We start from the raw sequence: 56,826 nt of genomic DNA, 5'->3' as shown, positions 1-56,826 counted from the left end.
CGCGAACGCGTTGTTGACCAGCGCGTCGACCCGGCCGAAGGTCTCCACCGTGCGCTCGACCAGATTCGCCACCGCGGCGTCGTCGGTGATGTCGGTCGGCACGATCAGGCTCGTCCCGCCGGCGGCGTCGATCTCGTCGGCCACCTCCCGCAGCCGCGATTCGGTGCGCGCGGCCAGCACCACCTTCGCGCCGGCCGCGGCCGCCTGCACGCACAGCGAGCGGCCCAGTCCGGGACCCACGCCGCTGATCACGACCACCTTGTCGGCCAGCAGGCCCGTTCCGGCGCTCATCCGAGCATCCGATCGGCGAAACCGCGCTGGCGGTCGGCGATGCGGGCGCGCCAGCCCTGCCCGTCGATCCGGTTGAGTTCGTAGTGCGGCAACTGCGCCGCCACTTCGTCGAAGGGCACCAGGGCGAATCGCGGCCCGTCCGCGGGGGTCATCTCCCGGGCGACGCGCTGCCATCGGAACTGCAGGATGCCGCGGCGGCGTCCGGTGGTCTCGATCCAATTGGTGATGCCCGGGTTGCGAGCCGAGACCACCATGCGGATCATCCCGTCCGGATCGACCTGGGCCTGAGCGCTGTTGAGGCTGGTCTGGTGGTTGACGTAGTCGAGGGAGATGTACCAGCGGCTACCCAGCTGGAATCCCTGATAGGGCGCATCGGATTTCGGCACCGTGATCACCAGCGCCTGGTCGTCGTCGAGATCGAAGTGGCCGACCGAGGAGTACTGGGTGCTGAGTCCGCCCGGGGTGAGCCGCGGTTCGGTGAGGGTGTTCACCGGCAGGTCGAGGTAGAACCACTTGGGGAAGTTGAACCAGGTGTGGATGCGCTGCACCAGCGCCCGCGCCGCGGCCCGATACCGCTTGCGCAGCTGGTCGACACCCGGCTCGGGGGCCGCGGTGCCGACGGTGTCGAGGCGCTCGATGCGGATGCTGCCCTTCGTCTCCGCGTTCCAGTCGCCGTAGACCTCGCGCACCGCGAGCATCGAGGCACCCTCGCCGAGGACGAAATAGTTCGGCCCGGCATCGGCTTTCGGCGGGCCGAAGCGGAGCTGGTAGCTGCCGTCGGCGGCGATCTGCAGGCGCCGGTCGTCGAAGGCGTCGTCGCCGTTGGGCACGTCGGTGGCGGTGTAGTCGCCGCGCAGCACCTGGAAGCTGAGGTCGACGGTACTGCCGCGGACACCGGTGAGCAGATATTCCGCACCCGGCTCGACATTGGCGTGGTAGTAGAGCGTATCCGGATTGTCCAGGCCCATTTTCGCGTGCGGGCCGGTGGAGCTCACGAAGTACGGGTGGCTGGTGCCGTGCGTGCCCGACAGCTGCAGGCACGCGGCGATACTGCCCGCGAGGTAGTCGTATCCCTCGGCGAGATCCTTCTCGTCGTTGATGAAATCCGCTGCCGCGATCAGCTTCTCGGCCTCGGCGATCGCCGCGGTGAACGGTTCGGTGAGCGACCCGCCGCCCGGAAGTCCGTTTCCGGCGGCGGTATTGGTTCCCGGTGACGATCCTGTCGATGTACTCATGTCGTCCTAGCGTGTTGTGCGGGCAGAACTGCGGTTCACAGTCTCAGTTCGCGGCGGATCAGCGCGGCGATTTCGGCGGGTGAGCCGTGATCGGGAGTGATCACGAGCTCGGCGTCTTCGGGACGTTCGTAGGGCGAGTCGATGCCGGTGAACTCCGGCAGCCGGCCCGCGCGGGCCTTGGCGTACAACCCCTTCGGATCCCGGCGCTCACACACCTCCAGCGGGGTGTCGACGAAGATCTCGTGGAAGTCCAGACCACTCGCGGCGTGCACCCCGCGCGCCTGCTCGCGCTGGTCGGCGAACGGGCTGATCACCGAGACGATGGCGATCAGACCGGCGTCGGCGAACAACGAGGCGACCTGAGCCACCCGGCGGATGTTCTCGCGCCGGTCCTCGTCGGTGAAACCGAGGTCGGCGTTGAGCCCGTGCCGCAGATTGTCGCCGTCGAGCCGATAGGCCGGGCGGCCGGCGGCCACCAGCTGGCGCTCCAATTCCACGGCGATCGTGGACTTTCCGGAGCCGGACAGACCGGTCAGCCACACCGTCGCCCCGGCGTGCGGGCGCTGGCCGCGCCCCACCGAGGAGCTGTGCCAGACCACGTCCTCGCGCACCACCTTCGGCGCCGCCGAGGCGTCCGGCGCCGACTCCGGCCCGGTGTCGCGGGCCAGGATCATCCCGGCGGCCACGGTCTGATCGGTGTCCTCGTCGATGAGGATGAAACTGCCGGTGCGGCGATTGTCGCGGTAGCTGTCGACCATCAGCGGACGCTGACCGCGCAGGGTGAGGCGGCCGATGTCGTTGAGCGCCAGGGCATTCGCGTCCGTGACACGGTGCAAGGTGTTGACGTCGAGCCGGTAGTCGAGGTCGTGGACCTGGACGCGGGTGGTCTGGGCGGCGGTGCGGATCGCGTAGCGCGCACCGGGCCGCAGTTCGGTGGTCTCGGAGAACCAGCACACCATGGCGTCGACCTCATCGGCGATGTGCGGCCGATTTCCCGGGCGGGCCAGCATATCCCCACGCCCGACATCGACTTCGTCGTCGAGTTCCACCGAGACCGCCATCCCGGTGAACCCCTCGTCGACCTTCACCCCGCCCGGTCCCCAGATCCGCGCGACCCGCGACGAACGCCCGGACGGCAGCACGACCACCTCGTCGCCGGGTTTGAAGATGCCGCCTGCGATGGTCCCGGCATAGGTGCGATGCCCGGCCCCGCTGGTGCCGGCATCGGCGTGCGGGCGGATCACGTACTGCACCGGCAGCCGCGCGTCGATCAGATTGCGGTCCGAGGCGATGTGCACCTGTTCGAGGTGGCTCAGCAGCGGCGGGCCCGCATACCACGGGGTGTGCGCGGAGTCGGTGACCACATTGTCGCCGTGCAGCGCCGACACCGGCACGAAACTCAGATCGCCGACGGTCAGTTTCGCCGCGAAATCGGCGAATTCCTCGCGGATCTCGTCGAATCGCGCGGCCGACCAGTCCACCAGATCCATCTTGTTCACGCACACCACCAGGTGCGGCACCCCGAGCAGCGAGGCCAGGAACGCGTGCCGGCGGGTCTGCTCGACCACGCCCTTGCGCGCGTCGACCAGGATCAGCGCCAGATCCGCCGTGGAGGCGCCGGTCACCATATTGCGCGTGTACTGCACGTGGCCCGGGGTGTCGGCGATGATGAACTTGCGGCGCGGCGTGGTGAAGTAGCGGTAGGCCACGTCGATGGTGATGCCCTGTTCCCGTTCGGCGCGCAGGCCGTCGGTCACCAGCGCCAGATCCGTTGCGGCGTCGCCGCGTTGGGCACTGGCCCGTTCGATGGCGGCCAGCTGATCGGAGAACAGGCTCTTGGAGTCGTAGAGCAGGCGGCCGATGAGGGTGGACTTGCCGTCGTCGACGCTGCCGGCTGTCGCGAGACGTAACAGATTGCGGCTCATCAGAAGTAGCCCTCCCGCTTTCGGTCTTCCATCCCGGATTCGGAGATGCGGTCGTCGGCGCGGGTGGCGCCGCGTTCGGTGAGCCGGGTGATCGCGGTTTCGGCGATCACGGCCGCCGGATTGTCGGCCTCGCTCTCGATACATCCGGTGCAGGTGGCGTCGCCGACGGTGCGGAACCGCACCGTCGTCTCGAACACCGGTTCGTCCGGGCCGGGTGTCAGGAAAGGATTGGCGGCCAGCAGCATTCCGTCGCGGCGGAAGACCGGGCGGCGGTGCGCGTAATACAGCGGCGGCAGTTCCACCGCTTCGCGGTCGATGTACTCCCAGATATCGAGTTCGGTCCAGTTCGACAGCGGGAACACCCGGATGTGCTGGCCCGCACGGTGTTTGCCGTTGTAGAGGTTCCATACCTCCGGGCGCTGCGCCCGCGGCTCCCAGGCACCGAATTCGTCGCGGAAACTGAACACCCGCTCCTTGGCGCGCGCCTTCTCCTCGTCGCGGCGCGCCCCGCCGAACACAGCGTCGAAGCGATGTTCGCCGATCGCGCGCAGCAATGTGGTGGTCTGCAACCGATTCCGGCTCTCCCCCGGGCGTTCGGTGACCCGCCCGGCGTCGATATCGTCCTGTACCCGCGCCACCAGCAGCCGCGCGCCGAGCCTGGCCGCCGTGCGATCGCGGAATTCGATCACCTCGTCGAAGTTGTGCCCGGTGTCGACGTGCAGCAGCGCGAACGGCAGCGCCGCCGGCCAGAACGCCTTGCGGGCCAGCTCCAGCATCACCGCCGAATCCTTACCGCCGGAGAACAGCAGCACCGGTCGTTCGAAGGTGGCCGCCACCTCCCGGAAGATGTGCACCGATTCGGCCTCGAGGGCCGACAGATGCGACAGCTCGTATCCCGTCCGCATCACATTCGCCTTGTCCGCATCGCTCGCATCGCTTCCCCGGATCCGAAATCTCGACCACTTCGGAGTTGCGTTGTCGAATATTCGACGCTATTGTTCGATATTGTGACACCGACGATAAGCGGACAGCTGCGCGTCGGTCAAGGGGCTGTGGACGACGGGGCGCGTTCGCAGCCGCCATACCGGGTGCGAAGTCGCTGCATCGTCCTGAGCCGCGACTCCGATTCGGCGCACGCAGATCCGACGGCTCGAGAGCCGACCAGCGCCTCGAAGTCCGGTCCTCCACCGCGCCGAAGCCGGGACTCGCCGACCATTCAGCGCTCGGGACCGGGAAGCCGGCCCGACTCGCACCGGTACGGTGAGCGGCGGCGCGGGACCGGTGTGACTCGTCACCGCTATCGACCAGAAAGGGCGCGATGTCCGAGAGCACCGAGGTCACTCCTACCGCCTCCGCGGGATCACCACCCACGCATCGCGTAGTGCGGGTAGTCGAACTGCTGTCGCGCCGGCCCGCCGAGCACTTGTCGCTGGCGCGGATCGTGCGCGAGACCGGACTGTCGAGGGCGACGGCACATGCGGTGCTGACCCAGCTCACTACCGACGGCTGGACGGTGCGCGATCTCGACGGCAACTACGGGCTCGGGATGGGGCTGCTCGCCGTCGCACGCCGCGCGGAGGCGGCCTTCCCGCTGCGCCGCCTGGCTGCCGACCTGCTGCGGGAATTCGTTGCCGAACAGGGCTTTCCGGTTTTCCTGGCCGAGCGCGACGACGGTTCGATCATCATCACCGAGGTCGCCGGCACCCCGTCGGTCCCGTGGATCCGGCAGGGCCGCCGCCTGCCCCTGGCACCGCCGGTGGCCCGTGAATTCATCGCCTGGGCACCGGCTTCCGAACGCACCGCCTGGATCGCCCACGCCGACCCCGCCCATCGCGAACGCCTGCTCGCGGTCCTCCACGCCGTGCGCGACCGCGGTTACTCCGTCGAGCGCCTCGCCGACGAATCCGCTCCGGTCCTCGAAGCCCTTGCCGCCCTGCGCAATTCCCCGGTCACCGATCCACTCCGCAACCGCCTGGGCAGCATGATCACGGACCTGATCACCATCGACTACCTCCCCGACGAACTCGGCGCCGAGAACGCCGTAGTCACCGTCGCCGCCCCCATCTTCGCCGGCGACCGCGTCATCGCCGCCGTAGTCGCCTGCCCCGACACCCGCCTCTCCGCCCAGCACCTCACCGCCCTCGGCGCAGCGATCACCGCCACCGCGGAAAAGATCACCCGAACCACCACCGGCACCTGACCGATCGGCATGCTCTGCCCGCACACAGATGCGCCCGCCAACCGAGCGAAGGCAACAGCAATCGTCTCCTCACCGAGGGTCCGCGCACATCGACGCGGAAGCAACTACGGTCGGGATGTGCCGACCACAACCTTCCTCCGCCGTTCCAACCACCACCGCCGTACCGTTCTGTCCCTGCGGATTTCGATCGCCGCACTCGCACTGACCGCGGCACTGTCCGGCTGCGATTCCGAAACTGCCACGCCCGCAACGTCTACCACCGGTGCGACCACGGCGACCGCCACCGCAGCCACGTCCGGCACACCGAATGCCGCCAACCCGGCACAGCCCACCGGCACGACCACATCCCCCGCGGCCGGCACGGTCAGCGTCCCGGATGTCCGCGGCGACCGCCCGGCCCTCGCCGACCAGCTCCTCACCGCCGCGGGCCTGCACGCACACATCACCGGCGGCACCAGCCGCGGCCCGGGCGGCGGCCAATGCGTGATCACCACTCAGAATCCCGACGCGGGCGTCTCGGTCCCCACCGGCGCCACCATCGAGCTCACCACCGGCGAGGTCGGCGGGCAGAGTCCCTGCTGAACCGCGGCCATCGAGATACGTTCGCGCCATGGAGTTTTCCGGAGGTTGGGACACCGTAGCGACCCTGGTGGACTATCCCTGGGTCGAGCGGCGGCCGCGCCGGCCGGGGGCGCAACTGCTGCGCGAAACGCGGCTGCTGCCGGGCGACCGGCGAGCTCCGCAGACGAGCGTCTTGTGGCATCGACTCTGGCCGTGGCATGAGGTGACTCACCGCCACGAAACGGACGCCCCCGCCCCTATCCACCGCGGACCGGCCGGGCTGCTCTCGCGCTTGTCGCCCACGGATCAACCACGCAGCCGGTAGCTGGGGCTCGGGTTCGCGGCCACATACTCCGCCCACGTGCGCGTGCCGTCGGCGTGGTCGGGGCAGGTGTTGTCACCGGCGCGGAAGGCGCGGGCGATCGTGCCGGGTAGCGGGAGCGGCACCGTGCGGTGCGGGCGGCCGTGGTGTTGCTGCCAGATCTTCGTTAGTTCCTTCAGGGTGAGCACCTGTGGGCCGCCGAAATCGTCCGCGCGGGTGCGTGGTTCGCCTTCTACCAAGTCGGTGAGGCGGGTGGCCACATCTTCGGTGGCGACCGGTTGAAAGCGGAAATCCAAGGGCAGCGGCGCGATCGGGAGCTTCTGCACCGCGGACAGGACCGCGGCGATGAGGTCGTGGAATTGGGTGGCGCGCTGAATCGTGTGCGGCACACCGCTGTCGGCGATCAGTTGTTCGCAGGCGAGTTTGTTGCGGTAGTAGCCGAAAGGGATGCGGTCGATGCCGACGATCGACACATAGAGCAGATGCCGCGCTTCCCCGGCGGCCGCGAGCAGGTTCCGCGTCTGCTCGATGTCGGGTTTACCGAACCGCCGGAAATCCGAAGCCGCGTGCACGATCGACTCCGCGCCCTCGGCAGCGTCGCGCACCCCGGCACCGGTCGTCAGATCCCCCACATGCGTCCCCGCACCCGGGCGCCGCGACAGCACCCGCACGTCGTGCCCGCGTTCCCGCAGCCGATCCACGACATGCCGCCCGAGCGCTCCCGTCCCACCGGTCACCAGCACTGTGCTCATGCCCCTACCCAACCCCGCACCCGGAGTCCGGGCAAGCACCCGATAGCCGATGTCACATCCGAATCACCACACCCGCCCGCCACCATCGGACCGCCGCCGCACGAGACGGTAAGTGTCTGCAGATCCGGTCATGGTGAATCAATCGTGCAAACCTCGCCGAATTCGGCGGTTTTCCGCATTTCCTGTGGCGGTTTGCACGAAAAGTTCAGGGTACGTCCGGCGCGCCCGCACATCGGCGGACACGCCGTCCGAACCACACTGCGCGGGAACCGATTCCACTTGCACCGCGTCGAAGTATCCGGGGGCGCCGAATGCCGAGACCGGTGGCGGCCGATCCCGATCGGCATCGGATTCAGTCGCAAGGACGGACATATGATTGCTCGGCGTTCGGATATCGCCACATACATCGTGGTGGCGTACGCACTCGCATGGGTGCTGGCGTCGATTCCCTGGATCGACGGGAAGGGGCTGGAATCGGTCCCGTGGCTGAACGATGGCGCGGCCCTCATGATGTTCGCCCCGACAGTGGCCGTTCTCGTCGCACGGTCGAGGATGCGGCAGCCTGTGCTCGCGCGCCCCGCCGCACCGGGCGTCCCGGCGGCCCCCGGCTTCGCCGCCGACGTCGGCCTCGGCCTCGGTCCGGCACCTGCCCGCACTGCTCGGTTGATCGTCGCCGCCTGGCTCGGCACGCAAATGGTCGCGTGGATCGCCTATGAGATCAGCGCGGCGCTCGGCTGGTTCCATTTCGATCTGGGTAAGTTCGACACCTCGACGGTGGTCGCAATACTGTTCGAGACACTGACGACGTCCGTCATCGCGACGCTGCCGAACGCGCTCGGCGAGGAGATCGGCTGGCGCGGTTGGCTGTTGCCACAATTGATCTCCCGCTACGGCACCCCGGTGGCGCTGGTCGCGACCGGGGTCGTCTGGGCCCTCTGGCACGCTCCGCTCACACTGCTCGGTTACGGCTTCACCGATATCGGCGCCTGGTCGGCATTGGCCTACATCCCGTTCGCCGTCTGCTTCGGCGCCGTCCTCGGCTGGCTGCGGCTGCGGTCGGCCAGCGTGTGGCCCGCCGCGGTCGCGCACGCGTCGTGGAACAGCGGAGTGTTGATCTTCGGCGCCCTGCGGTCGGCCGACTCGAGCGAGCACGCGCACACGCTACTGGGCGGTTCCGGGCTCCCCGGGTGGATTCTGTGGGCGGCCGTCGCGGCCGCATTGTTCGCCTTCGCGCCGGTAGCGAAAACCCCCGCACCTGCACTGCGAACTTCGGTGCAGACGTAGCGCCGCTACTGTGGTTAGCTTTGAGGCCATGAGTACCACGCTCGCTGCTCTGCCGGAGGAATATCTGCCCCGCGACACCGCGGATGTCGTTCGCACAGTGCGGGATTCACGACCGCAACCGCTGACCGTGCGCGGCGGCGACCACAGCAGCGAGCCGCTCGACGACGAACCGGCCCCGCCCGACCGTCGCATCGTGATGTCGCTGCGCCGGATGAACCGGGTGCAGGCGGTGGACGCCGATGCGCGGCTGGTGCGCGTGCAGGCCGGCGCACGGCTGTCCGATATCGATCGCACCCTGGCAGCACACGGCCTCGGCCTGCCGATCGTCGGCGACCACCGCGAGATCACGGCCGGCGGTTTCGCCGCCGTCGGCGGGCTCAGCGCGGCCTCGCACCGCTACGGCATGTTCAGCGACAACGTGGTCGCCCTCGAATACGTGGACCCCGAGGGCAGGTTCGGCACCTGCGGGCGCACCCATCATGCCGAGCGATTCCACCGCATCCTCGGCGGAGCCGGGCGCACCGGCATCATCACGGCGCTGACGCTGCAAGCCATCGAGGTCGACAAGGACCACACCTGGCTCACCTCCGATGCCCACCGCTTCCTCGACTTCGACACCTTCGTCGAACACTCGCACGCCGAGATCACCCGCCCCGGCGATGCCCTGCTGCAGGTCGGCCGCTGGGTCGACACCGCGCCGCTGCGCGTCTCGCGTCCGGTCGGCACCGGGAACATCCAGCTGGGCACGGTCCGCTTCGGCCAGTGGTCGAGTCTGCACCCCACCACCGCCACCCCCTCGCTGCGGGCCCGCCGCGAACTGGGTGCGCGGGCGCGAAAGTCGTTGGGCGCCATCGCCTCGGCCGCGGGTGGCCGCGCCGGTATGCCGGTGCGCAACGCCGCCGCCGGTGCGCTGATGTTCGCCCCCAAGGTACTCACGTTGCGCGACGCCGAATATCTCGCCGACACCGTGATCAGCTCCTCCGAGCGCGGCCCGGCCTACCGGGTGGCGGTCTTCGCGCCCCTGAGCAGCTACAGCACCGTCTTCCACCGCCTGCACGACCTGTTCGCCGAACATCGCGAGCGCAGCGGCGCCATCACGGTCATCTCCGCCATGACCTACGGCGTGCGGTCCCCGTATCTGCACGAGTCCGCCGGCGAGGACCACGGCTTCATCACCTTCACCTGCCGCCTGCGCCCCACCGGCACCTACTCCGGCCGCTCCGGCGCCCCGGAACTGTTGCGCGACATCACCTCCGGCATCGACGACATCTGCCGCTCCGAACGCGCCCGCCGCTACCACACCCCCGACTGACCCACTGCGAAGACCGAACGCCCCGGCAGACATGTCGGGGCGTTCGGCATTTCCGGCGATATTCCCTCTCGGCGATTTCTCGTAAAGCCCCCATCAACGACGAAGCGCCCCGGCCGAAGCCGGGGCGCTCGAGCGTCGGATGCTCAGTGCTTCTCGGGTCCCACGTGGTACTCGAACACCAGACCGGCGACCGAGGCCAGGATGCAGAGCACGCCCAGGCCGATCAGCCAGTACTGGAAGAACGCGAAGCCGAGCGCGGTAACCGAGGCGGAACCGGCCAGCAGGATGGGCCAGAAGCTGCCGGGCGAGAAGAAGCCCAGGTCGCCGGCACCGTCGACGATTTCGGCCTCTTCGTAGTCCTCCGGGCGCAGATCCAACCGGCGCGCCACGAAGCGGAAGTAGGTGCCGACGATCAGCGTCAGTCCGGCGGTCAGCACGATGGCGGTGGTACCCGCCCACTCGACGCCGGTGCGGGACTGGCCGGTGAAGAATCCGTAGACGACGGCCACGATGATGAAGAACACCGTGAGCAGCTCGAAGATGCGTGCTTCGACCTTCATGTCTGTTCAGTACCCTTCTTACTTGCTCTCGGCCTGGCTGGCTTCACGCGCGGTGCGACGGGTGTCGAACGGGTGCGTGGTGGTCGCGACCGGCGACTCGCCGATGCTCGACAGGGCCTCGGCATTGGTCTTACCCGCTTCGCGGGCGGCGATGTACTTGTCGAACTTGTCCGGCGTCACGGCACGCACTTCGAAGTTCATCATCGAGTGGAAAGTACCGCACATCTCCGCGCAGCGGCCGACGAAAGCACCCTCGTGCTCGATCTTGGTGATCTGGAAGGTGTTGTCGGAGTGGTTTTCCTTCGGGTTCGGCATCACGTCGCGCTTGAACAGGAACTCCGGCACCCAGAAGGAGTGGATGACGTCGGCGGAGGCCAGCTGGAATTCCACGACCTTGTTGGTCGGCAGCACCAGCACCGGGATCTCGTTGGACGAGCCGATGGTCTCGACCTTGTCGTAGTGCAGGTAGGAGATGTCGTTGGCGGGCAGGCCGTGCACCGGACCCGGCTGCGGGTGGCCGTCGGCGGTGCGCTCCTTGTACTCGGACTGGATCTGCTCGTTCAGCGCCTGACGGGTCTGGTCGACACCCTCGTAGACCTGGCCGTTCTGACCGACGACCTTCTGGTAACCGAACTTCCAGTTCCACTGGAACGCGGTCACGTCGACGACCACATCCGGGTTCGAGGTCTTCTCGTGCACGTAGTTCTGCACGACCACGGTGAAGTAGAACAGCACCGCGATGATCACGAACGGAATCGCCGTGTAGGTCAGCTCCAGCGGCACGTTGTACCCGGTCTGCCGCGGGAACTCCGGGGAGGTCTTCTTCTTGCGGTGGAAGGTCACGGTCCAGAAGGTCAGACCCCAGACCAGCACACCCATCGCCAGGGCGGCGACGACCGACCACGTCCACAGTTCCCGCATCCGGGTCGCCTGCGGGGTCACACCCGTGGGCCAGCCGAACCGAAGCACGGGATTGTCGATCGAGCAGCCCGAGACGAGCATCACGGTGATCCCCATGGACACCGCCAGCCCGGCCCGCCGAAGGATGCGGCCCCGCCGTACCCGGGCGGGTCGTGCCCCTATCGCTTCGCTCGCCTTGTGCGCCACGCTCAACGCCTTCCTGGTCGTCCATCCGACACGGCGCCACCCGGATGCCGGGCAGCGCGTTTTCAGCACGTTCGGGAGCCTTTCGCGAGCCGCGCCGAACGCACGGCCGACCACGAGAGTTCCCGAGTACTACGCAGCGTAGACCAAACCGCCTCCCGCGTTGTGCCCGGGTCGCTTTCGACACACCGGCCACCGGGTGCGATCCCGGCCGATCGGTTGCGCCGCCCGCGCGCGCGGGCGCGAAATCCCAGGCGAGGGCGACCGCCGCCCAGCGAGGCGACGAGCCGGGCCGCGGTGCGGCATACTCGGGGACTGGTTTCGAATGTTCTCCGCGTACCCGATCCGGAAACGAGGTTCTCGACGCAGTGTGTGGACTGCTGGGATTTCTGACCGCCGATGTGGCCACCGACTCCGTCGTACAGCAGGTGTACGACGCCTTGCAGTGCGGGCGCCATCGCGGCCCGGACGAGCGCGGCACCTGGCACGACGAACACATCATCCTGGGCTTCAACCGCCTCTCGATCATCGACATCGAGCATTCGCATCAGCCGCTGCGCTGGGGTCCGCCGGAGAATCCGCAGCGTTATGCGCTGGCGTTCAACGGTGAGATCTACAACTACCTGGAGTTGCGCGCGCAGCTGAGCGACGAATTCGGGGCGCGGTTCGCCACCGAGGGCGACGGTGAGGCGATCGTCGCGGCCTATCACCACTGGGGCACCGCGGCATTCTCCAAGCTGCGCGGCATGTTCGCCTTCGCCATCTGGGACACCGAAACCCAGGAGCTGGTGCTGGCCCGCGACCCGTTCGGCATCAAGCCGCTGTTCCTGGCCACCGGCCCGGGCGGCACCGCCTACGCCAGCGAGAAGAAGAGCCTGCTGGAACTGTTGCCCGCGCTGAATCTGTCGGATGCGCTGGATCCGCGCGCGCTCGAGCACTACACGGTGCTGCAGTACGTGCCGGAGCCGGAGTCGCTGCACGCGAACATCCGCCGGCTGGAATCGGGATGCTACGCCACGCTGCGTCCCGGGGCCGCGCCGGAAGTGACCCGCTACTTCGAGCCGAACTTCCGGGTGCGCCCGTTCGCGGCCGGCTCGGAGGAGGCACGCTACCGCGAGATCGCGGCGGTGCTCGAGGATTCGGTCGCCAAGCACATGCGCGCGGACGTCACCGTCGGCGCCTTCCTGTCCGGTGGCATCGACTCCACCGCGATCGCGGCGCTGGCGATCCGGCACAACCCGAATCTGCTCACCTTCACCTCGGCGTTCGAGCGGGAGGGGTATTCGGAGGCCGACGTGGCGGCCGAGACCGCGGAGGCGATCGGCGCGAAGCATTTCATCCGCACCGTGAGCCCCGAGGAGTTCGCCGGCGCGATCCCCGAGATCGTCTGGTACCTCGACGATCCGGTGGCCGATCCGGCACTGGTGCCGCTGTATTTCGTGGCGCAGGAGGCCCGCAAGCACGTCAAGGTGGTGCTCTCCGGTGAGGGTTCCGACGAGCTGTTCGGCGGCTACACGATCTATCGGGAACCGTTGTCGCTCAAGCCCTTCGAATACCTGCCGAAGGGTGTGCGGCGACTGGCCGGCAAGCTCTCGGACCGGATTCCGGACGGAACGCGCGGCAAGAGCCTGCTGCATCGCGGTTCGCTGCCGCTCGAGCAGCGCTATTACGGCAACGCCCGCAGCTTCAACGACGCCCAGTTGCGGGCGGTGCTGCGCGAATTCCGTCCGGAATGGACGCACCAGGATGTGACGGCCCCGATCTACGCGCGCTCACGCGGCTGGGATCCGGTGGCGCGCATGCAGCATCTGGACCTGTTCACCTGGTTGCGCGGCGACATCCTGGTCAAGGCCGACAAGATGACCATGGCCAACTCGCTGGAGCTGCGGGTGCCGTTCCTGGACCCCGAGGTGTTCGCGGTCGCCGAGCAGATCCCGTATCAGCAGAAGATCACCAAGGAGACCACCAAGTACGCGCTGCGTCGCGCACTCGAGACGATCGTCCCGCCGCATGTGCTGCACCGGCCGAAGCTGGGCTTCCCGGTGCCGCTGCGGCACTGGCTGCGCGGCCCGGAGCTCTACGACTGGGCCGCCACCCAGATCGCGGAATCGCAGACCGACCATCTGCTGGACAAGTCCGCGATCAAGGCGATGCTCGAGGCACACCGCGCCGGCAACGGCGACCACAGCCGTCGCCTGTGGACCCTGCTGGTGTTCATGATCTGGCACGGCATCTTCGTCGAGAACCGGATCAAGCCCGATATTCAGGAGCCCACCTACCCCGTGCGGCTCTAGCCGTTACCGCGAGGCGGCGTCGCACCGCGGCCGATCACGGCGCGGCGGTGCGGCGCTGGCCTCATCGATTTCCTTTCGTACGCGTGCATAGACGTCACGTCATCTTTTCGACGCTCTTGAACGTGCCGTTAAATAGCGGTACATTAAATGGCGTCAAGCAAGTTGAGCGGCTCGGCTCGAGCCGTGGACGGATATGACCGAGACACGTACATAAGGAATTCCGATGGTTCGAAACGAACTGCCCTCGAAGATCCGCACCCGCATGTCCCGCACGGTGATCGCGGTCGCCATCGCGGCGGCCCCGATCGTGGCGGCCGCCGGCCCCGCTCTCGCCGAACCGGCGGTGGCCCCGGCCCAGTCCCAGGAAGTCCAGACACCCGGAACCGATATCCAGTTCGTCCACGGCTGGGGGCATCACGGCTGGGGCCATCACGGCGGCTGGGGAATGCCCGGCTGGGGCGGCCCGCGCGGAGGTTACGGCGGCTATCCCGGGTGGTACAGCCCGTGGACCGGTGGTTACGGGTATGGCTACGGCTACGGCTATTCGCCGTTCTCGAGCGGCAGCGCCGCCTGAGCCGGTATCAGACGGCTCGATCGCAACCGGCACGCGGCCTACCCTCGTAAGCATGTGCCGAAACATCACCGCGCTGCGCGGCTTGGACCCCGCGGCGACACCTGAGGAAATCGACGCGGCCGCGCTGCAGTACGTCCGCAAGGTGGGTGGTCTGAGCAGCATCTCCGAGACCACCCGCCCCGCGGTCGAGGAGGCCGTCGCCGAGATCGCGGCGGCGACCACCCGGCTGCTGGCGGCGCTGCCAGAGCGCAAAGCCCCGCCGAAGTCGGTTCCTCCGCTGCGGCGCCCGGAAGTGCAAGCCCGCATCGCCGCTCGCGCCTGAGCAGGGCGGCGGACCGGTTCTCGATGGCGTTCGGCTCGTGATTCACCCGGCGTTCGCCGTGGCGTGGGGTTTTCTGAACCCGCGCACGGTTGGGTGGAGGGATGGACGAGCGGGATGCGTCGGAGCCGGTATCGGAGCAGGCGGGTAGCGCCGGGGCGGGGGCGGGTCCTGGTTCGACGCCGGGCGGCGGTACGCACGGAGATGACACCGCCGGGCCGGACGCCGCTGCTCGAGTAGGAGGGCCCGAGGATGGCGGCGCTCGCCCCGACCGATCGCGCGGGGTGAGCCGGCGGTGGCTGTTCGGCGCGTCGGGGGCGGCGGCGATCGCCGGGCTGGCCGTGGGCGCGGGGACGACGGCGGCATTGCACGGCGACGGATCGTCGACCGGCAGCGGCGGGCGATTCTGGCCGCTGTCGCCGGAATTGGCGATCGAGCCGGCCCGGGTGGCGGCACCACCGGTCACGGGGTTGCACCTGCAGTTCGGCGCCGACGCCGCGCGCGAGGCCGTGGTGAGCTGGCAGAGTCCGGGTTCGGTGCGCAATCCGGTGGTGCGATTCGGCACGGCGACAACGGGTTTCGGCGCGACCGCCCAGGCGCAGACCCGGGTCTACCGGGACGCCGCCTCGGGCACGGAGGTGTACGCCCATCACGCGGTGCTGAGCGGGCTCACGCCGGACACCGACTACATCTACGCGGCCGGACACGACGGCGCCACACCGGAATTGGGCACACACCGCACCGCGCCGGCGGGCCGGGCCGCGTTCCGCTTCACCAGTTTCGGCGATCAGGGCACCCCGACGCTCGGCAAACTGGACAACGGCCGCTACGTCAACGACAACCTCGGCTCCCCCGTCGCCGGAGATGTCACCGCGGGGATCGAACATCTCGCCCCGCTTTTCAATCTCGTCAACGGCGACCTGTGCTACGCCAATCTCGCCACCGACCGGATCCGCACCTGGAACGACTGGTGGGCCAACAATTCTCGCTCCGCTCGCCACCGACCGTGGATGCCGGCGCCCGGCAATCACGAGAACGAACGCGGCAACGGTCCGATCGGTTACGAGGCGTTCCAAACGTATTTCACCGTGCCCGACAGCGGGGCCGAGGATCTCGCGCGCGGGCTCTGGTACGCCTTCACGGTCGGCGCGGTCCGGGTGATCGCGGTGGCCAACGACGACATCTGCCTGCAGGACGGCGGCAACTCCTACGTGCACGGCTACTCGGGCGGCGCCCAGAAGCGCTGGCTCGACGAGGAACTGGCCGCCGCTCGAGCCGACCGCGCCATCGACTGGATCGTCGTGTTCATGCACCAGACCGCGATCTCCTCGGCCGATAAGGCCAACGGCGCCGATCTGGGGATCCGCCAGGAGTGGCTGCCGCTGTTCGACCGCTACCAGGTCGATCTGGTGCTGTGCGGACACGAACACCATTACGAGCGTTCACATCCCGTCCGCGGCGTCCTCGGCAGCGACACCCTCACCCCGAAACCGGTCCCGGAGGCGGTCACACCCGCCACCGCGACCGCACCCGAGATCATCGACACCTCCAAGGGCACAGTGCATCTCGTGATCGGTGGCGGCGGCACCTCCGCCCCCTCGAACGGGCTGTTCTTCCCCGGACAGCAGTGCCGGGTGATCACCGGTGTCGGCGCCGTCGACCCCGGCACGGGTAAGAAGGCGCCGATCTACGTGATGGAGCAAGCACCCTGGTCCGCCTTCAAAGACCCCGAACACCCATACGGTTTCTGCGCTTTCGACGTGAACCCCGGCTCCCCCGGCGGCCACACCACCATGACGGCCACCTACTACGCCGTCACCGACACGCTGAAACCGGTGGACTCCTTCATCCTCACCCGCCCCCGCTCCGACAGCTGACCCACAGCACGACGATCGCGCGGCGGTCGCGTCGCCCGCGGCCACGAGAGCCGCTCGCCACCGTGAATCGTCCGTGCACGCAACCTATCCGCCGGGTCACGACGGCGCATCGCTCACGATCTCCGGCAACCGGTCGGCACCCCAGCTGCGGTGGATGTAGCCGACGACCCGATCCAGCTCCGGACGCGCCACCGCGGCCGGTTCGCCGCGTTCGAGCGGGTCGAAGTGGAAGATGTAGAGCCGCGAGGCGAATTGCTCGAACGGCAGCGATCCCTCACCGAACCGTTCCCCGTGCCCGGCCGTGCCGACGACCACGCCGTCGCCCCAGTCCTGGCCACTGTCGTTGTTCGGATTGTAGAAATAGACCCGCATGGTGTCCTGCGGATCGAGGCTGACCCGCAGGATGGTGATCGCGTGCCAGCCGACGAACCGGGCGGCGCTGTCGGTCACCGCGATGCCGGCCGGCTGCGGGTGGATCAGCGGCTGATTGCCGTTGTAGAAGGGGTGGTAGCTGGCGTAGAAGTGCCGCAGGAATTCGTCGACGTCGATCAGCCGCCCGGTCTCGACGTCGACATTGATGCGGAATCCGCGGCCGGACCACCAGCCGTGGAATTCGGGGTTGATCCACCGATGCGGATCGCCCTCGCGCCCGGCGCAGCGCCGCCCCATTTCGGCGTAGATCCGATCGAGATGCGGGACGACCAGCAGCGATACCGGGTCAAGGTCCATCGGCAGCGAGGTCGCGACCCCGGCACCGGCCTCCTTCGAGGAGATCGGCTGTCCCTCGAAATGCATGACGATCTCGTCGTCGCGGGCCGCCCACGCCACGGTCTGCAACAGATAGTCGGGATCGTTGTAAGCCCACATCGACAGGGCGCGCGCCGACTGGCAGGTCGGGTTGTCGCCCTGTCCCACGCCGAGCGGCAGGCCCAGAATCGACAGCATCCCGGACAGCAACCGCGCCCGTGCGTCCGGCACCGGCCCGAACACCTCGTGCAGCCGCTCCCGCGAGCGCGGCGATACCTGCAGCGCGAGTTGCCGCCACAGCGCGGGCGCGACCGGCGGCTGATACAGAATCCCCCGCTCCAGCAGCAGCGCGAGCCCGTAGATGCCCTGCGCGGTCTCGACGTGCACGGCCTCCTCGATCAGGTTGCGCACGAGTTCGTGGTAGCACAGCAGGCTGTCGCGCCCGGTGCTGGACAAGCCCAGCGCCTCACCGAGCAGATATTCCCCCTTGGTCAGCAGGAACCGCAGCAGGACCGCGTGATACGGCGACACCAGCCCGGTGTCGTGCATCGAGCGCGCGAAACCCGTTGCCTCGTACTGCAATGCGCTGTCGTCCATACCGTCCAGGCGCGTGCGGTAGACCTCGACGCCCGGATCCTCCCGGCAGGCGTCGGTGGTGCCGTAGAGGCTGCTGATCAGCCGGTCCGCACCCAGCCCGGTGGCGCCGAGATCGATATCGGGATTGCTGCGGGCGACGGCGATCTGCGTGATCATCCGCTTCACCTGCTCGACCTGGATGGGTCGCTGGCGCAGAATCCGCCAGATCTCGTCGACGAGATGCTCGAGCACCTTCTCGTAGCCGATCTCCTCCACCAGGTGATGCAGCAGCTCCCGCGAGACCCGCGCCATCCGCCCCTGCTGTTCGCGTTCGGCCTCGCTGGGCGGGGTGAACAGCAGACTCAGGTTCACCGCCAGCACCTGCGACAGATGCCCCAGCGCCTGCTCCGCGCTCACCGACGGATGCGTGAACTCGCCCTTGGCCACCGCCAGCAGGCGCAGATCGCTCACCGTCTCCAGCACTACCGTGTCGGCGTTGGCGCTGCGCAACGAGCCCACACTCAGCGCCGGGATGAGGATCTCCGGTTTCGCCCAGTCGGTGCCCAGGAACAGCCCGGCCGCCTCGAGACCGCTCGCCCGCGCCCGCACCGCCGCGCAGCCGCCGGGCAGCAGCAGCACCCGCCGCAGCGCACCCAGCACCCTGGACAGCTTCACCTGCTTACCGAAATCGCTGGTGGCGCCCAGAATTCGCGTGGCTTCGTCCAGCGTGGCGAGACGTCTGTCCAGAGTGTCGTCGTCGCTGCCGAGTGGAGTCAATCAGGATCCTCCCGTGATCCATTCCTGCCGAGAAGGATTCATACGTAGAAGTCGAGTTCTTCCTGTCGCTTCAGCAGGTCCCGCAGAGCGTACGGGTCTTCGCCGAAGAAGTACAGCAGACCCCAGTGATTGCCGAATGCGGTTCGCTTGGTGACCTTTTCCGACAGCGGGGCGGTGAGCTCGTGGGTTTCGAAATACTCGTGATCCTCCGTCTCCTCCGGGATCGACAACCGGCTGACCACCCGCCGCCGCGGGTAGACGCCGAACGAGCCGGCATGTCCTTTCGCATCCACCACTTCCCGAGGGAAGAACTCCACGATCTCCTCCTCGGTGGTCTTCGGATCGAATGCGAGTACCAGCGCGTGATAGGCGTTGAATCCGTATGCGCGCTCGAGCAATTCGAACACCTTGAACCCGGGCGGGCGATAGGCGACCTCGCCGAAGTACATCTCACCGTCGCTGGTGACGAAATACTCCGGATGGACGAACCCGAATTCGATATCGAAGGTCTTGATCAGTTTTTCGACCTGCCGGGTGATCTCCGGCCGGTACTTTTCCAGTTCCGGGGTCGCGGGGACGAAGACGGAGTAGCCGAGCCGCACGTATTCGGAGATGTTGAGGAATCGGATCTTGCCGTCGTGGATCCACGCCTCGACCGCGAATTCCCAACCGTCCAAATGGGATTCCATCAGGACCGGGAACTCGTCGTCGGGGATGGCGTCGATCTCGTCGGGGGTGCGGATCACCCGGTGACCGAGGCAGCCGGCCTTGTCGAAGGCCTTGACATGTATCGGATCGTTCGGGTCGCCGTCGAGTTTGAGCAGGGTCTGGTTGACGCGCTTGAGGAACCGGATGACGTCGTCACGCTCGTGTGCCTCCTCGAAGATGCCCACCCGGATACCGCCCAGTTGCGCGCGCCGCTTCATCAGCGATTTGTCGCGCAGCAGCATGGCCTGGCCGAGCAGCCGCGGATTGTCCAGCAGCACCGAGTTGATCGCACCCGCCCATTCCACGGTCTCCTCGAAGATCGGGATGGCGACGTCGACGCCCATCTCCTTCAGGGTCTCGGCGATTTCCATCGACCGGTCGTTGAGTCGCTCGAAATTCCAGCGGAGGTAGGGTATTTCGTTCTCGGTGCAATATTCCTCTGCCCACTCCGGGGCAACGACCACATAACGCCGATCGAATCGGTCCACCGCTTCGACCGCGTTCAGACTCCAACCCAGCAGGGCGACATAGCCTTTGTCCGGGTTCCTGCGCTTCGATTCACGGGATGAAATCGACAAACCTGCTCCCCTCTTCGACCTCGGTGCACCGTTCGTCGATCGCGAGGTCGTCTTATCGCGCGGTGGTCCTGCGCTCGATACCGGGGGCTGCGAATTCGGCGGGCTCCGGTATCGCCGCGCGTGCGCTCGGCATCGTCGACGGGCGGCAACAACGGCGATCCGCTCTATCACCGTCATTGCTCACGGATACCCCGATGTTTCATTCCCAAACAGGGGCAACGCCGTTGCGTTATTGACGCACAATCATTTTCGCTGGTCGGAGTCCTTCAGGGTGGATGAAACGGTACGGCCGATCGGGCGGTGCGAGGAACTCAGGACAGTGACAGCACCGCGGCGGTGACCGCGACGGTCACCTCGACGGCGGCGCCGAGCACATCACCGTTGAGCCCGCCGAAACGCCGCACACAATGCCACACCAGCACAGCCGCACCCGCCAGAGCCACGGCGACCGCGACCGGCCCGAGCCAGGACGCGGGCGCGGCGAAGACGCCGGCGACGAGCGCGGCGAGAGTCCAGACCGCCGGTGTCACCGCCGACTGCGTGCGCGCCACCAGCGCACCGAATCCGGCGCCGGGAGCGGAAGCGTATCCGCGGCAGGCGAGGACGACCGCAACCCGTCCGACGGCCACCGCCAGCCCGACCGCGAACCAGCGGCCGTGCTCGGCGAGGGCGGCGAACGACAGCGCCTGAACCCCGATGGCGAAGATCAACGCGGCCACCCCGAAGGGCCCCGCCCCGCCGCTCTTCATGATTTCCCGGGCACGCTCCGGCGGGCCGTAACTGCCCAGCCCGTCCGCGGTATCGGCCAGTCCGTCCAGATGCATTCCGCGGGTCGCCAGACCCAGCGCACCGACGGTGATCAGCCCGGCCAGCGCGAAACCCGTTCCGGCCCGGATCAGTACCCACAGCAACCCGGCGGCACCGGCCCCCAGCACCGCCCCGACCACCGGCGCGGCCGCGATCGCTCCCGCCGCCGCCCTGCGGTCGACCGTCTCGGGTCCGCGCACCGGCAGCACCGTCAACCACGAGAGCGCGAGACGAGCCGCCGCGATCACGGCCGGAACCCCGATCCGGCGATGCCAGAGCACGCACATCTCGATGCTGCGTGCGGCGCCGCCGACCGACGACACCCGGCGCGCTGGTGATCGACGAGATACCCGATCCGGCCGGCCTTCCGCCGCGTGCTCGGGGGGCCGGCCGTGCGGGCCGGGCGATCCGGTCCGCGCCCCTCGTTCAGGACACGACTTCCGGTGCGGCCGAATCGGATTCGGCGGTGCTCACCCCCGCCTCACCGAAGGTCGACATCTCCGAGAGCGCGGCGACGGCCGCACGCAGCAGCGGCAGCGCGCTCACCGCACCGGAGCCTTCACCGAGCCGCATGTTCAGCTCGACCAGCGGCTCCAGATCGAGCTTGGCGAGGGCCAGCGGGTGCGCCGGCTCGGTGGACCGATGCCCCGCCACCCACCAGCGCTTCGCGCCGGGAGCGAGCATTTCGGCGATGAGCGCAGCTGCGGTGACCACCACACCGTCGAGAATCACCGGCGTGCGCCGTGCGGCGGCCTGAGCGAGATAGCCGGCGGTGGCGGCGAAATCGGCGCCACCGGCGATCCGCAGCAGCGCGAACGGGTCCTGGCGGTGCGGGCGCGCACGCCACATGGCGTCGCGGATCGCGGAGGCCTTGCGCATCCATCCGGCATCGTCGACGCCGGTGCCGCGGCCGATCGCCACCACCGGCTCGGTGTCGGTGAGCGTGGCGATGAGAACCGTTGCCGGCGTGGTGTTTCCGATTCCCATATCGCCGGCGATCAGCAAGTCGGCCCCGCTGTCGATCTCCTCGTCGGCGATCGCGCGGCCCGCCGCCAGCGCGGCGTACAGCTCGGCTTCGGTGAGGGCGTCCTCACGGTCGATGGCGCCGCTGGAGCGGCGAATCTTGTGTGCCGAGACCGACGGATCGGTGTCAGCGTCCACCGCGATGTCCACCACCCGCACGGTCGCGTCGGCGAGGCGCGCCAGCGCGTTCACCGCCGCCCCACCGGCCAGGAAGTTGGCGACCATCTGCGCGGTCACCTCGCTCGGATACGCCGACACGCCGTGTCGCGCCACACCGTGGTCGCCTGCGAACACCACGACCCGGGCACGCCGGAACTGATGCGGCGGGCACTCCCCCTGGCACGCCGCCACCCAATTGCCCAGCGTCTCCAACCGCCCGAGCGCCCCCGCCGGTTTGGTCAACTGCAACTGCCGCTGCTCGGCCTCGGCCCGCACCCGTGCGTCGGGCGCGGCGACCGGACCGAATGCCGGTGTGGTGCCGTCGAATTCGGCGAGGCCACGCGGGGTCGAAGCCACCACCGAGCCGGCAGCGGTAGCTCCGGCGTCCGAGGCCGGCGTAGCGCCGCCGTCCGCATCGTGACCGGAGGACAACGCTTTTTCCGCCGCAGCGGAGTCGGCGAAACCGGACCCGTGGACCGGACGCTCCCGGCCCGCGGAATCAGCGCTGTCGGAAGCCAGGACTCGCTGCGCCGCAACATCTCCCAGCCCGGCGGCCGCGACCGCGGCGGAGGCCGCCGCGATCCCGCTTCCGGTCGAAGTACCGGCCCCCTTCAGGACTACCGGCACTCCGGCGACAACCAGCACGACCTCGTCGCACACCGCCGCGAGCCGCTGATTCAGCGTCCCGATCTCGTCCTGGAACAGTCGTCCCGACGCGGTCGCCGGAACCACACCCAGTCCCACCTCCGGGCTCACGATCAGCAGGCGGTCCGCATAGCCGGTCACCGCCGCCACCAGCGCGTCGATATCGGGGCCGACGGTTCCGCGCGGCGATTCCCAGGCCGCGCGCGCGTCGATGCGGGCGGTCAACCAGGTGCCGAGGTCGTCGATCAACGTCACCGGCGCCGAGTCACCGAGCACGGTGATCGGATCGCCCTCCACCACATGCCAGGTGCCGGGGCGCCGAACGCGATGGGCGGCAATACGATCGGCGAAGTCGGCGTCGGCGGGATCGGGAACCGCGGTCGCGACGTAGCGCACCGGTCCGCTGCGGCCGGCCACCTCCTCGGCATAGGCGGATTTTCCCGAGCGCGCCCCACCGAGCACCAGCGTCCGCAGCCCTCGGCCGCCCGCAGCATCGTTCACCACGTCAGCACGGTACCAATCGGCCCGTACCCCGACCGCCGCACACCCGAGGCGCTGCTTCTCCGAGCCCGAGGCCCCCGCAACGGCCGAGTTCGATCCGTCCGGCGCCGCGGTTCAGCACACTCGCGGCGGCCCTCGACCAGACGTACACAGCAACCGCCCCGCCGACCGGACATACGGCCGCCCGCGCGGAGAACGATCGTGCGGTCCGGCGCCGGATCCCCGAAACTCAGACCGCGTCGCCGGGCGACACCCGCGGCTTCGGGGCGCGCATGCGGCGGATCTGGGAGGCGCGCACGAAGGCGTACCAGCCCAGCGACCAACTCGAGGTGGTGTCGTCGGGATAGCGCTCCTGCACCCGCTTGTTGATCAGGCGGCCGATCACGAAGCCCTCGGCGACCATGAACAGCATCATCACGATCATCGCGAGGGTGACGTAGGCCTGCACCTGCGGGGTGAGGAACATGGTCAGGATCAGCACCAGCGCCAGCGGCATGAACAATCCGACCAGATTGCGGCGGGCGTCGACCAGGTCCCGGACGTAGGCACGAACCGGGCCGCGGTCGCGCGGCAGCAGATATTTGTCCTCACCGGCGAGCATCCGGGCGCGGCGATCGGCGGCGGCGGCCCGGCGTTCGGCCGAGGCGACCTTGCGTTCCTCGCGGTTGCCGCGGGTGGCCTTGCGCCTGGCCCGGGCCTCCTTGGCGGTCAGCGGCGCGGGCGCGACCGGCCCGCGGCGCCTGCCCTCGACATCGCGGCGCCTGGGCGTCGGGCGCCCCTTGCCGGCGGTCGGTGTGGGCCGCTGCGCTGCCGTGGCCGTGTCGTCGTCGGTCGCGGCCGACGTGTCGTCGACGTGGTCGTCGGTGGTGCTGGCATCGCCACGGCGCAGGAACTTCACGCCGACCAGGCTATTGGATGGCATACCGGCCTGGAAATACGGTCTCCGCTGAGCCTGTGTGATCGGTCATACCGCCCATACCGGCAAACCGGCTCCGACCGGCCGGTCTGTACCCCACGACACGCCCCGCGGGTGTGGTGATTCGCACGTCCGAGCGCCCTCCACCCGGCAATTCCGGGGCCGACGGGCCCACGCCGGCGCGCGCAGTGGCAAGATTGGAATAGCCACCCGCGACGTGGCGTTGACAGCTACCGAGCCGTGCGCTGTTCACGGAAACAACGTTCACGGGTAACGAGGGTCTGCGAGGAGACTTCATGACTGTGCAGAACGAGACCACCACCCACGGTGTGATCCTGACCGACGCCGCCGCGTCCAAGGCGAAGGCGCTGCTGGACCAGGAGGGCCGCGACGATCTGGCGCTGCGCATCGCGGTGCAGCCGGGCGGTTGCGCGGGTCTGCGGTACCAGCTGTTCTTCGACGATCGCACCCTCGACGGCGACCTGACCGCCGAGTTCGGCGGGGTCAAGCTGGCCGTCGACCGGATGAGCGCCCCCTATGTTCAGGGCGCGTCCATCGACTTCGTCGACACGATCGAGAAGCAGGGCTTCACGATCGACAACCCGAACGCCACCGGCTCCTGCGCCTGCGGCGACAGCTTCAACTGACGATCTGCTCCCGGCGCGGAATCTCTGCGGAGGTTCCGCGCCGTGTCGTGCACACGGTACGGTAAGGCTGATTCCGCCCTCGACAGACAAGGACCGGGCTTCGTGACCATCGCTGTGTCCGCTTCCATCGCGACCGACCATTTGATGCGTTTTCCGGGGAAATTCTCCGACGTCCTGCTTGCCGATCAGTTGCAGCACGTGTCGTTGAGTTTTCTGGTCGACGATCTGGTGATTCGCCGAGGCGGTGTCGGCGGCAACATCGCGTACGCGATGGGTCTGCTGAACGGGAACCCGCTGCTGGTCGGCGCGGTCGGCCCCGACTTCGGTGAGTACCGCGACTGGCTCGAGCGCCACGGCGTGGACTGCTCGGCGGTGCGGATCTCCGACACCGCGCACACCGCGCGCTTCGTCTGCACGACCGACGAGAGCATGGCCCAGATCGCGTCGTTCTATCCCGGCGCGATGAGCGAGGCCCGCGACATCTCGATCGCCGAGGTGGCCGAAAACCGTTCGCTGGACCTGGTTTTGGTGGGCGCCAACGATCCCGACGCGATGCTGCGCCACACCGAGGAGTGCCGCAAGCTCGGTATCCCGTTCGCCGCCGACCCCTCACAGCAGCTGGCCCGCCTCGACGGCGACCAGGCGCTCGCCCTGATCGACGGCGCCACATACCTTTTCACCAACGAGTACGAGTGGGGCCTGCTGCTGCAGAAGACCGGCCTGTCCCCCGAGGAGATCGGCCGCCGGGTCGGCATTCGTGTCACCACCCTCGGCGCCAAGGGCGCGCTGATCGTCGACGGTGATGGTGTCGAGGTGAATGTCGAAGTGGTGCCGGAACTTTCGCAGGTCGACCCGACCGGCGTCGGCGACGCGTTCCGGGCCGGCTTCCTCACCGGGCACACCGCCGGACTCAGCCTGCAGCGCTCAGCGCAGCTGGGTTCGCTGACCGCGGTGCTGGTGCTGGAAACCGTGGGCACCCAGGAGTGGTCGCTCGACCGCGACGACGCGCTGCGACGGTTGCGCGGCGCGTACGGCCCGGAGGCCGCGGACGAACTCGGCGCGCTGCTGAGCTGAGCGCCGGCCCGAGAATCCGAGCCATCTGGCGGCCCGCGGCCGTGACGATTCACAACATTGCGTCCGGATGCGCGGAGTTCGCCGGCGAACAATAGGGTGTGCGTATGGGATCCGATCGTTTATATTTTCGTCAACTGCTGGCGGGCCGGGACTGGGCCGTCGGCGATCCGATTGCCACGCAGATGCGGAATTTCTCGTATTTGATCGGTGATCGCGAGTCCGGCGAATGTGTGGTGGTGGATCCCGCGTACGCGGCGGGTGATCTGGTCGATATCGCCGAGGCCGACGGCCTGCGGCTGACCGGTGTGCTGGCAACCCATCATCATCCCGACCACGTGGGCGGCACGATGATGGGTTTCACCCTGCGCGGGGTGAAGGAACTGCTCGAGCGGGTGCAGGTTCCGGTGCACGTGAACCACGAGGAACTGTCCTGGGTCGCCAATGTCACCGGTATCGCGCCGAGCGAGCTGACCGGACACGACCACGGCGACACCCTCGCCGTCGGTGGCGTCGAGATCGAATTCCTGCACACCCCCGGCCACACGCCGGGCAGCCAGTGCTTCCTGTTCGAGGACCGGCTCGTCGCCGGTGACACGTTGTTCGTGGACGGCTGCGGCCGCACCGACTTCCCCGGCGGCGATTCCGACGCCATGTTCCGCAGCCTGCGCCACCTGGCCGAGCTGTCCGGCGACCCGGTCGTCTACCCCGGCCACTGGTACTCGGAAGAACCCAGCGCGGCCCTGTCGTCGGTACGCGAGAACAACTACGTCATGCGCCCGACCACTCTCGAACAGTGGCATATGCTGATGCCCGGCTGAGCGACCACCTCCACCCTCCGAGCCCTTTCGCCTTGTGCGAGAGGGCTTTTCGTATTTTCTGGGCGGATTCACCACCCCGGCGAACTTTTGCCGACGCGGCGTTGATATCTTACCGACGCACCGTCAGGAAGATGGTGCTGTCGCGCCGCCGGTCCGACCGGCGGCAGCCGTGAGGAGTGTTGTCATGTTCCTGGCACTGCGCGAACTGTGGTACGCGCGAGTGAGATTCGGCCTGATGGGCGGCGTGGTCGCGCTCATCTCGATCCTGACCGTGATGCTGTCCGGGCTGTCGTCCGGACTCGTCGACGACGGTGTCTCCGGCCTGCGCGCCCTGCCGGTCGACGCCTTCGCCTTCGCGCACGGCACGAAGACCGATTCGGCATTCACCCGCAGCACGATCGACACCGCACAGGTAGCGGCGTGGCGATCCCAGCCGGGCGTGGCCGACGCGGCCCCCTTCGGCAATACGCTGGTCAACGCCAAGACCGGCGGTGGCGTCGCGGTCGACTTCGCGCTGTTCGGCGTCGAACCGCAGTCGTTCCTGGCACCGGCGGCGGCGCAGGGCACAGGACTGGATCGGCCGGACGGCATCGTCGTGAGCGCGACCGCCCTCGACAAGGGTGCGCGACTCGGCGACACCGTCGTCATCGATCGGCTCGGCACGACGCTGACGATCGTCGGTGTCACCGCGGGCAAACAGACCTTCGGCCACGTGGATGTCGCCTACGTGCCGCTGCACACCTGGCAGCAGATCCACGCCGGGGCGAAACCGGGTGAGCAGGTGCGAGAGCAGTCCTACCGGGAGGCCAGTGCCGTGGCGCTGCGCGCGCAGCCGGGTGCGAAACTCGACCTGACCGCCGGCGACGCGGCCGCGGACACGACCGCCATGACCCGCACCGCCTCCTACGACGCTTCCCCGGGATATACGGCGGAGATGGCGACCATGACGATGATCAAGGCGTTCCTCTACGCGATCTCGGCACTGGTGGTCGGCGCGTTCTTCCTGGTGTGGACCATCCAGCGCACGGGCGAACTGGCGGTGTTGCGGGCGATCGGCGCGCCGACGCGGTTCCTGCTCGTCGACGGACTCACCCAGGCCGTGGTGGTGCTGGTCGGCGCGACCGCCATCGGAGTGCTGATCGCCGTCGGCGGCAGCAGTTTCATCCACGGCATGCCGTTCACGCTCGAACCCGCAGCCGTCGCCACCGGAGCCGGCCTGCTGGTGTTGCTCGGCGTGCTGGGCGCGGCCGCCGCCATCGTGCGCGTCACCAGAATCGATCCCCTCACCGCCTTGGGAGCCAACCGATGAGCATCTTCACCACACGCAAAGGCGCTGCGACACAAGAGGATGCGCGCGCGAGCGACCTTTCCGACTCGAAGACGGGACTCGAACTCGACGGCGTAACCCTCACCCTCGGCGACGGCGCTGATACGGTGACCGCGCTGGACGACGTGCATCTGTCGGTCAACCCCGGGGAATTCGTCGCGATCATGGGACCCTCCGGCTCCGGTAAATCGAGTCTGCTCGCCGTGGCGGGCGGTCTCACCACTCCGGATACCGGACGGGTTCGCATCGGCGGCACCGATCTCACCGCCCTGGGCCCGCGCGAGCGCACCCGATTCCGGCTGCACCACATCGGTTTCGTCTTCCAATCGGGCAACCTGCTGCCCGCGCTCACGGCCGCCGATCAACTGCGGCTGGTTGCCCGCCTCACCGGCACCCGCCGCGATCCGCGAGAGTTGCTCGGCGCGGTCGGCATGGGCGAGAAGGCGAATCGGCGACCGGAGCAGCTGTCCGGCGGTGAACGCCAGCGCGTCGGCATCGCCCGGGCGCTGATCGGCTCGCCGCGAGTCCTGCTGGTCGACGAGCCGACCGCCGCCCTGGATCGCGCCCGCAGCGCGGAGGTGGTGGAACTGCTGGCTCGCGAAACCCGCGCGGCGGCGGTCGCCACCGTCATGGTCACCCACGACCACGACATCCTCGACCGCTGTGACCGCGTGTTGACCATGGTCGACGGCCGCCTCACCCCCGAGCGCTGAGGGTCGGGGCACACCGTGACCGAGTGTGACCGCGACAGGATGTGATAGCACTGTCGCATAGGGTCGGATGCGGCCCGGCCGGGTGAAACACCGTCCCGGCCGCGGCGAGAAGGAGGTTTCGTGCCGAGGATTCAGGCGGCGACTGTCGCGGAACACCGGCAGGCGCAGCGGCGTGCCCTCCTCGACGCCGCGCGCGCGATCCTCTCCGAACAGACCGGTGCGGCGCCCACCCTCGCCGAGGTGGCCGCCCGCGCCGGTCTGGCCCGGCCCAGCGTCTATCAGTATTTCGGCTCACGAGACGAGCTGTTCGAGGCGGTACTGGCCGATGCGCTACCCCGCTGGAGCGCACGGATCACCGAGCGCATGGCCGCGGCCGACGACCCCGGCGCCAAAGTCCTGACCTATGCGCTGGTCAATCTCGAACTGGTCGACGAGGGCGAACACGCGGTGGTACAAGGGCTTTCGACCCATATCGCGCCCGACGCCCTCGCCGCCCAGGGCCGCGCCATTCACGACGAACTCCGCACGCCGCTGATCGCCGCGCTGACCGAACTCGGCGCACCCGATCCGGCGACGACCGCCGAACTGATCAACGCCGTCGTTCTCACCGCCTCGCGCATGGTCGAAAACCACGCCCCCGTCGACACTGTGGCGACACGCGTCCGAGAGCTACTGACTCCGTATCTCCGTCACGCGGCGACCGGCCCACACACACCCGACGGCACGTAGGTCGGTCGCGCTCCAGTACTCACGCTCGCGGTACGCGACCCGCCCAGCAGCGCGTAGACGACCATCGGCACCATGCAGGTGTAGAGGCCGATCTGCACCGGCAGATCCGCGATGGTCGCGTAGGCCATGGCCTGCGGAATCACGACCGCACCCGCACTGAGCCCGGCCAGGATATCGGGCCGCAGCCAGGTGCGGCGATAACCGGTGAGCGTCGGCGCCACCGCGCTGCTCATCTGCCCTCCACTCCCCCCGGTCGGTTCGGCCGGGCGGGACCTCACTGCACCGGTCTGTCAGCGACCACTCGGAAGCCCAGGTTCCCCGTCGAGGAGACCGGCTCGCTGCCCTGCCGCGCCGAGACCCGGTAGCGACGGCAATAGGACAGGTGGCACAGATACGATCCACCCCGCATCACCCGGTCGCGGCCGAGATCGGGTCCGGTGGGATTCGCTTCGGGACTGTGCCGGTAGTAGTCCGGCGAGAAGTAGTCCGAACACCACTCCCACACATTCCCGGTGGTGTTGTAGAGTCCGAAACCGTTGGGCGCGTAGGCATTCACGGGCATCGTACCGAGATGCGCGCCGGGGGCCGTGCGGGGGAATTCGCCGGTGAAGACATTCATGTGCCGCTGCCCGTCCGGCTCGAAGTCCTCGCCCCAGGGAAACGGGCCGGTGGATCCGGCGCGGGCGGCGTACTCCCATTCGGCCTCGGTGGGCAGCCGCGTGCCCGACCACGTGCAGAAGGCCCGGGCGTCCTCCCAGGAGACGTGGACGACAGGATGGTCGGCCATGGTGCCGACATCCGAGTCGGGCCCGAACGGATGAGCCCAGTCCGCGCCCTCCACCTGCCGCCACCACGGAGCGTTGACCACCGCGCGGGTGGGCGGCATATCCGGCGGCAGCAAGCCGGCGAAGACGAATGACCAGCCGTATTTCTCGGCATCGGTGCGGTAGCCGGTGTCGGCGACGAATGCGGCGAAGTCGGCATTGGTCACCGCGTACCGGCCGATGGCGAAGGCGTCGACGGTGACCCGGTGACACGGCCCCTCGCCGTCGCCGGGATAGGCCCAGCGGCTCTCGTCTCCCATGGTGAAGGTGCCGCCGGGAACGGCGACCAGCGCGGCATCGAACTCCGCGCGGCGATCCGCCTCGCCCGGCCGACCGGCATCGGCATCGTGGCCGGTCGAATCGGCGCTCTTTCCCGCTGCCGGTGCGCAGCAGGCGTGGTGGGTGCCGGAGTCGGTGCGGTGTGGCATGACTTCCTCTCCCTCACTGTCCGAAACGTCAACGCCGGCAGCGGTAGCCGACCGTACGCTGACCCGACCGTACCGCCCGATTCGCCCGGTCGTGGGCGGTATCGGCAACTGCGTGCGCGGCCACGTCGGCGAAACCCGGATTCACCCCGGGCGGATGAGGCTTGCCGCGCCGGCCGGTGGTGCACTCGCAGGCGGCACTTACTCCGTGACGCAGACCAGTCTCCGACAGGGGTTCCAGCGATGAGCGATAGGCAGTTCAAGGGCGTCGTCAATCTCGACATCCGGGACTCGGTTCCCGATTGGGACGCCTTCCTGGCGAAGAAGGCACCGGAGGGCGCACCGAATGTGCTGGTCGTGCTGTACGACGACACCGGATGCGCGGCCTGGTCGCCCTACGGCGGGCGGATCGAGATGCCGACCATGGACCGGCTGTCGCGCGATGGACTGACCTACAGCCAATGGCACACCACGGCGCTGTGCTCGCCGACCCGCTCCACCTTCCTCACCGGCCGCAACCATCACCTCAACGGATTCGCCTCGATCTCGGAGACCTCGTCGGGATTTCCCGGCTACAGCTCTCACATCCCGCCGGAGAACGCCTCGATTGCCACCGTATTGCGGAAGGCCGGCTGGGGCACCTACTGGGTCGGCAAGAACCACAACATCCCCGTCGACGAGTGGACCGCCGGCTCGTCGCGGGAGCGGTGGCCGCTGGGACAGGGCTTCGATCGCTTCTACGGATTCGTCGGCGGTGAGACCAACCAGTGGTATCCGGATCTGGCCGAGGACAACCACTTCATCGACCAGCCGTATCAGCCCGAAGAGGGCTACCACCTGTCGAAAGACCTTGCGGACAAAACCATCTCGTTCCTCCAGGATCAGCGCCAGACCCACCCCGGCAAACCGTTCTACCTGTGGTTCTGCCCCGGCGCCAACCACGCGCCGCACCATGCCCCGAAGGAATGGATCGACAAGTACAAGGGCAGGTTCGACGACGGATACGACGCCTACCGCGAGTGGGTGCTGCCGCGCATGATCGAACGCGGCATCCTGCCCGAGGGCACCGAACTCAGCGCATTCAATCCGATGCCGCCGGGCACGTTCGCCGAGGCCGATGCGGTGCGTCCCTGGTCGGAACTGAGTGAGCCGGAACGAAAGCTGTTCGCCCGCATGGCCGAGGTGTACGCCGGCTTCTCCGAATACACCGATCACCAGGTCGGGCGCATCATCGACTATCTGGAGGAAACCGGCCAGCTGGAGAACACGCTGGTGATCTACGCCGCCGACAACGGCGCCTCCGGCGAGGGGTCACCGAACGGCTCGGTCAACGAGAACAAATTCTTCAACGGCTATCCGGACAATATCGAGGACAACCTCGAAATGATCGACAAACTCGGCACCCCCGACACCTACAACCACTACCCGACCGGATGGGCCGCGGCCTTCTCCACACCGTTCAAGATGTTCAAACGCTATTCGTATCAGGGTGGTGTGGCCGATCCGCTGGTCATCTTCTGGCCCAAGGGAATCGAAGCGCGCGGCGAGATCCGCGACCAATACCACCACTGCACCGATATCGTGCCGACCATTCTCGAATGCTGCGGTGTGCCGATGCCGGAAACGGTCGACGGCGTTCACCAGAATCCGCTGTCGGGCGTGTCGATGAAGTACACCTTCGATTCCGCGCATGCCCCCACCCGGAAGGAAACCCAGTACTACGAGATGCTCGGGCACCGGGCCATCTGGCACGAAGGGTGGAAGGCGGTCACCGTGCACGGGCCCACCAGCGGCCTGAGCAATTTCGACAAGGATCGCTGGGAGCTGTATCACACCGATGTCGACCGCTCCGAGAATCACGATCTGGCCGAGGAGTATCCCGACAAACTTCGCGACATGATCGGGCTGTGGTTCCGGGAAGCCGAGATCAACAAGGTGCTGCCGCTCAACGACCTCGGCGTCACCGGCAAGGACCTGCAGACCTTCCTCGGGCTGGAATTCAAGGTCCCGGTGCCACCCGGCGGCAAATACGTCTACTACCCCGGAACGACCGAAGTGCCGGAACGGGCCGCGGCCAATACGCACGCGGTCTCGTTCAAGGTGCTGGCGGAGGTGACCACCACGGCCGACACCGAGGGCGTGATCTTCGCGCAAGGTTCACGCTTCGGCGGTCACGCGCTGTATGTCCGGGACGGAAAGGTCACCTACACCTACAATTTCCTGGGAATACCGCCGGAGCAGCAGGTGCGGGCCGACGCACCCGCACCGGGCAAGCACATCATCGGCGTCGAATTCCGGAAGGAACGCCCCGGCGACCACGGCGAATTCTGGGGCACCGCCACGTTGTACATCGACGACCAAGCGGTGACGCAATCCGAAATCCGCACGCAGCCCGGTCATTTCAGCCTCTGCGGCGAAGGACTGTGCATCGGCTACGACGTCGGCGACCCGGTCAGCAGCGATTATCGCGGCACGTTCGCATTCACCGGCGGTGAGATCGCGAAGGTGATCTTCGATGTGGCCGACGACGCCTATGTCGACGTCGAAAAGCATTACGAGGCAGCACTCTCGCGCGATTGACGATTCCTGCCGCGGTGCCCCGGGCCGACCCCGGGGCACCGGCTTTCACGCCAGGGTGCGCAACCAGCCGTGATTGTCGGCGAACGTGCCGCGCTGAATTCCGGTCAGCGTGTCGCGCAGCGCCATCGTGACCTCGCCGGGCTCACCGCCGCCGATCTCGAATTCGCCCTCGGCGGACTGCACCCAGCCGACCGGGGTGATGACCGCGGCGGTTCCGCACGCGAAAACCTCGGTGATCTCGCCGGATTCGGCGCCGTTGCGCCATTCCTCGACCGACACCTTGCGTTCCTCGACCGGATAACCGGAGTCGGCGGCGAGGGTCAGCAGACTGTCGCGGGTGATGCCCGGCAGCAGCGACCCCGACAGCTCCGGGGTGACCAACCGGGCCTCGGAACCGGAACCGTAGACGAAGAACAGGTTGTTGGTGCCCATCTCCTCGACGTACTTGCGCTCGCAGGCGTCGAGCCACACGACCTGGTCGCAGCCTTTGTCGGTGGCCTGCTGCTGCGCCAGCAGCGAGGACGCGTAGTTGCCGGCGACCTTGGCCTCACCGGTGCCGCCCGGGGCGGCGCGCACGTATTCGGTGGACAGCCACACCCGCACCGGCTTCACGCCACGCGGAAAATACGCTCCCGCAGGCGAACCCAGCAGCAGGTACTTGTACCCGGCCGCGGGCTTCACGCCGAGTCCCGCCTCGGTGGCGAACATGAACGGCCGCAGATACAGCGACTCCTCACCACCGGCCGCGGGCACCCAGTTCGCGTCGACCTCGAGCAGCTGACGCACCGATTCGATGAACAACTCCTCCGGCAACTCCGCCATCGCCAGTCGTCGCGCCGACCGCTGGAACCGCGCCGCGTTGGCATCGATGCGGAAGGTGGCGATGCTGCCGTCGGCCTGCCGATACGCCTTGAGACCTTCGAAGATGGCCTGACCGTAGTGGAACACCATCGTCGCCGGATCCATCGACAGCGGCCCGTACGGTTCGACCCGCGCGTTGGTCCACTGCCCGTCGAGATAGTCGATCGACACCATGTGGTCGGTGAAGTAGCGACCGAACCCGGGCGCCGCCAGAATCTCCGTGCGCCGATCCGCCGGAACCGGGGCGGGATGCGGGGTACGAGTGAACTGTGCAGCGACTGTCATGACCTCGATACTAGAACTGCGGTCGTCGACGCCGATGCTCGGACCTGCGTGGAGACGGGCCGAGCAGCGATCGAGAATCGCGACAATCGGGACATAATTCCCCGTCGACGGCGTCCGATGCGAGGTATTCGTCCCGCAACGGCCCCTCCGGAGCGAGCGGCGTACCCCCTTCGCGCAGCACACTCACGGCCACCGGACCCTCCACTCCGAAACTGTCATGATTTACGCCACACGCAGAGGGTCCGCGACCGCCGTTCAGGAAGTATGCGGCGTCACGAACGGCGGGCGCACCACCTCGGCGCGCAACCGGCGGCCGCGCACATCGACCTCGACCTCGTCGCCCGGCTCCAGTCCGGCCTCGGTATCCAGCAGTGCCAAGGCGATGCCGACCTTGAGGCTCGGCGAGAAGGTGCCCGAGGTGGTCTCACCGACGGCCTCCTCACCACGAAGCACCGTCTGACCCTGACGCAGCACACCGCGATCGAGCGCCCTGAGCCCCAGCAGGATTCGCCGTGGGCCCGCCGACTTCTCCTGTGTCAGAGCCGCTTTGCCCCAGAACTCCGGCTTCTTCCAGCCGACCGCCCAGCCCGCGCGGGCCTGCACCGGCGAAATCTCCGGCGACAGCTCGTGGCCGTGCAGCGGATAGCCCATCTCGGTGCGCAGCGTGTCGCGCGCACCCAGGCCGGCCGGCTGCCCGCCCGCCGCGTCGACCCGGGCCACCAGCGCGCGGAAAACCGCCTCGGCATCGGCCCAGCGCGGCAGCAGTTCATAGCCGTGTTCACCGGTGTATCCGGTGCGGCAGACGCGTACCGGACGGCCGTCCCACTCGGCATCGGCGAATGCCATGTACTCCATATCGGTCGGAAGTCCCAGCGCGGCAAGCACTTCCGCCGATTTCGGGCCCTGCACCGCGAAGACCGCGTACTCGCGGTGCTCGTCGGTGATCGTGATGCCCTCCGGTGCGGCCTTACGCAACTCCGCCACCACCGCGGCGGTATTGGCCGCATTCGGCACCAGGAAGATCTCGTCGTCGGAGACGTAGTAGGCGATCAGATCGTCGATCACCCCGCCCTGCTCGGTGCAGCACAGCGTGTACTGCGCCTTCCCGGGCCCGACGCGGCCGAGATCGTTGGTCAGCACCGCGTTCACGAACGCCGCCGCGCCCGCGCCGCGCACGGTCGCCTTGCCGAGGTGGCTCACATCGAAAACCCCGACGGTGGTCCGCACGGAGGTGTGCTCGGCGACGGTGCCCGCGTACTGCACCGGCATCTCCCACCCCCCGAACGGGGCGAAGGTCGCGCCCAGCTCCGTGTGGACGGCGTGGATGGGGCCCTGCTGCAGCGTCTCGTCGGTCACCCGGCGAGCTTATCGAGCGCCGGCGGCTCGCGGTCCGCGCCCGGGCGGCTGTGTCGGGTCGGTCACTGTGCGGTCCGGGGTGGCGGCGGGTCAGCCGCGCTCGTGCGTGTCGAACTCGGCGAGCGGGTCCGCCTCCAGCAGTGCGTCCCCGTGCTCCTCCACCCACTCGCCGAGCGCGCGCATCGGGCCCTCGACGAGGCTCAGCCCGAGCGGGGTCAACGCGTATTCGACGCGTGGTGGCGCTTGTGCGTAGCGGTGACGCTCGATCAGGCCGTGGCCGAGCAGCCGGCGCAGGGCCTCGGTGAGCGCCTTGTCGCTGATGCCGCCGATCTCGGCCCGCAATTCGCTGCGCCGGCGCGCTCCGCCGAGCAGTCCGACCAGCACCACCGGATCCCAGGTGTGCGCGAAAAGGTCTGTGGCCGCGCGCAATCGGCAATCGGCGACCAGTTCGCCCGCATGCTCGTCGTAACCGCTCATCCCGTGATGATCACCCATCCGTCGCGCACCGATCGGTGCGTATCGGCCGTCCTACCGTAGCGCCGGATCGACAACTCGAAGGAGCACACGATGCGAATCACGATTCTCGGCACCGGCGCCTTGGCCGAGGCGCTGGGCCGCCGATGGGCCCGCGCCGGACACGAGATCACGGTGGCCGGGCGTTCGATGGACAAGGCCGAGGCGCTCGCGCGGCGGCTCGGTGCCGGCGTGCGGGCCGTGCCGCTGACGGAGATCGGGGCCGGCGGAAAGGTGGTCCCGCACGCTTTGGCGGCGGCCCACCCAGCGACAGTCGCGGGCGGCGCAGACGCCGTAGGGCCGGGGGCGAGAAGAACTGCGGACGCGGTATTGCTGGCGGTGGCCTACACCGGAGTCGAGGAGGTTCTGCGCGCGGTGGGCGCGCCCGGTGGTGCGCTGTCGGGTCTCACCGTCATCGATGCGACCAATGCGATCGATCACGGGGTCGGCGTGCTGCGCCTGCCGCCCGGCACCTCGCATGCGCAGCGCGTGGCCGAACTCGCGCCGGGAGCGCACGTGGTCAAGGCGTTCCACCTGTTCCCCAGCGAACAGTGGGCCGCACCCGAAGCCGACGCGACCGCCGATACCGGATCGACTCACCGACCGCCGTCGGTCACGATCTGCGGCGACGCTCCGGCCGCCCTGCGCACCACCGAACACCTGGTGCGCGACGTCGGCGCCGTACCGGTGGTGCTGGGCGGTCTGGACCGCGCACGTCAGCTGGAGGAGGCCGCCGGTTTCGTCATCTCGCTGGCCTTCTCCGGCGTGGACCCCAGCCGGGCGGTGCCGGCGATGCCCACCCCGTAGTTCGATGGGCGCGGCTCGCGTGCTCGTCATCGGAGCGAGAGAAACCTCGCAGCCCGGCCGCGGCGGAGGTGAGATCGGAGCAACCGCCTTTCTACACAGGGCAACCCGTCGGCGACACACAACTAACGGAGGTGAAACACGCCGCTGATTTCCTGTTTTCATGCGAATCTCGTCACTTTTCTCGAAATCGTCCGCAGCCCCGTCCGCGCCCGCCCCGTCGATCTACGAGCAGATCGGCGGGCACGAAGCATTGGAAACCGTCGTCGAGGACTTCTACGTACGCGTCCTCGCCGACGAGGATCTCGCCGGCTTCTTCACCGGCACCAACATGTCGAGGCTGAAGGGGCGCCAGGTGGAGTTCTTCGCCGCCGCCCTCGGCGGCCCCGAACCGTACACAGGCGCCCCGATGAAGCAGGTCCACCAGGGCCGCGGCATCACCATGCACCACTTCAACCTCGTCGCCGGCCACCTCACCGACGCCCTGACGGACGCCGGCGTTCCGGAGCCGACCGTCGGCGAAATCATCGGCGCCATCGCACCTTTGGCGCCGGAGATCGCCTCCGACGCACCCGTGTCGTGAGCTGCGCTCGCGGGTGACCGCACCGGGTCGGCCGCCGCCCGCTCCTGCCCCGCGCACAGGATCGACGGCGGCCGAACGACATCCCGACCGGGCCGTCTCCGGCAGACGACCCGACCGGGCAAAACGAAACACATTGCCGGCGGCCGTTCATCCGGCCTCGAAGGAGTCGTCGCCGGACGGGGAAACGATCCGGAACAACAGGGCGGCCGCCTCGAACAACGCCCACGAGCGCGTGTCGATTTCGACCTCCCGCGCCGCGAGTGCGGCCGACACGCCACCACCTCGAAAAGCCCGGAGGGCAGACAGCAGATCGCGCAGCGCCGGTATGCGATATCCGGCGAGCCGGAGCTGATGCGCGATCCGCGCGTCGCGCACATCCTCCGGCGCGTACAGCCGCGCACCGCGCGGCCCGGCCCGGCCGGGCACGACCAGCCCTTCCGCATCCCAGTGCCGCAATGTCGACGGCCGCACACCGAGCGCGCCCGCCAGTTCGGACACCGTCATCGAGTCGGCGGATGTCGCATCCCCGATCGGTTCGTCCGCGATCGCCGCGGCCGCTCGCTTCCCCAGCCGCAGTTCCCGGCGCTGTGCGTCGAGGCGCGCGTGCGCGGCATCCAGCAGCGCGGGCAATGGTTGCCCGGAATGTGTCGCGCGCAGAACATCTCTCGCCTCGGCGGGCCCGACGGCCGTCGCCAGCAGCCGATACGCGTGGGCCGACAGCACATGCACCCGACGGTAGGTGCGATACCCGGACGGACCGCGCTCGACCGGGGGCAGCACACCGTCGCGTTCGAGGTTGCGAATCTGCTGGACGGAACAGCCGGCCCGCCGCGCCACATCCACGGTTCGCAGACCAGTGGATTTGCGACTTGTCATCACACGACCTGCCATTCCGATGGACGGAGTCTCCACAAGCACTTCAATGAAACGCTAGAGCAATGGAGATCAACGAGATCATCGAATTCGCCGAAAACCTCGGCGGCGTCCTGACGCTGAGTCCCCGGCCCGGCGACGGCACCCCCGAAATCAGCTGGGGCGATACCTTCTTCTATTACGCCCCCGACGGCGTGGTTCCCCACACCCAGCCCTTCGCCACCATCGTCACCAAGGATTATCCGGACGACGGATCATCGCGCCTGGACCGTCCGAACACGTTCCGCCTCAACATCTTCGCGGGCAAAGAGGCCTTCATCGAACGAACCGGTCACACCCCGCGCGACCACGCCACGATCCCGGCCGACCCGAGCCTCGCCGACACGCTGTTCCCCCACCCCGTCTACGGGGCACAGGCCTGGCTCGCCGTCGTGAACCCCGGCCCGCGAACCGCCACCGCCGTCGCCGACCTCCTGCGCTGCGCCCACCGCATCGCCCGCAGCCGATACGAGCGCCGGGAATCACACGCGGACAACTAAGGTCGTCGTCCTACCGTCCCAACCACGCCAACGCGGCCACGACCAGCGCTTCCGTCCCGGTTCGCAGCGTCGGCTCGATCACCGGCGCGAAATTCGGCGAGTGGTTGACCGGGATGTCCTGCATGACGCGGCCGGCCTGCAGTGCGGCCTGGAACTTCTCCGGGTCGGTTCCGCCCACGCCCCAATAGGTGTACGGCACGTCGAGGGCGTTCGGGATATCGCTGAAATCCTCACTGGCGCTGGCCATCGGCATTTCCGTGGCGCGGTCGCCGAAATAGGCCGCGAAGGCCTCGGCCACGCGGGCGGTGGCGCCGGGGTCGTTGTCGGTCAACGGAAATCGGTCGAACAGTTCGAATTCCGGTTCGCGTGGCGAGCCCGAGGCCTGGCACTCCGCGGTGACTATCCGGCGGATCGCGTCGAGGATCGTGGTGCGGGTGGACTCGTTGTAAGTGCGCACATTCAGTTGCAGCACAGCGTGATCGGAGATCACATTGCTCTTGGTACCCGCGTTGATGCTGCCGACGGTCAGCACCGCCGTCTCGGTCGGCGCCACCTCGCGCGAGACGACCATCTGCAGCCGGAGCACGATCATCGATGCCAGCACGACCGGGTCGATGGTGGCCTGCGGCATCGACCCGTGCCCGCCTCGCCCGTACACCGTGATGCGCATACTGTCGGCCGCGGCCATCGTCGGCCCGCTGCGAGTGGCGACGGAACCGGCCGGCGTGGGCAGCACATGCTGGCCGAGCGCGACATCCAGCCGCGGCAGTACCTTCGCCAGTCCGTCGTCGACCATCCCGCGCGCCCCGTCGCCGACCTCTTCGGCCGGCTGGAACAGCGCCACCAGCGTCCCGCGCCAGTGGCCGGTCTGCTCGGCCATCAGCTGCGCGGCGCCCAGCAGGCAGGTGACGTGCACGTCGTGGCCGCACGCATGCATCACCGGCACCTCCTTGCCGTCCTTGTCGACAGCGGAAACCGCGCTGGCATACGGCAATCCGGTCGCCTCACGCACCGGCAGCGCGTCGATGTCGGCGCGCAGCAGCACCCCCGGCCCGTCACCGTTGCGCAGAATTCCGACTACTCCCGTTCCGCCGATCCCTTCGTGCACGTCGTACCCCAGCGACCGCAACTTCTCCGCGATCCGTCCGGCCGTGCGATGTTCTCGATGCGACAGCTCCGGATGGGCGTGCAAGTCGCGGTAGAACTCCTCCTGCCACCCACGGATGCCGTCCAGACCCGCCAGTACCGAGGTATCCCGCGTGGTCGAGGTCATCACCTCTCCTTTCGCCGACCGTAACGCAATCGTTCGGGCCAACTCACCTGCTCGGGAAGCATCCATCCGCGCCACCGCGCCAGCAGGCACAATCCCGCGCCGACCACCGTCGCCGCGATCGAACCCGCCGTCGCATGGCCGGAATACCAGATGATCACCAGTGTCGCACTGGCCAGCAGCGCACCGGTGGCATACAGCGTGTTACCCCCGAAGATCGTCGGCACCCGACCCACCGCGATATCGCGTACCACCCCGCCCCCGACCGCTGTCGTCGTTCCCAGCAACACCGCCGGCAGCCACCCGAGCCCGACTTCGAGCGTCTTCTGCGCACCGACCGCCGCCCAGCAACCCAGCGCCAGGGCATCCACCCAGGGAAACAGCCGGTCCCACAATCGGCCCTCGAACCGGAACATGAAGGCGATCGACGCCCCGAACAGGGCGGTCAGCAGGTAGGCGTAGTCGACCAGCGCCACCGGCGTCCCCCGCTGCAGCAGCGTGTCCCGGATGATGCCGCCACCCAGCCCCGAAGCGGTAGCGAGCACGGCGAATCCGATCGGGTCGAACCGGAACGTGCGCGCCACCGCCCCGCCGAGCATCGCGTTGGCGAACACACCGGTCAGATCGAGGGCGCGCAGCAATTCGGGGACGGTATCCGACACTGCCGCCATCGACCCCGTTCCTTCCGCGATATCCGCCGCATCCGCTATCGGCACGGTACCCGCCGGTCAGCAAATCGACCGGGAACCGGCGGCCTCGTGGTGCCCGGCCGACCGCGCGCACCCACTCGACACCGCCCTGAATCCTTTTCCGCCCTCGATCGCTCTCATCACCGTGCGGGCAACCGGGCCCGCCTAACCGAAGGAGTCGACATGGTTGTCGCCGTCATCGCCGTGGTGGTCGCGGCCGTATTACTGTGCAGCTGCATGCTGGTTCTGCGGCGGAGGCGTACCCGTGGCTGAGCGCACGAGATCGGCCTGGCCGGAGGAACATCTGGTCGCGGCGGCCCGCGCCGGCGACGAGTCCGCGGTCGCCGCCCTGGTTTCCGGCTCCTATCCGCACGTCCAGCGCTTCGCCCATTCCCTGTGCGCGAGCAGTCAGGACGCCGAGGACGCCGCGCAGGAGGCGATGCTGGTCCTGTTCCGCAAGATCGGCACGCTGCGGGCGGCGGGCGCACTGGCCTCGTGGATGTTTCGCATCGTGCGCAACGAATGCTTGCGACGGCTACGCACAGCCGTGCACCGGGAACCGGACGCGGAGATCGCGGCGGCCTCGGCGGAGGACGATGTGCTGGCCCGGCTGGACATCGAGCGAATCGCCGCGGCGATCGCGGCGCTGCCCGCCGATCAGCGCCGAGTCCTGATCATGCGCGATGTCCAAGGCCTGCCGGGCGGCATGGTGGCTCGCACGCTCGGATTGAGCACGGCGGCAATGAAATCCAGACTGCACCGAGCCCGGGTTACCGTTCGCGCGCAACTCGGGATGCCGGATCCGGGGCTGCGGCCGTGAAGGACGTTGCCGGACAGCAGAAGACGTTCGCCAGCCGCTCGGTCCCGGTCCACCTGGCACGCGGGATGCTCGGTTTCGGCCTGATCGCCGCATCGATCGCGCTGATCCCCGCCGCGGGGCCGGTCGTCCTGCTCCTGCTGCCCGCCGGTGTGGTCGCGCTGCGCGGCTGCCCCACCTGCTGGCTGATCGGCCTGGCGCAGACGGTGTCGCGCGGCAGGATCGAGCGACAGTGTGCGCAAGGACAGTGCCGGGCCCGCTGGTAATCGGCACCACCCTTCCCCACCCCTGGCCGGTCCCGCCGGATTGACAGCCGTCCACACGCGGATTCAAGATCGACCGACGTCTGTAGATGTACTCGCGAGGGGGCGCAAAAGCTGTTGTGTCCCTTGGCGACTCTTTCGAGTATGGGTTCTGGTGAATGGTTGAGGTAGTAACAGCGCGGCCGGAAACCTCCGGCGGGCAGCGGGAGAACCTGCGGCAGCGACGCGGGCGATCATGGTGGGGCGCGGCGGCCGCGGTGACGAGCGGCGTGCTGTTACTGGTGTGGCAGGCGGCGCAGTACGGCATCTGGCTGGTCGACGACGCCGGAATCACGTTCGCGTATGCGCGCAGTGTCGCCGAGGGTGCCGGGCCGGTACTGCAACCCGGCGCGCAACCGGTCGAGGGATTCTCCGATCCCACCTGGCTCGCGGTGCTGGTGCTGGGCAAATGGTGCGGCTTGTTCGACTCCGGCGCCCTGTTCGGCATCCCGGACTTCGTCTTCTACCCCAAGGCGATCGCGGCACTGTGCTGCGCCGGAATCCTCCTCTGCTGCTACCTCGCCGCGCGGCGGGTGTCGCGTTGGCCCGCGGTGGTGACGTTCGTGACCGGCGCCGTGCTCGCCGCGATTCCGTCCTTCGTGATCTGGTGTTTCTCCGGCCTGGAGAACTCGCTGTTCGCGCTAGCGGTATGCGCTCTCGCCGTCCGCCTGTTCCTGGCGGTGCTGGACGAGCGGCTGTGGACACCCGCGGTGGCCGTGACGGCCGGTGCGATAGCGGCGTTCGCGGCGCTGACCCGGCCCGACGGCCTGATCTACCTCGCGGCGTACCCCCTGGTCTCGGTGATCCTGGTTCGCCGTGCCACCTGGCCCGTCGCACTTCGTCATGTGCTGTATTCCGGTGCGGCGTTCGCGATTCCGTTCGGGGCGTATCTGGTGTGGCGGGTCAGCGAGTTCGGCCGGCTCGTCGCGAATACGGCGGTCGCCAAGAATCAGGCGATGCCGACCGTGCACGACCTCACCAGAGCAGGCGATCTGGTGCAGTACGCGGGCGCGCCCGCCGTGGTCGCGGCGGTCGGTGTGGTCGGGCTCGCCCTGTCCGGCCCGAGCAGAATCCGTAACGGCCTTGTCGCCCTGCTGGTTCCGCTGACGCTGGCGATCACCGGCTACTGCGTGCTGCAACCGGATTGGATGGGGCAGTTCCGGTTCGCCACTCCGGTCTGGGCGCTCGCCGCGCTCGTCGTCGTGCTCTCGGCGACCGAGGTTCTGGCCCGGCTGCGCACCCGGGGCCGGGCCCTCGTCGCGCTGACGCTGGTCGCCGCCATGATCCCCTCCGGTGTCGCCCTGGCGGACGCCGCCGACTCCTACCGTGCCGATTCCGATATCCCGTTGTGCTGGATAGCCTTTCGCTTCGGCCGCTACTTCAACGGCTACGCCGACATCCTCGACCTGCAGCAGGGCACGTTGCTCGCCCCCGACATGGGCGGAAGCGCGCTGACCTCTCGACTGCGGCTGATCGATATGGCAGGACTCGCCGATGCCCGGATCGCGGACATCTACGCGGGCAAGGCCGATATCGGATTGGCCGACTACGTATTCGAGGATCTGAAGCCGACGTTCGTCCACACTCACGGCGTCTGGATGCAGAACGGATTGACCGTCGATCCGCGTATGGACCGCGACTACTACCGGATTCAGCAGTCTCAGAACCTCGCCAGTCCGGACGAGGACTGGGTTCGCAAGGATGTAGTCCGCGGCGACAAGCAACTCGGGCAACTGCGCCGGTACTCGGCCGAGGTCCTTCCGCACCTGTTGTCGGACTACCAGAAGACCGGTGACTGCGGAACGGTGCTACGACCGGGTCAGACGGTCGAGCGCAGGCGGCAGGGGAACGCTCCCTAGAGCGGACGCCGTGTCCGACCCCGAATCCGGCAAACCGTTACGGTTGTCCCGTGACCGGCACGTGGACCGCACTCAATCCGACGAGTGGGTCTGCGCTGCTGGCCAACTTCGGGGCGCTGGCCGTACTGGCCGGAACCTTCGCCGAGTCGGGGCTGCTGGTGGTCGGGTTCTTCCTTCCGGGCGACACCTTGATCTTCCCCGCCGGCATCCTGTGCGCGGGCGGGACCCATTCCGGCCCCCACCTCATCCTGTGGCAGGTATTGCTCTGCGCCGCAGTGGGTTCGATCGCCGGCGCGCAGGCCGGATACGTCTTCGGCAAACACGGCGGCCGCGCCGTCCTGCACCGCACATCGAACTCCCGAGTGCACACCGTGGTGGCCCGCGGCGAACGCTGGCTCGACCGGTACGGCGCGCGCCGGGCGATCGTGATCGGCCGATTCGTGCCGATGGTCCGGACGGTCATCAGCCCGGTGGCCGGGGTGCTCGACGTGCCGACGCGCACGTTCACGCTGTGGCAGATCGTCGGCGCGATCGTATGGTCGCAGAGTTTGGTCCTGCTGGGTTACTGGCTCGGGGCGTCGGTGCCGAACGTCGACAAGTATCTGCTGCCCGCGGTCGCGGTCATCGTCGTGGTGTCGCTGTTGCCGCTACTGGGGCAGCTGCGCAAACGCTCGTAGCCGAGGTCACTCCGGCGTAGCGCCCCGGCGCGGGCGCGGCCCGATCTGATCGAGCAGATCGTTGACCTCGTCGCCGAACCCGTTACCGACCGGCTTCGGCGTCTTGTTGGGAAACCGGCGCGTGACGTGTTCCTCGGCCGCGGATCCCGGCAATACGTAGACGGTTTCCGCTTTGTTCTGCAACGGGCGCACCACCTCGTCGAGATGCGATTTCCGGTCGTCGAGGAAGGCGCCGATCACATCTTCGCCGGCCGGGCATACGGCCATGCAGTAGCCGGCCTTGTAGTTGGGTTTGAACGAGAGGCTCTGCCACATCGAGAACGATTCCCCCCTGGTCACCCGCTCGCGGTAGTCGTCGCGGTCGGCGCTGTCGGCGACGGTTTCGGCCCAGTCGGTGAAGCCGCCCATGAACTCGCGATAGTTGTGGGTGTAGCAGGCCTGGAAATCGAAACCACCGTCGTTGGTGATCGCGCCGACCGGGCACGCGGAGACGCACAACTTGCATTCGAGGCACGGATTGAAGTCCAGCGCCGCACTCGGCTCGTCGACCACCGCGTCGGTCACGACGGTGCCGAGCAGGATGAAATTGCCGAACTTCGGATGAATGACGTTGCGGTGAATTCCCATGACTCCCAGGCCCGCCGCCTCGGCCACCACCTTGTGCGCGAGCACCCATACCCGCCCCGGAAACTGTTCGACCTCCATCGGATATCCGGGCGCCGGATAGACCGCGCGGTAGCCGGCCTCCTCGAGGGCCCGGGTGATGCGCCGCGATACCACGTTCGTCTCGTCGTCGGCATGGTTGAACTCGGCGTTGGCGAGGCTACGCATCGGACTGCGCAGATTGTCGCGGTTCATCCGGAGACAGAAGGCCACGAAGGTGCGGGCCGAGGGCAGGATGCCGCGCGCGTGCTCGCGCTCCTGCGCCACCCTCGGATCATCGACGGACACGAAGCCCACATCGTCGGCTCCGGCAGCGAGGCAGATCTCCCGCAGCCGCTCAGCGCTCAGCACCGGATCCGGCGCCTTTCTCGCCTGTGCGGCAAGGTGTTTCACGGTCGGATGCTCCGCGTAGCGCCCTGCATCGGTCGGCTCCCGATCGGTTGACGACATCGCGCCCCTCCTATCTCCACGAGACGTATGGCCTCGAAGAGATAGACGAATCCGGTGACCGGAATTCATCGCCGGTATCCGCTGCGGCCGCAGACGTTACCGAACCGCAACCGGGGATGCGATGTCGAAGAGCACTGCGAAGCAACTGCTTTCGGATCTCAGCCGAATTGACGCCGGACCGCGGCGACGAGCCACTCCTCGTAGCGTTCCATGCTCCATCCGCCCTGCAGGACGAGCTGCTGATGACTTTCGGGCGACCAGAGGAACGACAGCTCGTCGGCCGCGGTCTCGGAATCGATGTCGGCCCGGGCGATTCCGCGTTCGAGCAACATGCCGACCACGGTGCGGTAGTCCTGCTTGCGGCGCGTCAGCAGTCCGGCCAGCGCCTCGGCGACGGCGGCATCGGCGTTGGCGGCGCTCAGGAACTCCGTCCACAGCACGCTGGTGCGAGCGTTCGCCGCGGCAACGAAGCTCGCGGCCGCCCGCAGGAAGGCGTCGTGGTCGGCGATGGCGTTGACCTCGACCGCGGCATCGCTGTCGGAGACGGGCGCCTCCCCCTCCTCGCCCGCGAACGCCTGCTCGAAGGCGCCCAGCAGCAGATTGCGCTTGGGGCCGTTGGCCTTCACGGTTTCGGTCGAGACTCCGGCGCGCGAGCCGATATCGGCCAGCGACGTGCCGCTGTAGCCGCGCTCCACGAAGCAGGCCGCCGCGGCGTCGAGCACACGGCGGCGGGTCGCCGCGGCCTGTTCACTGCGCAGGGCGGATCGGTAGGTCCGGGTGGCGGTCTTGTCACTCATCTCAATTCCTAATTGACTACCCCGGTGAGGTAGTGAATACTTCATCGGTGTCACCAATCTTACTTCGCTTCACACGTCGGAAGACCTGCCCATGATCTCCGTTCTCCTGACCGCCACACCCGTGCGCAGCCACGTCACGCCCCTGCTGTCTATCGCGGAGGCGCTCGTCGCCGCGGGCGACCGCGTGCGGTTCCTCACCGGTAGCCGCTTCCGCGACGACGTCCTCGCGACCGGCGCCGATTTCCTGCCGCTCCCGCCGGAGGCCGACTACGACGATCGCGACATCGATGCCGCCTTCCCTGGCCGTCGCGGACTGTCGGGCCCCGCGGGCATTCGATACGACATGATCGAGATCTTCCTGCGACCGGTCCCCGCCCAGTTGCGGGCGGTCCGGGAGGCCATCGCCGCCGAGTCCACGGATGCCGTTCTGGCCGAGTCGATGTTCGCCGCCGCCGCGGTCCTGAGCGGTATTCCGCGCGCGGAACGACCGCTGCTGGTCAACCTCGGGATCCTGCCGCTCGCGCTGAAGGATCCGGATGTCGCGCCCTTCGGTCTCGGGATCACGCCGATGCGCGGGCCGCTGGGACGTCTGCGCAACGCGGTCCTCACCCTCGGCGCCGAGAAGGTCGTGTTCGCTCCCGTGCAGCGCTTCGCGAACGAGATCGCGCGCGCCGAGACCGGGCGCGCCCTACCGCGGTTCTTCCTCGACTGGCCGGCCGGAGCCGACCACATCGTGCAGTTCACCGTCCCCGAATTCGAATATCCGCGCCGCGGCCTGCCCGACACCGTGCATTTCGTCGGTCCGGTGGCGCGGTCGCGGCCGTCGGCGATCTCGGTGCCGGAGTGGTGGGACGATCTCGCGGGCCGCCGCGTCGTGCATGTGACACAGGGCACGGTCGCCACCGGTGAATGGACTCTGATCGAGCCCACGGTGCGCGCACTCGCCGGCGACGACGTCATCGTCGTCGTCAGCACCGGCGGACGGCCGGTCGACACGCTGCCGGACAACCTGCCCGCCAATGTGCGTGTCGCGGAATTCCTTCCCTACGACCGATTGCTGCCGCAGACCGACGTCTTCGTCACCAACGGCGGCTACGGCGGCGTGCACTATGCGCTCGAACACGGAGTGCCGATCGTGGTCGCCGGCCGCACCGAGGACAAGACCGAGGTCAGCGCGCGGGTGGCGTGGTCCGGAGTGGGCATCGACCTGCGCACCGACAACCCTGCGCCGGACAAGGTCGCCACCGCGGTCCGCACCGTGCTGACCGACGAGCGTTATCGCCTGCGTGCCGAGGCAATCGGCGATGCGATCCGCCGATCCCCCGGTCCCGAGGCCGTGCACGAGATCATCGCCGAGACAGTGCGATCCGCCACCCAGCAGCGGGCATAAAGCTCGTCCGGTGATCAGGTCGGGGGCGGCGTTCGAGTTCGCAGGCCCTAACGACGACCGCTGTGGCGCGGACCTGGTTACCAGGAGTCGTTGAGAGGCCGGTGTAGTCAGCCTCCGAAGTGGGATCCGGTCGCTCGCCACCCAGGCGGCCGGTGCATCGCAAACAGTCCGCGCGGCCGCCACGGCGCGGCCCCCACGCTTGCTTTCCAATCCTGTTCTCTCGCTTCAGGAGTGCCGATCAGCGTCCGGACGTGCGCACACTGCGCGGCGCCGGCGTCATCTACAGAGCGGCCTCGAGCACCGCCGTCGATAAACGATCCGCTCACGACAACCACACCGGCAGCTCGAAACCGTCCTGGATCACCACGGCCGATGATCTGCGCGTCCGGCCGTTCACCCTGTGACACACGGATCATCGCAAGACATCGCATATCTCGCGTTGCCTCGCAAGGCTAATTCTCTTCGACCACATCATCTCTCACGTCATCCGACCTGCATTTCCTACCGGCCGGACGATCCATCGCGCCCGCATCGGGCCGCACCAGCCACCCCGACAAGGAGAAGTCATGCCCCTTCCGCACGAAGCCCTCCGCCGCGCCGACAGCAGACCCCGCGTCGTCATAGATCGAAACACTCGGGCACCGAATAACTTTCGCACCCTCGACGACCTCGCGGCGGCCCTGACTGGCGCCCTCATTCGTCCGACCGACGCCGGCTGGGATCAGGCCCGCGCCGCCTGGCAACTGCTGGCCGATCAACGACCGATCGCCGTGGTGACCGCGGCGACCACCGACGACGTGGCACTCACCGTCCGCGCCGCCGCCGCACTCGGACTGCGCGTCGCACCGCAATCCACCGGTCACAACGCCACTCCGCTGGATGACCTCGCACGCACGATCCTGCTGCGCACGGGAGCACTCGACCGGGTCGAGATCGACGCCGATGCACGTATCGCGCATGTCGAGGCCGGGGTTCGCTGCGCCGACCTCACGGCTGCCGCGGCAGCGGCCGGACTCGTACCCATCGGCGGTTTCTCGGCCGACGTCGGCGTGGTCGGCCTCGTGCTGGGCGGTGGCCTGGGCTGGTTCGCCCGCTCGCACGGACCCTCCCGCGCCTCGGTTCTCGAGCTCGAACTCGTCACCGCAGACGGCGTGATCCGCCGCGTCCGAGCAGGCGACGCCCTGTTCGATTCGGTCCTCGCCGGCGCCGATATCGCCGTGGTCACCGCCCTCACGCTGCGCCTGCACGCCATCGGTGATGTGGTGGCCGGCGCCCTGTTCTGGCCGGTCGAATCGACCCGCGACATCTTCCACGCCTGGACGGCATGGATCGCGACCGCACCGGAGACGGTGACCTCCGTGGCACGCGTCCTCCGCTTCCCCGATACACCCGAGGTGCCACCGATGTTCGCCGGACGGACTTTCGCGATCATCGAGGCCGTGGCGCAAGCCAACGCGGCGACGGCACACGACCTGCTCGCTCCGCTGCGTGAATTATCGCCTCTCATAGACACTTTCGACGTGGTCGCGCCGTCGGCGCTCGCCGGACTGCATATGGATCCGCCGACGCCCGTCCCGGCCCTCGGCTGCAGCGCGCTCCTCCGCACACTTCCCGCAGACGTGGTGGACGCCGTCGTCACCGCGGTCACCGACGGCCCCGCCGACACCCTCACCTCGGTCGAACTGCGCCACCTCGGCGGCGCCCTCGACCGCACCGAGGCGAGCCCCACCCGCCGATCCGCAGCACTGTTGTTCGCTGTCGCCGTGGTCCCCACCCCGGCTGCGGCCGACGCGGCCACGACCGGCTTCCAGGCGCTGAGCGATGCGGTCGCCGCCGTGCGTTCCGATCGCGACATCAGCAGTTTCACCGAGAGCGCCGCACCCCCGGAACGTCTGTTCGGCCGCGACCTGCCACTGCTGGTCGCCGCGAAGGCCCGCTGGGACGCCGCGGACGTGATCCACGCCAACCATCCGGTGCGAGCTCCATTCGCGGACTGAGGATTTCGAGCGAATCACACCGACGGTCCGTCACACCCATCGACCCGGCTGCCGGAGGGGTGCAGCCGGGGCACCCACGCCGGAACAGCGGCCCGGTAGTTCTCGTATTGCTCGCCATACCGCGCCGTCAGAGTCGGCTGCTCGTAGGTAACGACGAACAGAGCCGTCACCGCCCAGATCAGAGCAGCGTAGAGCAGCAGCGCAATCTGGCCGAAGAACAGCGATTGGCCGGCAATGATCATGACGACACCGAGGTACATCGGATTTCGAACATAGCGATTGAATCCACTCACAACCAGCGTCTCGGTGGGCGCGATCGGCGCGGGTGTCCCTGCGGAACGGGCGAACTCGATGAACGCACCGATCAGCGGTATCAGTCCCGCTCCGATCACCACGGCACCCACGATTTGCGCGGGGAGCCAGGTTTGGTGGAACTCCCAGCGCGAGATCCACCACGGAACGAGACCCGCGACCGTGCCCGGGGCAACGGCGAAGAAGACCAGAGTGCCGACAGCGGCATGGCGTTCAGGCATGACAACCACCTCATTATGCAGGCTACCTGCCTAAATTGTAGGCAGGTAGCCTGCGAAATGTCGAGGACATATCCGGAAGGTGGGCCAGTGACTCAGCCGCTCGTCGCACTACTGCGCGGCATCAGCGCGTCCATCGTCGGCGAACTCGTGACGACACTGCACGCCGCCGGCTATCCCGACATCACCGCCGCCCACCACCCGGTCTTCTACAACATGGACGCGGGCGGCACCCGCCTCACCACTCTGGCCGCCCGCGCCGGCATCACCCATCAATCGATGGGCGAACTCGTCGCCGACCTCATCGACTTGGGTTATCTTGCACGACAACCGGACCCGTCGGATCGTCGCGCCCGGCTGATCGTTCTCACCGAGAAGGGCAAGCGCGCCGTCCGCGTCGCTCGCGCCGCCGTTTCCGACATCGACCGAGCGTGGTACGCCCGGCTGGAGGCCGCAGGGATTCAGGGTGATCTCCGGACCGCGCTCAGTGCCGCCCTTCGTGAAGCGCAACAGAACTCCCAGGCTCACGGTCAGCTCCGCTCGGCACCGGGCTCGTCGAGCGGATAGGTGAACGCCGGAACGCCGTGCGGCATCGCACGGGCGAGTATCACCGGCTCGTTCGCACCGATCCGGACGGTGAGCCGGAACCCGTTGCGGTCGTCGGAGTTGTTCTGGGGTTCGAAAGCGACCCAGGCGAATCCGGCGTCGGCCCGCGAGTCCGCGGCCAGCCGGTCCAGCTCGGCGGTCACCGCCTGCCATTCGTCCTTGCGCACGTATTGGCGCATCACCGAATGCCAGACGACGGTCAGCGTGCCGGGCTCCACTTCGATGCCGGCGAGAAAGTCACGGGCGCCGGTTACGGCGATATCGACGGGGATCTTCTCCGCCAGTCGCAACGCTCCGTCGAGGCGGGCGGCACGGGCCTGCTGATCCGGCCAGACATACGCGCGCAACGCCAGTGCGTCGCGCGGCGACAAGGGATCCAGCGGCGTCGGATCGCAGCCGCGCCGCTCGACGACCGTGAGCCGCGGATGGCGTCGCACGGCGCCGGCCAGCCACTGCGGGACCGGTCCTCGCCACGCGTCCGCGATCGTGACCGGTGAGTCCTCCGGCCCCCAGCCGATATCGCCGCTGTCCCACCGGAAGTGGTCGGCGCGCAGGTTGAGGCCGCCGCTGGCGCCCAATTCGAACAACCGGATCGGCAGCGGAGTCGCATCGACCGCCGCGAGCAACCCGGCCAGCAAAGGAACGGCCCGGCCGACCTCGTTGGTCTGCGGCGGACGAGTCAGCCAGTCCCGGATCCACTCGGCCCGCTCCGCCACGACCTGCCGGAACGGCGCCCACGCGCCGGCGGGATCGTGGGCCCGCACCGACGCGCCCGAACTGGGATAGAAGGGCGCGAGATCGGCTGCGGCGCCGGACAATACCAATGCGTGCACGCCGGCCAGCAAGCGCAGCGGCACCGCGGAATCGAAGTCGATGGTCTCGTAGCCCTCCAGAACCGCGGCGCAGGGTCCACGATCGTCGATATCGCGCGCGATATCGCGCAGCAGCGAGCCGTACAGCGGTGAACCGAGCTTGTCGCACGCCTTGGCCTGCAGCTCGAATTGCGATACCAGGTGCATGAGTGAACTGTGCGCCCCCGCACGACCGTAATCAATATTGATTATGGTCAACCCATGGAGTGGATAGACACCGCCGACGCCACCGAACGGCTCGGGGTGAAGCCCGCGACCCTCTACGCCTACGTCAGCCGTGGCGTGCTGAAACGCCGCTACGACCCGGTCCGGCGGCGCAGCCTGTTCGATCCGGCCGAGATCGAGGAGCTGGCCCGGCGAGGCAAACCGCGCCGCAAACCCGCGCCGACCGAGATCGACATCGCCTCCCGCATCACCACCCTGGGCGTCGACCGGCCGTATTTCCGCGGTCGCGACGCCGTCGACCTGGCCGCCTCGCACACCTTCGAGGCCGTCGCCGAATGGTTGTGGGACGGCGACCTCACCGACAGCGGCCCCTGGGAATTCTCCGACAAGGCGGTAGCGGCAGCCCGCGCCACCCAGGCCGGCCTGCCCGAGGGCCTGCTGCCGATCGACCGGCTGCAACTCATCGTCACCACCTTGGCCGTCGGCGACCCCCTGCGCTTCCACCGCGACCGCGCGACCGTCGTCACCATCGCGCGCGCCATGATCGCCGGCATGATCGAGGCCCTTCCCCAGCTGTCCATCCCGGTCGGACGATCCGCCGCCGCGATGCTGTGGTCACGACTGTCCGCCACCGCGCGTGCCGACGACGGCCGACTGCACATACTCTGCGCCGCAATGGTTCTGCTGGCCGATCACGAGCTGGCGTCCTCCACGTTCGCGGCCCGGATCGCGGCCTCGGCGCATGCCGACCCCTACGCCGTGGTCGGCTGTGGCCTGGGAGTTCTCGGCGGCCCGATGCACGGCGGCGCCTCGCTGGCGGTGGAGCGGATGCTCGCCGAGATCACCGATCCCGGCGCCGTACCCAAGGCGCTGGACGAGCGTCTGCGCCGCGGTGAACGCATTCCCGGCGCCGGCCACGCGGTCTACCGATCGGGCGACGCGCGCGGCACCTACCTGGTGGATGCGATCCGAACGATCGCACCGGATCACCCGGCTCTCCTTGTGGCCGAAGCGATTTCGGCGGAGCTGCGGCACCGGCGCTTGCCCGCGATGAACAGCGATTTCGGACTCGGCGTTCTCGCCACGGTGTTCGACATGATTCCCGGCGCGGGCGAAATCATCTTCGCCGTCGCGCGAACGGCCGGCTGGCTGGCCCACGCGATGGAAGAGTACGAATCCGGAACGCTCATCCGTCCCCGCGCCGTCCCGCGACACCGATGACATCACGAACCGGGGATCGGACAGCCCTAACCGCTAAGATTCGATGACACCCCGAAGCGGCGCAAGACATACAGGGAGGGCAGCGATGCGAGAGGTCTTGGTCGCCGAGGTCCGGTCGGATTCACAGCCTCGGCGCAATCAGAAAGCGCGATCGAGTGACAACTTCTCGTTCGCGACCGTGCCGCCGGAAGCGGAAGAACTGCTCTGGCGGACGGGCCCCGGCACCGAAGTGATCAAGTTCAGTGTGATGGTCGACGTCCGAGCCAACTACGACCAGCGCGTACTCTCCAACATCGTCTCCGGCGGCAGAACCCGCATGCCGCTGGAGCGGAAGTCGTTGTCCCGCCGCGGTTTCTACATCGCCGATCCTTACGGGGCGACGCAGGAATTCGTCGTACAGGTGTATGCCCTGATCCCCGACTGAGTCGTCGACGCCGTCACCCCTGTTCCGCTAACCTCGGCAACCGTGCCGACCTCCTTTCCCCCGATCGACCCGTACGCCGACGGCCTGCTCGAGGTCGGCCAGGGAAATCAGATGTACTGGTGCACCAGCGGCAACCCCACGGGGCGGCCGGTGCTCGTGGTGCACGGCGGGCCGGGCAGCGGCAGCACTCCGGGACCACGAAAGTCGTTCGACCCGAACATCTTCCGGATCGTCCAGTTCGATCAGCGCGGGTGCGGCCGAAGCCTTCCGAGCGCCGCCGCCCCGGACACCGACATGGCCGTGAACACCACCGAGCACCTGATCGCGGATATGGAGCGGCTGCGCACCCATCTCGGCATCGACCGCTGGCTGATGTACGGCGGCTCCTGGGGTTCGACGCTCATCCTCGCCTACGCCGAGCGGTATCCGGAGCGTGTCACCGGGATCGTGCTGGTCGGCGTCACCACGACCCGTCGCCGCGAAATCGACTGGCTGTACCGGGGTGTCGCACCGCTGCTGCCCGCCGAATGGGAGCGATTCCGGGCCGGCCTGCCCGGCGATGGGGACCTGGTCGAGGGCTACCGGCAACTCCTGGAACACCCGGACCCGGCGGTGCGCCGCGAGGCCGCGATCGAGTGGTGCCGCTGGGAGGACGCGGTGATCGCACACGAATCACTCGGCCGCCCAGGGCAATACAGCGCGAAGCCGGACACCGCGATGCTCACCTTCGTCCGCATCTGCACGCACTACTTCGCGCACGCGGCGTGGCTCGACGAAGGTGTGCTGCTCCGCGAGGCCGGGCGGTTGGCGGGGATCCCGGGCGACCTGATCCACGGCCGCCTCGACCTCAGCGCGCCGCTGGAAACCGCCTGGGAACTCGCGAAGGTGTGGCCGGACGCTCGCCTGCACGTCATCGACGACTCCGGCCACACCGGTAGTCCTGCCATGAGCGACGCGATCGCCCGCGCCATCGCCCGCTTCGCGCAACCCGACGGCGGGTAGGGTCGCCTATCGCTCTCCGAGCCGCAGCGATTGCCGCACCTTCTCGGCGCGCTGTACCTCCCTGCCGTACAGCAAGCCGTAGGTGAAAGCGTTCTCCCCCGCCAGGTGCGCCTGGACGCCGAGGGTGCGTACCTCGGCGCGGGCGACGACCGCGTCCTGGTGGACGCCGAGGGATTTCTGCAACCTCTTCATGCGGCGGGCCAGCTTCTTCTTGCCGGTCGCCTCGGCCGCGTAGCGGGTACGTTTCGCCGCCTTCCGCACCTCGTGCAGGCCGCGATCGGTACCGAGCCGGCCGATGTTGTCGAAGGCGCGGTCGACACGGCGGCGCGTCTTGCGCAGCGCTTTGGCCTCCGTGCGCTTCAGCGGCAGTCGGTGGCTGGTTTCGACGCAGTCCAGCAGCGCGAAATACCGTTCGCTGTTCAGTGCCTCGAGCACGTCGGCGCGGGCCGCCGACCGGCGCGGGACGAATGACTCGGTCAGCCGCCGGCGGACCTCGCCGATCACCAGTTCGTCCGGTAAGGCCCTGACTTCCGCGACGAGGTGGTCGTGCAGAACCTCGAGGTCCCGCATGTCTCCGAGCACCCCGGAGAGCCACTTCAGCTCGTTGCGCAGCTCTCGCGATCCCTTGAAGGCCTGCAGGATGCTGCGCAACCGGCGGCCCGCCACCCGCATCTGATGTATCGAGTCGGGGGCGCGGCGCCGGATCAGGACGTCCTGCTCGATCATCTTGTCCGCCTGCTCGCGCATATAACCCTGCACGCCCGGCTCGGGCGGACGCCGCTCGGTACGGACACCGAGGACGCGCAGCGCCTTCGGCGGCGCATCCGACGGCTTGCCCAATCTCTTCTCGACGCTGTCGAACACATCCGGACCACCGCCGGCCAACTCGACCTCGATCTCCTCCCACGACATCACCGAGGACGACTCACCGAGCGTCTGACCGGACACGCTGTCCGCGACGACCTCGGCCGCGACTCGGCCCGCCTCGTCCAGCAGCCGCCATTTCCGCCGCTTCGTCCGGATATGCGCGACCGGCGCGAGCGGTTGGCCCCTGGTGATGCCCGTCAGCATGTCGGTCAGTTCCTCCGGCGCCGATTTGCCCCCGCGCCCCAGCGGGACCTGGATTTCCTCGCGGGTGTCCTCCCCCAGCGGCAATTTCAGATGCCACCCCGCGTCGTCCCCACCGGTCCGGCGCCGAAGCGTAATTCCCTTGTGCGCCAACCGCAGATCCGCGGTGTCATGGTAAACAGCGTCGAGCACCTGTTCGTCGGTCAGCGGGTCGAGAGTCATACCGGGCACATCATCGAGCGGCACCCCACCCGTGATCGGCAACTGGTACTTCCGTTCCCTTTCGTTCACGTGCGTGGCCATATGTTCCGGCTACCACGAATGAGCGACTTCAGTCACGTTACAGCGAAGGTAACGAGTTATGCGTCGTCGTTGCCCTCGCGCAGGGAGCGGATCATGCTCCGAAGGATCCGCAACGCGGTCGCCCGCTCGCTCTCGGTCAGGCCGGCCAGCATTCTGTCTTCGACGGACCGGACCGCCGCGCTCGCCTTCTCGAGGCTCCGTCGTCCGCGAGCCGTGAGCCGCGTGGGGAGCACCTTTCCGACCGGCGCCTCCGCGGGCCTGGTCACGTAGCCGTCTCGTTCCAGGGCTTGGAGCAGCACGTTCATCGACTGCCGTGTCACGAACGCACCCCGCGCCAGTTCCGAGTTCGACAAGCCGGGTCGTTGAGCCAGCAGCTCGAGGCAGGAGTAGTGGGTCACGCTCATCCCGAGCGGCCGCAATACCTCCTCCATGGCGACGCGAAGGACGCTCGAAGCCTCTTTCAGCAGGTAGCCCAGTGACGTCTCGAGGTCGACGCCGGCGCCGTCTTGACTCATGTCAGCATTCTGACATAGCGTTGTCCGTGTCAGAAACCTGACACAACCTAAGGAGCATCCTCATGTCCGTCACCGGCCCCGACTTCATCTCACTTCAAACCCGCGACCTCGCCGCTGCACAGGCGTTCTACGAGCAGTACCTCGGCCTCGTCCGTTCACCGGCCGGCCCACCGCACGCCGTCGTCTTCGAGACGAAGCCGATCGCGTTCGC

56 protein-coding genes (2 of these 56 running past the window's edge) are annotated in these 56,826 nt (G+C 68.2%); 30 read left to right on the top strand and 26 right to left on the bottom strand.

The window, feature by feature from the left end:
- The 4 genes in view from A5780_RS22435 to cysD are tightly spaced (at most 35 nt apart) and all read right to left on the bottom strand, a layout consistent with a single transcriptional unit that may run on beyond the window.
- A protein-coding gene (locus tag A5780_RS22435; protein WP_063018253.1) for an SDR family oxidoreductase crosses the window boundary here: on the bottom strand, positions 1-291 show its beginning. The gene continues 501 nt to the left of window position 1, outside the view; only the first 291 of its 792 coding nucleotides appear in the window; its start codon is at positions 289-291; its stop codon lies beyond the left edge, outside the window.
- Complete coding sequence (locus tag A5780_RS22430; protein ID WP_064909512.1) at positions 288-1,526, bottom strand: hypothetical protein; 1,239 nt, start codon at positions 1,524-1,526, stop codon at positions 288-290. Before A5780_RS22430 ends, A5780_RS22435 begins: the two co-directional genes overlap by 4 nt.
- A gap of 35 nt (positions 1,527-1,561) precedes the next feature.
- The gene (gene cysC, locus A5780_RS22425; RefSeq protein WP_030514769.1) at positions 1,562-3,451 is read right to left on the bottom strand and encodes an adenylyl-sulfate kinase; all 1,890 of its coding nucleotides are present in this window, start codon (positions 3,449-3,451) and stop codon (positions 1,562-1,564) included.
- Positions 3,451-4,356, bottom strand: a complete 906-nt coding sequence (gene cysD, locus A5780_RS22420) for a sulfate adenylyltransferase subunit CysD (protein WP_030514770.1) — start codon at positions 4,354-4,356, stop codon at positions 3,451-3,453. The genes cysC and cysD overlap by 1 nt, the downstream gene beginning before the upstream one ends.
- 413 nt (positions 4,357-4,769) lie before the next feature.
- Here cysD and A5780_RS22415 point away from each other — a divergent pair, with 413 nt between their 5' ends.
- Positions 4,770-5,651: an IclR family transcriptional regulator gene (locus A5780_RS22415; RefSeq protein WP_064909511.1), complete on the top strand. Its 882-nt coding sequence runs from the start codon at positions 4,770-4,772 to the stop codon at positions 5,649-5,651.
- Between the two features lie 117 nt (positions 5,652-5,768).
- Positions 5,769-6,233, top strand: coding sequence for a PASTA domain-containing protein (locus A5780_RS22410; protein ID WP_064909510.1), 465 nt, complete (start codon positions 5,769-5,771; stop codon positions 6,231-6,233).
- A 285-nt stretch (positions 6,234-6,518) separates the two neighbouring features.
- Here the strand turns inward: A5780_RS22410 and A5780_RS22405 are convergent, their stop codons facing one another.
- Complete coding sequence (locus A5780_RS22405; RefSeq protein ID WP_064909509.1) at positions 6,519-7,286, bottom strand: SDR family oxidoreductase; 768 nt, start codon at positions 7,284-7,286, stop codon at positions 6,519-6,521.
- Between the two features lie 372 nt (positions 7,287-7,658).
- Here A5780_RS22405 and A5780_RS41210 point away from each other — a divergent pair, with 372 nt between their 5' ends.
- Complete coding sequence (locus tag A5780_RS41210) at positions 7,659-8,570, top strand: CPBP family intramembrane glutamic endopeptidase (RefSeq protein WP_064909522.1); 912 nt, start codon at positions 7,659-7,661, stop codon at positions 8,568-8,570.
- A 28-nt stretch (positions 8,571-8,598) separates the two neighbouring features.
- Positions 8,599-9,882: an FAD-binding oxidoreductase gene (locus A5780_RS22395; protein WP_064901494.1), complete on the top strand. Its 1,284-nt coding sequence runs from the start codon at positions 8,599-8,601 to the stop codon at positions 9,880-9,882.
- A 143-nt stretch (positions 9,883-10,025) separates the two neighbouring features.
- Here the strand turns inward: A5780_RS22395 and A5780_RS22390 are convergent, their stop codons facing one another.
- Both A5780_RS22390 and A5780_RS22385 read right to left on the bottom strand, forming a co-directional pair.
- Positions 10,026-10,442 (bottom strand): cytochrome c oxidase subunit 4, encoded by a 417-nt coding sequence (locus tag A5780_RS22390; RefSeq protein ID WP_030514776.1) that lies wholly within the window; start codon positions 10,440-10,442, stop codon positions 10,026-10,028.
- Between the two features lie 18 nt (positions 10,443-10,460).
- On the bottom strand, positions 10,461-11,459 hold the full coding sequence (locus tag A5780_RS22385; RefSeq protein WP_082857405.1) for a cytochrome c oxidase subunit II: 999 nt from the start codon (positions 11,457-11,459) through the stop codon (positions 10,461-10,463).
- Positions 11,460-11,914: 455 nt separating this feature from the next.
- Here A5780_RS22385 and asnB point away from each other — a divergent pair, with 455 nt between their 5' ends.
- The 4 genes from asnB (at position 11,915) to A5780_RS22365 (ending at position 16,610) form a co-directional block, all read left to right on the top strand.
- On the top strand, positions 11,915-13,840 hold the full coding sequence (asnB, locus tag A5780_RS22380) for an asparagine synthase (glutamine-hydrolyzing) (RefSeq protein ID WP_064909508.1): 1,926 nt from the start codon (positions 11,915-11,917) through the stop codon (positions 13,838-13,840).
- 223 nt (positions 13,841-14,063) lie between these two features.
- Positions 14,064-14,414, top strand: coding sequence for a hypothetical protein (locus tag A5780_RS22375; RefSeq protein ID WP_064909507.1), 351 nt, complete (start codon positions 14,064-14,066; stop codon positions 14,412-14,414).
- A 52-nt stretch (positions 14,415-14,466) separates the two neighbouring features.
- Positions 14,467-14,736, top strand: coding sequence for a DUF2277 family protein (locus A5780_RS22370; RefSeq protein WP_063018276.1), 270 nt, complete (start codon positions 14,467-14,469; stop codon positions 14,734-14,736).
- 281 nt (positions 14,737-15,017) lie between these two features.
- Entirely contained in the window at positions 15,018-16,610 is a 1,593-nt protein-coding gene (locus A5780_RS22365; RefSeq protein ID WP_064909506.1) for a metallophosphoesterase family protein, read from the top strand.
- Between the two features lie 96 nt (positions 16,611-16,706).
- Here A5780_RS22365 and A5780_RS22360 read toward each other — a convergent pair whose 3' ends face one another.
- From A5780_RS22360 to A5780_RS22340, 5 genes are all read right to left on the bottom strand, one after another.
- Positions 16,707-18,710 carry a hypothetical protein gene (locus tag A5780_RS22360; RefSeq protein WP_030514783.1) on the bottom strand — a complete coding sequence of 668 codons (2,004 nt, stop codon included), beginning with the start codon at positions 18,708-18,710 and terminating at the stop codon, positions 16,707-16,709.
- Positions 18,711-18,748: 38 nt separating this feature from the next.
- Positions 18,749-19,789: an acetyl-CoA carboxylase biotin carboxylase subunit family protein gene (locus A5780_RS22355; protein WP_369817451.1), complete on the bottom strand. Its 1,041-nt coding sequence runs from the start codon at positions 19,787-19,789 to the stop codon at positions 18,749-18,751.
- 518 nt (positions 19,790-20,307) lie between these two features.
- Entirely contained in the window at positions 20,308-21,048 is a 741-nt protein-coding gene (locus A5780_RS22350) for an adenosylcobinamide-GDP ribazoletransferase (protein WP_245921449.1), read from the bottom strand.
- A 181-nt stretch (positions 21,049-21,229) separates the two neighbouring features.
- Complete coding sequence (gene cobT / locus A5780_RS22345) at positions 21,230-23,134, bottom strand: nicotinate-nucleotide--dimethylbenzimidazole phosphoribosyltransferase (RefSeq protein ID WP_082976646.1); 1,905 nt, start codon at positions 23,132-23,134, stop codon at positions 21,230-21,232.
- Between the two features lie 226 nt (positions 23,135-23,360).
- The gene (locus A5780_RS22340) at positions 23,361-24,053 is read right to left on the bottom strand and encodes a DUF3043 domain-containing protein (protein ID WP_245007664.1); all 693 of its coding nucleotides are present in this window, start codon (positions 24,051-24,053) and stop codon (positions 23,361-23,363) included.
- Positions 24,054-24,343: 290 nt separating this feature from the next.
- Between A5780_RS22340 and A5780_RS22335 the strand changes: the two genes are divergently transcribed.
- The 6 genes from A5780_RS22335 (at position 24,344) to A5780_RS22310 (ending at position 29,355) form a co-directional block, all read left to right on the top strand.
- Positions 24,344-24,694 (top strand): iron-sulfur cluster assembly accessory protein, encoded by a 351-nt coding sequence (locus A5780_RS22335; RefSeq protein WP_036500157.1) that lies wholly within the window; start codon positions 24,344-24,346, stop codon positions 24,692-24,694.
- A gap of 102 nt (positions 24,695-24,796) precedes the next feature.
- Positions 24,797-25,768 (top strand): carbohydrate kinase family protein, encoded by a 972-nt coding sequence (locus A5780_RS22330; protein WP_063015976.1) that lies wholly within the window; start codon positions 24,797-24,799, stop codon positions 25,766-25,768.
- A gap of 104 nt (positions 25,769-25,872) precedes the next feature.
- Complete coding sequence (locus A5780_RS22325) at positions 25,873-26,586, top strand: MBL fold metallo-hydrolase (RefSeq protein WP_030514790.1); 714 nt, start codon at positions 25,873-25,875, stop codon at positions 26,584-26,586.
- 184 nt (positions 26,587-26,770) lie between these two features.
- Positions 26,771-27,895, top strand: coding sequence for an FtsX-like permease family protein (locus A5780_RS22320; RefSeq protein WP_030514791.1), 1,125 nt, complete (start codon positions 26,771-26,773; stop codon positions 27,893-27,895).
- Positions 27,892-28,626 carry an ABC transporter ATP-binding protein gene (locus tag A5780_RS22315; protein WP_064909505.1) on the top strand — a complete coding sequence of 245 codons (735 nt, stop codon included), beginning with the start codon at positions 27,892-27,894 and terminating at the stop codon, positions 28,624-28,626. The genes A5780_RS22320 and A5780_RS22315 overlap by 4 nt, the downstream gene beginning before the upstream one ends.
- Before the next feature lie 120 nt (positions 28,627-28,746).
- A complete protein-coding gene (locus tag A5780_RS22310) occupies positions 28,747-29,355 on the top strand; it encodes a TetR/AcrR family transcriptional regulator (RefSeq protein WP_030514793.1) in 609 nt (202 codons plus the stop codon).
- On the opposite strand, the gene A5780_RS22305 is transcribed toward A5780_RS22310, so the two are convergent.
- Both A5780_RS22305 and A5780_RS22300 read right to left on the bottom strand, forming a co-directional pair.
- A complete protein-coding gene (locus tag A5780_RS22305) occupies positions 29,316-29,588 on the bottom strand; it encodes a SulP family inorganic anion transporter (RefSeq protein ID WP_030514794.1) in 273 nt (90 codons plus the stop codon). The two genes, A5780_RS22310 and A5780_RS22305, sit on opposite strands and share 40 nt — an antisense overlap.
- Before the next feature lie 41 nt (positions 29,589-29,629).
- On the bottom strand, positions 29,630-30,607 hold the full coding sequence (locus tag A5780_RS22300) for a formylglycine-generating enzyme family protein (RefSeq protein ID WP_082976645.1): 978 nt from the start codon (positions 30,605-30,607) through the stop codon (positions 29,630-29,632).
- Between the two features lie 240 nt (positions 30,608-30,847).
- Here A5780_RS22300 and A5780_RS22295 point away from each other — a divergent pair, with 240 nt between their 5' ends.
- The gene (locus A5780_RS22295) at positions 30,848-33,184 is read left to right on the top strand and encodes an arylsulfatase (protein ID WP_064909504.1); all 2,337 of its coding nucleotides are present in this window, start codon (positions 30,848-30,850) and stop codon (positions 33,182-33,184) included.
- Positions 33,185-33,229: 45 nt separating this feature from the next.
- On the opposite strand, the gene A5780_RS22290 is transcribed toward A5780_RS22295, so the two are convergent.
- From A5780_RS22290 to A5780_RS22280, 3 genes are all read right to left on the bottom strand, one after another.
- Positions 33,230-34,330, bottom strand: a complete 1,101-nt coding sequence (locus tag A5780_RS22290) for a branched-chain amino acid aminotransferase (protein WP_064909503.1) — start codon at positions 34,328-34,330, stop codon at positions 33,230-33,232.
- 255 nt (positions 34,331-34,585) lie between these two features.
- Positions 34,586-35,686: a glycine cleavage system aminomethyltransferase GcvT gene (gene gcvT, locus A5780_RS22285; RefSeq protein WP_064909502.1), complete on the bottom strand. Its 1,101-nt coding sequence runs from the start codon at positions 35,684-35,686 to the stop codon at positions 34,586-34,588.
- A gap of 90 nt (positions 35,687-35,776) precedes the next feature.
- Positions 35,777-36,163: a helix-turn-helix domain-containing protein gene (locus tag A5780_RS22280; protein ID WP_063015983.1), complete on the bottom strand. Its 387-nt coding sequence runs from the start codon at positions 36,161-36,163 to the stop codon at positions 35,777-35,779.
- A gap of 90 nt (positions 36,164-36,253) precedes the next feature.
- On the opposite strand from A5780_RS22280, the gene A5780_RS22275 reads away from it, so the two are divergent.
- Both A5780_RS22275 and A5780_RS22270 read left to right on the top strand, forming a co-directional pair.
- Positions 36,254-37,006 (top strand): NADPH-dependent F420 reductase, encoded by a 753-nt coding sequence (locus A5780_RS22275; protein WP_064909501.1) that lies wholly within the window; start codon positions 36,254-36,256, stop codon positions 37,004-37,006.
- 160 nt (positions 37,007-37,166) lie between these two features.
- Positions 37,167-37,586: a group 1 truncated hemoglobin gene (locus A5780_RS22270; protein WP_030514801.1), complete on the top strand. Its 420-nt coding sequence runs from the start codon at positions 37,167-37,169 to the stop codon at positions 37,584-37,586.
- Positions 37,587-37,733: 147 nt separating this feature from the next.
- On the opposite strand, the gene A5780_RS22265 is transcribed toward A5780_RS22270, so the two are convergent.
- A complete protein-coding gene (locus A5780_RS22265) occupies positions 37,734-38,462 on the bottom strand; it encodes a MerR family transcriptional regulator (RefSeq protein ID WP_064909500.1) in 729 nt (242 codons plus the stop codon).
- A gap of 62 nt (positions 38,463-38,524) precedes the next feature.
- Here A5780_RS22265 and A5780_RS22260 point away from each other — a divergent pair, with 62 nt between their 5' ends.
- Entirely contained in the window at positions 38,525-38,998 is a 474-nt protein-coding gene (locus A5780_RS22260) for a DUF6194 family protein (protein ID WP_063015986.1), read from the top strand.
- A gap of 10 nt (positions 38,999-39,008) precedes the next feature.
- On the opposite strand, the gene A5780_RS22255 is transcribed toward A5780_RS22260, so the two are convergent.
- The gene (locus A5780_RS22255; protein ID WP_064909499.1) at positions 39,009-40,271 is read right to left on the bottom strand and encodes a M20 family metallopeptidase; all 1,263 of its coding nucleotides are present in this window, start codon (positions 40,269-40,271) and stop codon (positions 39,009-39,011) included.
- Positions 40,271-40,939, bottom strand: coding sequence for a trimeric intracellular cation channel family protein (locus A5780_RS22250; RefSeq protein WP_063016025.1), 669 nt, complete (start codon positions 40,937-40,939; stop codon positions 40,271-40,273). Before A5780_RS22250 ends, A5780_RS22255 begins: the two co-directional genes overlap by 1 nt.
- A gap of 283 nt (positions 40,940-41,222) precedes the next feature.
- On the opposite strand from A5780_RS22250, the gene A5780_RS22245 reads away from it, so the two are divergent.
- From A5780_RS22245 to A5780_RS22230, 4 genes are all read left to right on the top strand, one after another.
- Complete coding sequence (locus A5780_RS22245) at positions 41,223-41,777, top strand: RNA polymerase sigma factor (RefSeq protein WP_064909498.1); 555 nt, start codon at positions 41,223-41,225, stop codon at positions 41,775-41,777.
- Positions 41,774-42,040: a hypothetical protein gene (locus A5780_RS22240; RefSeq protein ID WP_064909497.1), complete on the top strand. Its 267-nt coding sequence runs from the start codon at positions 41,774-41,776 to the stop codon at positions 42,038-42,040. The genes A5780_RS22245 and A5780_RS22240 overlap by 4 nt, the downstream gene beginning before the upstream one ends.
- A gap of 155 nt (positions 42,041-42,195) precedes the next feature.
- On the top strand, positions 42,196-43,935 hold the full coding sequence (locus A5780_RS22235) for a hypothetical protein (RefSeq protein WP_231983052.1): 1,740 nt from the start codon (positions 42,196-42,198) through the stop codon (positions 43,933-43,935).
- Positions 43,936-43,985: 50 nt separating this feature from the next.
- A complete protein-coding gene (locus tag A5780_RS22230; RefSeq protein ID WP_030514814.1) occupies positions 43,986-44,612 on the top strand; it encodes a DedA family protein in 627 nt (208 codons plus the stop codon).
- A 6-nt stretch (positions 44,613-44,618) separates the two neighbouring features.
- Here A5780_RS22230 and A5780_RS22225 read toward each other — a convergent pair whose 3' ends face one another.
- Together A5780_RS22225 and A5780_RS22220 are read right to left on the bottom strand one after the other, a co-directional pair.
- On the bottom strand, positions 44,619-45,725 hold the full coding sequence (locus tag A5780_RS22225; protein ID WP_064909495.1) for a 4Fe-4S binding protein: 1,107 nt from the start codon (positions 45,723-45,725) through the stop codon (positions 44,619-44,621).
- A 158-nt stretch (positions 45,726-45,883) separates the two neighbouring features.
- Positions 45,884-46,522, bottom strand: a complete 639-nt coding sequence (locus A5780_RS22220) for a TetR/AcrR family transcriptional regulator (RefSeq protein ID WP_064909494.1) — start codon at positions 46,520-46,522, stop codon at positions 45,884-45,886.
- 91 nt (positions 46,523-46,613) lie between these two features.
- On the opposite strand from A5780_RS22220, the gene A5780_RS22215 reads away from it, so the two are divergent.
- The 3 genes from A5780_RS22215 to A5780_RS22210 all read left to right on the top strand — a co-directional run bounded on the left by A5780_RS22215 (position 46,614) and on the right by A5780_RS22210 (position 49,909).
- Complete coding sequence (locus tag A5780_RS22215) at positions 46,614-47,912, top strand: glycosyltransferase (RefSeq protein WP_064909493.1); 1,299 nt, start codon at positions 46,614-46,616, stop codon at positions 47,910-47,912.
- Between the two features lie 251 nt (positions 47,913-48,163).
- A complete protein-coding gene (locus A5780_RS40150) occupies positions 48,164-48,316 on the top strand; it encodes a hypothetical protein (protein WP_156747545.1) in 153 nt (50 codons plus the stop codon).
- 162 nt (positions 48,317-48,478) lie between these two features.
- Complete coding sequence (locus A5780_RS22210) at positions 48,479-49,909, top strand: FAD-binding oxidoreductase (RefSeq protein ID WP_082976644.1); 1,431 nt, start codon at positions 48,479-48,481, stop codon at positions 49,907-49,909.
- Between the two features lie 14 nt (positions 49,910-49,923).
- Here A5780_RS22210 and A5780_RS22205 read toward each other — a convergent pair whose 3' ends face one another.
- Positions 49,924-50,442, bottom strand: a complete 519-nt coding sequence (locus tag A5780_RS22205) for an isoprenylcysteine carboxylmethyltransferase family protein (RefSeq protein ID WP_064909492.1) — start codon at positions 50,440-50,442, stop codon at positions 49,924-49,926.
- Positions 50,443-50,529: 87 nt separating this feature from the next.
- Here A5780_RS22205 and A5780_RS22200 point away from each other — a divergent pair, with 87 nt between their 5' ends.
- Positions 50,530-51,006, top strand: coding sequence for a MarR family winged helix-turn-helix transcriptional regulator (locus tag A5780_RS22200; RefSeq protein ID WP_063015995.1), 477 nt, complete (start codon positions 50,530-50,532; stop codon positions 51,004-51,006).
- Here A5780_RS22200 and A5780_RS22195 read toward each other — a convergent pair.
- Complete coding sequence (locus A5780_RS22195; RefSeq protein WP_064909491.1) at positions 50,970-52,064, bottom strand: DUF2332 domain-containing protein; 1,095 nt, start codon at positions 52,062-52,064, stop codon at positions 50,970-50,972. The two genes, A5780_RS22200 and A5780_RS22195, sit on opposite strands and share 37 nt — an antisense overlap.
- A gap of 54 nt (positions 52,065-52,118) precedes the next feature.
- Here A5780_RS22195 and A5780_RS22190 point away from each other — a divergent pair, with 54 nt between their 5' ends.
- From A5780_RS22190 to pip, 3 genes are all read left to right on the top strand, one after another.
- Positions 52,119-53,303: a citrate synthase gene (locus A5780_RS22190; RefSeq protein WP_064909490.1), complete on the top strand. Its 1,185-nt coding sequence runs from the start codon at positions 52,119-52,121 to the stop codon at positions 53,301-53,303.
- Positions 53,304-53,388: 85 nt separating this feature from the next.
- On the top strand, positions 53,389-53,727 hold the full coding sequence (locus A5780_RS22185) for a hypothetical protein (protein WP_064901442.1): 339 nt from the start codon (positions 53,389-53,391) through the stop codon (positions 53,725-53,727).
- 42 nt (positions 53,728-53,769) lie between these two features.
- Positions 53,770-54,729 (top strand): prolyl aminopeptidase, encoded by a 960-nt coding sequence (pip, locus tag A5780_RS22180; protein WP_064901440.1) that lies wholly within the window; start codon positions 53,770-53,772, stop codon positions 54,727-54,729.
- Positions 54,730-54,735: 6 nt separating this feature from the next.
- On the opposite strand, the gene A5780_RS22175 is transcribed toward pip, so the two are convergent.
- Together A5780_RS22175 and A5780_RS22170 are read right to left on the bottom strand one after the other, a co-directional pair.
- Positions 54,736-56,100 (bottom strand): CYTH and CHAD domain-containing protein, encoded by a 1,365-nt coding sequence (locus A5780_RS22175; protein ID WP_064909489.1) that lies wholly within the window; start codon positions 56,098-56,100, stop codon positions 54,736-54,738.
- 56 nt (positions 56,101-56,156) lie between these two features.
- Positions 56,157-56,615: a MarR family winged helix-turn-helix transcriptional regulator gene (locus A5780_RS22170; protein ID WP_064901436.1), complete on the bottom strand. Its 459-nt coding sequence runs from the start codon at positions 56,613-56,615 to the stop codon at positions 56,157-56,159.
- Between the two features lie 62 nt (positions 56,616-56,677).
- On the opposite strand from A5780_RS22170, the gene A5780_RS22165 reads away from it, so the two are divergent.
- Positions 56,678-56,826, top strand: partial view of a VOC family protein gene (locus tag A5780_RS22165; RefSeq protein WP_064909488.1) — the start only. It continues 220 nt past the right edge of the window; only the first 149 of its 369 coding nucleotides appear in the window; the start codon lies at positions 56,678-56,680; its stop codon lies off the right edge, out of view.

Origin of the sequence: Nocardia sp. 852002-20019_SCH5090214, from assembly GCF_001665865.1 — a bacterium.
Lineage (GTDB): Bacteria > Actinomycetota > Actinomycetes > Mycobacteriales > Mycobacteriaceae > Nocardia > Nocardia nova.
This window is presented reverse-complemented; position numbering and strand designations above follow the sequence as displayed.

Bases quoted from the DNA above. Each gene is read 5' to 3' on its own strand.
- A5780_RS22430 (WP_064909512.1), bottom strand. From the start codon at position 1,526: ATGAGTACATCGACAGGATCGTCACCGGGAACCAATACCGCCGCCGGA.
- cysC (WP_030514769.1), bottom strand. From the start codon at position 3,451: ATGAGCCGCAATCTGTTACGTCTCGCGACAGCCGGCAGCGTCGACGAC.
- cysD (WP_030514770.1), bottom strand. From the start codon at position 4,356: ATGCGGACGGGATACGAGCTGTCGCATCTGTCGGCCCTCGAGGCCGAA.
- A5780_RS22415 (WP_064909511.1), top strand. From the start codon at position 4,770: ATGTCCGAGAGCACCGAGGTCACTCCTACCGCCTCCGCGGGATCACCA.
- A5780_RS22405 (WP_064909509.1), bottom strand. From the start codon at position 7,286: ATGAGCACAGTGCTGGTGACCGGTGGGACGGGAGCGCTCGGGCGGCAT.
- A5780_RS41210 (WP_064909522.1), top strand. From the start codon at position 7,659: ATGATTGCTCGGCGTTCGGATATCGCCACATACATCGTGGTGGCGTAC.
- A5780_RS22395 (WP_064901494.1), top strand. From the start codon at position 8,599: ATGAGTACCACGCTCGCTGCTCTGCCGGAGGAATATCTGCCCCGCGAC.
- A5780_RS22390 (WP_030514776.1), bottom strand. From the start codon at position 10,442: ATGAAGGTCGAAGCACGCATCTTCGAGCTGCTCACGGTGTTCTTCATC.
- A5780_RS22385 (WP_082857405.1), bottom strand. From the start codon at position 11,459: ATGGGGATCACCGTGATGCTCGTCTCGGGCTGCTCGATCGACAATCCC.
- A5780_RS22375 (WP_064909507.1), top strand. From the start codon at position 14,064: ATGGTTCGAAACGAACTGCCCTCGAAGATCCGCACCCGCATGTCCCGC.
- A5780_RS22370 (WP_063018276.1), top strand. From the start codon at position 14,467: ATGTGCCGAAACATCACCGCGCTGCGCGGCTTGGACCCCGCGGCGACA.
- A5780_RS22355 (WP_369817451.1), bottom strand. From the start codon at position 19,789: ATGGAAATCGCCGAGACCCTGAAGGAGATGGGCGTCGACGTCGCCATC.
- A5780_RS22340 (WP_245007664.1), bottom strand. From the start codon at position 24,053: ATGCCATCCAATAGCCTGGTCGGCGTGAAGTTCCTGCGCCGTGGCGAT.
- A5780_RS22335 (WP_036500157.1), top strand. From the start codon at position 24,344: ATGACTGTGCAGAACGAGACCACCACCCACGGTGTGATCCTGACCGAC.
- A5780_RS22325 (WP_030514790.1), top strand. From the start codon at position 25,873: ATGGGATCCGATCGTTTATATTTTCGTCAACTGCTGGCGGGCCGGGAC.
- A5780_RS22320 (WP_030514791.1), top strand. From the start codon at position 26,771: ATGTTCCTGGCACTGCGCGAACTGTGGTACGCGCGAGTGAGATTCGGC.
- A5780_RS22315 (WP_064909505.1), top strand. From the start codon at position 27,892: ATGAGCATCTTCACCACACGCAAAGGCGCTGCGACACAAGAGGATGCG.
- A5780_RS22305 (WP_030514794.1), bottom strand. From the start codon at position 29,588: ATGAGCAGCGCGGTGGCGCCGACGCTCACCGGTTATCGCCGCACCTGG.
- A5780_RS22300 (WP_082976645.1), bottom strand. From the start codon at position 30,607: ATGCCACACCGCACCGACTCCGGCACCCACCACGCCTGCTGCGCACCG.
- A5780_RS22295 (WP_064909504.1), top strand. From the start codon at position 30,848: ATGAGCGATAGGCAGTTCAAGGGCGTCGTCAATCTCGACATCCGGGAC.
- A5780_RS22290 (WP_064909503.1), bottom strand. From the start codon at position 34,330: ATGACAGTCGCTGCACAGTTCACTCGTACCCCGCATCCCGCCCCGGTT.
- A5780_RS22280 (WP_063015983.1), bottom strand. From the start codon at position 36,163: ATGAGCGGTTACGACGAGCATGCGGGCGAACTGGTCGCCGATTGCCGA.
- A5780_RS22275 (WP_064909501.1), top strand. From the start codon at position 36,254: ATGCGAATCACGATTCTCGGCACCGGCGCCTTGGCCGAGGCGCTGGGC.
- A5780_RS22270 (WP_030514801.1), top strand. From the start codon at position 37,167: ATGCGAATCTCGTCACTTTTCTCGAAATCGTCCGCAGCCCCGTCCGCG.
- A5780_RS22265 (WP_064909500.1), bottom strand. From the start codon at position 38,462: ATGACAAGTCGCAAATCCACTGGTCTGCGAACCGTGGATGTGGCGCGG.
- A5780_RS22260 (WP_063015986.1), top strand. From the start codon at position 38,525: ATGGAGATCAACGAGATCATCGAATTCGCCGAAAACCTCGGCGGCGTC.
- A5780_RS22255 (WP_064909499.1), bottom strand. From the start codon at position 40,271: ATGACCTCGACCACGCGGGATACCTCGGTACTGGCGGGTCTGGACGGC.
- A5780_RS22250 (WP_063016025.1), bottom strand. From the start codon at position 40,939: ATGGCGGCAGTGTCGGATACCGTCCCCGAATTGCTGCGCGCCCTCGAT.
- A5780_RS22235 (WP_231983052.1), top strand. From the start codon at position 42,196: ATGGTTGAGGTAGTAACAGCGCGGCCGGAAACCTCCGGCGGGCAGCGG.
- A5780_RS22225 (WP_064909495.1), bottom strand. From the start codon at position 45,725: ATGTCGTCAACCGATCGGGAGCCGACCGATGCAGGGCGCTACGCGGAG.
- A5780_RS22220 (WP_064909494.1), bottom strand. From the start codon at position 46,522: ATGAGTGACAAGACCGCCACCCGGACCTACCGATCCGCCCTGCGCAGT.
- A5780_RS22215 (WP_064909493.1), top strand. From the start codon at position 46,614: ATGATCTCCGTTCTCCTGACCGCCACACCCGTGCGCAGCCACGTCACG.
- A5780_RS22210 (WP_082976644.1), top strand. From the start codon at position 48,479: ATGCCCCTTCCGCACGAAGCCCTCCGCCGCGCCGACAGCAGACCCCGC.
- A5780_RS22205 (WP_064909492.1), bottom strand. From the start codon at position 50,442: ATGCCTGAACGCCATGCCGCTGTCGGCACTCTGGTCTTCTTCGCCGTT.
- A5780_RS22195 (WP_064909491.1), bottom strand. From the start codon at position 52,064: ATGCACCTGGTATCGCAATTCGAGCTGCAGGCCAAGGCGTGCGACAAG.
- A5780_RS22190 (WP_064909490.1), top strand. From the start codon at position 52,119: ATGGAGTGGATAGACACCGCCGACGCCACCGAACGGCTCGGGGTGAAG.
- A5780_RS22185 (WP_064901442.1), top strand. From the start codon at position 53,389: ATGCGAGAGGTCTTGGTCGCCGAGGTCCGGTCGGATTCACAGCCTCGG.
- A5780_RS22175 (WP_064909489.1), bottom strand. From the start codon at position 56,100: ATGGCCACGCACGTGAACGAAAGGGAACGGAAGTACCAGTTGCCGATC.
- A5780_RS22170 (WP_064901436.1), bottom strand. From the start codon at position 56,615: ATGAGTCAAGACGGCGCCGGCGTCGACCTCGAGACGTCACTGGGCTAC.